The 49,305-nt window shown below is 41.9% G+C and carries 38 protein-coding genes; 23 read left to right on the plus strand and 15 right to left on the minus strand.

Translation table 11 applies throughout. The features are described 5' to 3' along the window. Positions 1 to 324: 324 nt before the first annotated feature. The gene (locus DWZ47_RS25515; protein ID WP_004300165.1) at positions 325 to 768 is read right to left on the minus strand and encodes a GNAT family N-acetyltransferase; all 444 of its coding nucleotides are present in this window, start codon (positions 766 to 768) and stop codon (positions 325 to 327) included. 29 nt (positions 769 to 797) lie between these two features. Then, positions 798 to 1,148, minus strand: a complete 351-nt coding sequence (locus tag DWZ47_RS25520; RefSeq protein WP_004300166.1) for a winged helix-turn-helix transcriptional regulator — start codon at positions 1,146 to 1,148, stop codon at positions 798 to 800. 166 nt (positions 1,149 to 1,314) lie between these two features. Between DWZ47_RS25520 and DWZ47_RS25525 the strand changes: the two genes are divergently transcribed. The 22 genes from DWZ47_RS25525 (at position 1,315) to DWZ47_RS25630 (ending at position 30,762) form a co-directional block, all read left to right on the plus strand. Further along, positions 1,315 to 1,842, plus strand: a complete 528-nt coding sequence (locus DWZ47_RS25525) for a DJ-1/PfpI family protein (RefSeq protein ID WP_004317816.1) — start codon at positions 1,315 to 1,317, stop codon at positions 1,840 to 1,842. Between the two features lie 499 nt (positions 1,843 to 2,341). Next, a complete protein-coding gene (locus tag DWZ47_RS25530; protein ID WP_117515110.1) occupies positions 2,342 to 3,946 on the plus strand; it encodes a GAF domain-containing sensor histidine kinase in 1,605 nt (534 codons plus the stop codon). Positions 3,947 to 4,093: 147 nt separating this feature from the next. Beyond that, positions 4,094 to 7,252 carry an ATP-binding protein gene (locus DWZ47_RS25535; RefSeq protein WP_117515112.1) on the plus strand — a complete coding sequence of 1,053 codons (3,159 nt, stop codon included), beginning with the start codon at positions 4,094 to 4,096 and terminating at the stop codon, positions 7,250 to 7,252. A gap of 47 nt (positions 7,253 to 7,299) precedes the next feature. Continuing rightward, entirely contained in the window at positions 7,300 to 8,601 is a 1,302-nt protein-coding gene (locus DWZ47_RS25540) for a Na+/H+ antiporter NhaC family protein (RefSeq protein WP_008651787.1), read from the plus strand. Positions 8,602 to 8,707: 106 nt separating this feature from the next. Beyond that, entirely contained in the window at positions 8,708 to 9,259 is a 552-nt protein-coding gene (locus DWZ47_RS25545) for a 30S ribosomal protein S16 (RefSeq protein WP_004325681.1), read from the plus strand. Positions 9,260 to 9,436: 177 nt separating this feature from the next. After that, positions 9,437 to 10,432 (plus strand): GntR family transcriptional regulator, encoded by a 996-nt coding sequence (locus tag DWZ47_RS25550; RefSeq protein WP_004300173.1) that lies wholly within the window; start codon positions 9,437 to 9,439, stop codon positions 10,430 to 10,432. A gap of 69 nt (positions 10,433 to 10,501) precedes the next feature. Beyond that, entirely contained in the window at positions 10,502 to 12,277 is a 1,776-nt protein-coding gene (gene fucI, locus DWZ47_RS25555; RefSeq protein WP_004303845.1) for an L-fucose isomerase, read from the plus strand. A 129-nt stretch (positions 12,278 to 12,406) separates the two neighbouring features. Beyond that, a complete protein-coding gene (locus tag DWZ47_RS25560) occupies positions 12,407 to 13,045 on the plus strand; it encodes a class II aldolase/adducin family protein (protein ID WP_004303846.1) in 639 nt (212 codons plus the stop codon). Between the two features lie 17 nt (positions 13,046 to 13,062). After that, the gene (locus tag DWZ47_RS25565) at positions 13,063 to 14,493 is read left to right on the plus strand and encodes a rhamnulokinase (protein WP_004317804.1); all 1,431 of its coding nucleotides are present in this window, start codon (positions 13,063 to 13,065) and stop codon (positions 14,491 to 14,493) included. Positions 14,494 to 14,499: 6 nt separating this feature from the next. Further along, positions 14,500 to 14,892, plus strand: a complete 393-nt coding sequence (locus tag DWZ47_RS25570) for an L-rhamnose mutarotase (RefSeq protein WP_117515114.1) — start codon at positions 14,500 to 14,502, stop codon at positions 14,890 to 14,892. Positions 14,893 to 14,911: 19 nt separating this feature from the next. After that, on the plus strand, positions 14,912 to 16,222 hold the full coding sequence (gene fucP, locus DWZ47_RS25575; RefSeq protein WP_008651791.1) for an L-fucose:H+ symporter permease: 1,311 nt from the start codon (positions 14,912 to 14,914) through the stop codon (positions 16,220 to 16,222). A gap of 242 nt (positions 16,223 to 16,464) precedes the next feature. After that, positions 16,465 to 17,016 (plus strand): RNA polymerase sigma-70 factor, encoded by a 552-nt coding sequence (locus DWZ47_RS25580; RefSeq protein ID WP_061447568.1) that lies wholly within the window; start codon positions 16,465 to 16,467, stop codon positions 17,014 to 17,016. Between the two features lie 56 nt (positions 17,017 to 17,072). Beyond that, positions 17,073 to 18,059, plus strand: coding sequence for a FecR family protein (locus tag DWZ47_RS25585; protein ID WP_117515116.1), 987 nt, complete (start codon positions 17,073 to 17,075; stop codon positions 18,057 to 18,059). A gap of 198 nt (positions 18,060 to 18,257) precedes the next feature. Then, a complete protein-coding gene (locus DWZ47_RS31425; protein ID WP_374938664.1) occupies positions 18,258 to 18,740 on the plus strand; it encodes an STN domain-containing protein in 483 nt (160 codons plus the stop codon). A 139-nt stretch (positions 18,741 to 18,879) separates the two neighbouring features. Continuing rightward, on the plus strand, positions 18,880 to 21,240 hold the full coding sequence (locus DWZ47_RS25595; protein WP_117515138.1) for a SusC/RagA family TonB-linked outer membrane protein: 2,361 nt from the start codon (positions 18,880 to 18,882) through the stop codon (positions 21,238 to 21,240). Between the two features lie 4 nt (positions 21,241 to 21,244). After that, complete coding sequence (locus tag DWZ47_RS25600) at positions 21,245 to 22,840, plus strand: RagB/SusD family nutrient uptake outer membrane protein (RefSeq protein WP_004317801.1); 1,596 nt, start codon at positions 21,245 to 21,247, stop codon at positions 22,838 to 22,840. Between the two features lie 24 nt (positions 22,841 to 22,864). Then, entirely contained in the window at positions 22,865 to 23,899 is a 1,035-nt protein-coding gene (locus DWZ47_RS25605) for a glycoside hydrolase family 18 (protein ID WP_004308086.1), read from the plus strand. Positions 23,900 to 23,913: 14 nt separating this feature from the next. Further along, a complete protein-coding gene (locus DWZ47_RS25610; protein ID WP_117515140.1) occupies positions 23,914 to 25,149 on the plus strand; it encodes a DUF1735 and LamG domain-containing protein in 1,236 nt (411 codons plus the stop codon). A gap of 27 nt (positions 25,150 to 25,176) precedes the next feature. Further along, the gene (locus DWZ47_RS25615) at positions 25,177 to 26,730 is read left to right on the plus strand and encodes a BT_3987 domain-containing protein (RefSeq protein WP_004317799.1); all 1,554 of its coding nucleotides are present in this window, start codon (positions 25,177 to 25,179) and stop codon (positions 26,728 to 26,730) included. 685 nt (positions 26,731 to 27,415) lie between these two features. Beyond that, positions 27,416 to 29,113 carry a response regulator transcription factor gene (locus DWZ47_RS25620; RefSeq protein WP_004300188.1) on the plus strand — a complete coding sequence of 566 codons (1,698 nt, stop codon included), beginning with the start codon at positions 27,416 to 27,418 and terminating at the stop codon, positions 29,111 to 29,113. 172 nt (positions 29,114 to 29,285) lie between these two features. Further along, positions 29,286 to 29,945, plus strand: coding sequence for a DUF4840 domain-containing protein (locus tag DWZ47_RS25625; RefSeq protein ID WP_004300189.1), 660 nt, complete (start codon positions 29,286 to 29,288; stop codon positions 29,943 to 29,945). A 124-nt stretch (positions 29,946 to 30,069) separates the two neighbouring features. Continuing rightward, positions 30,070 to 30,762, plus strand: coding sequence for a DNA alkylation repair protein (locus DWZ47_RS25630; RefSeq protein ID WP_022199559.1), 693 nt, complete (start codon positions 30,070 to 30,072; stop codon positions 30,760 to 30,762). 121 nt (positions 30,763 to 30,883) lie between these two features. On the opposite strand, the gene DWZ47_RS25635 is transcribed toward DWZ47_RS25630, so the two are convergent. Genes DWZ47_RS25635 through potA form a run of 4 tightly spaced genes read right to left on the minus strand, consistent with a single transcriptional unit; the run spans position 30,884 to position 35,239 of the window. Continuing rightward, positions 30,884 to 32,215, minus strand: coding sequence for an ABC transporter substrate-binding protein (locus DWZ47_RS25635; protein WP_008776543.1), 1,332 nt, complete (start codon positions 32,213 to 32,215; stop codon positions 30,884 to 30,886). A gap of 32 nt (positions 32,216 to 32,247) precedes the next feature. Continuing rightward, positions 32,248 to 33,042, minus strand: a complete 795-nt coding sequence (locus DWZ47_RS25640; RefSeq protein ID WP_117515130.1) for an ABC transporter permease — start codon at positions 33,040 to 33,042, stop codon at positions 32,248 to 32,250. Beyond that, complete coding sequence (locus tag DWZ47_RS25645) at positions 33,036 to 33,836, minus strand: ABC transporter permease (RefSeq protein ID WP_004308090.1); 801 nt, start codon at positions 33,834 to 33,836, stop codon at positions 33,036 to 33,038. The genes DWZ47_RS25640 and DWZ47_RS25645 overlap by 7 nt, the downstream gene beginning before the upstream one ends. A gap of 11 nt (positions 33,837 to 33,847) precedes the next feature. Continuing rightward, positions 33,848 to 35,239 (minus strand): polyamine ABC transporter ATP-binding protein, encoded by a 1,392-nt coding sequence (gene potA / locus DWZ47_RS25650; RefSeq protein ID WP_004297652.1) that lies wholly within the window; start codon positions 35,237 to 35,239, stop codon positions 33,848 to 33,850. Between the two features lie 138 nt (positions 35,240 to 35,377). Here potA and DWZ47_RS25655 point away from each other — a divergent pair, with 138 nt between their 5' ends. Then, positions 35,378 to 36,481 carry a TlpA disulfide reductase family protein gene (locus DWZ47_RS25655; RefSeq protein ID WP_004308092.1) on the plus strand — a complete coding sequence of 368 codons (1,104 nt, stop codon included), beginning with the start codon at positions 35,378 to 35,380 and terminating at the stop codon, positions 36,479 to 36,481. A 210-nt stretch (positions 36,482 to 36,691) separates the two neighbouring features. On the opposite strand, the gene DWZ47_RS25660 is transcribed toward DWZ47_RS25655, so the two are convergent. The 9 genes from DWZ47_RS25660 to DWZ47_RS25700 all read right to left on the minus strand — a co-directional run bounded on the left by DWZ47_RS25660 (position 36,692) and on the right by DWZ47_RS25700 (position 48,804). Continuing rightward, positions 36,692 to 39,256, minus strand: coding sequence for a glycosyltransferase family 1 protein (locus DWZ47_RS25660; protein WP_004297649.1), 2,565 nt, complete (start codon positions 39,254 to 39,256; stop codon positions 36,692 to 36,694). A gap of 37 nt (positions 39,257 to 39,293) precedes the next feature. Further along, the gene (locus tag DWZ47_RS25665; protein WP_117515132.1) at positions 39,294 to 40,955 is read right to left on the minus strand and encodes a glycogen/starch synthase; all 1,662 of its coding nucleotides are present in this window, start codon (positions 40,953 to 40,955) and stop codon (positions 39,294 to 39,296) included. A gap of 202 nt (positions 40,956 to 41,157) precedes the next feature. Then, complete coding sequence (locus DWZ47_RS25670) at positions 41,158 to 41,622, minus strand: V-type ATP synthase subunit K (RefSeq protein ID WP_004297644.1); 465 nt, start codon at positions 41,620 to 41,622, stop codon at positions 41,158 to 41,160. A 74-nt stretch (positions 41,623 to 41,696) separates the two neighbouring features. Next, positions 41,697 to 43,514 carry a V-type ATP synthase subunit I gene (locus DWZ47_RS25675; RefSeq protein WP_004303856.1) on the minus strand — a complete coding sequence of 606 codons (1,818 nt, stop codon included), beginning with the start codon at positions 43,512 to 43,514 and terminating at the stop codon, positions 41,697 to 41,699. Then, positions 43,511 to 44,116: a V-type ATP synthase subunit D gene (locus DWZ47_RS25680; protein ID WP_004297640.1), complete on the minus strand. Its 606-nt coding sequence runs from the start codon at positions 44,114 to 44,116 to the stop codon at positions 43,511 to 43,513. Before DWZ47_RS25680 ends, DWZ47_RS25675 begins: the two co-directional genes overlap by 4 nt. 107 nt (positions 44,117 to 44,223) lie before the next feature. Further along, positions 44,224 to 45,552, minus strand: coding sequence for a V-type ATP synthase subunit B (locus tag DWZ47_RS25685; protein WP_004297639.1), 1,329 nt, complete (start codon positions 45,550 to 45,552; stop codon positions 44,224 to 44,226). 29 nt (positions 45,553 to 45,581) lie between these two features. Next, complete coding sequence (locus tag DWZ47_RS25690) at positions 45,582 to 47,342, minus strand: V-type ATP synthase subunit A (protein WP_004303858.1); 1,761 nt, start codon at positions 47,340 to 47,342, stop codon at positions 45,582 to 45,584. 17 nt (positions 47,343 to 47,359) lie between these two features. Beyond that, complete coding sequence (locus tag DWZ47_RS25695) at positions 47,360 to 48,202, minus strand: DUF2764 domain-containing protein (RefSeq protein WP_117515134.1); 843 nt, start codon at positions 48,200 to 48,202, stop codon at positions 47,360 to 47,362. An 11-nt stretch (positions 48,203 to 48,213) separates the two neighbouring features. Then, on the minus strand, positions 48,214 to 48,804 hold the full coding sequence (locus DWZ47_RS25700; RefSeq protein WP_117515136.1) for a V-type ATP synthase subunit E family protein: 591 nt from the start codon (positions 48,802 to 48,804) through the stop codon (positions 48,214 to 48,216). Positions 48,805 to 49,305 lie beyond the last annotated feature (501 nt).

A 49,305-nucleotide genomic window follows, 5' to 3' on the forward strand; every position in this document is an offset into this window, starting at 1 on the left:
GGCTTTGCGCATAAAAAAGGCTGTGTCAGCGTTTTGACACAACCTCATTTTGTTTATATTTTTACTTAACTCATTCTATAGAATCTCTAAAAATGCTCAAAATAGTTTTTAATAAACTCTGATACCGTTTATAATAAACTATCAAAAAGTTTATTATAAACCGAAAGTACGTTTATTAAGAACGTAGTCTTTAATTGTAAAAATTGACAAACACGTTTTCATACAATAGGAGGTTATAAATAAGCCGTTCATTCATATAGTAACATAAACAAACAAAATTCTTTATTTCATCCAAACGATTGAACTTCCTTCACTCGTTACACACTAAAATGTTTTCTTCAAATATATCATATCCACCAACTGCACACCATCCTCATACATCGGATGATCGTAGTTGTCAGTAAAGAAATTCTTTATCCGGTGAGAAACCGTGAAACCACAGTGTTCATAAAAAGATCTGGAAGAAGGTACATCGCCTGTACCCACTAACATTTCAGAACACTTTCCCTGATAATATTCAAATAAAAATTCGATTAAACGTTTTCCGTACCCCTGCCGTTGAAAGAAAGGAACGGTAGCAATATTCTTGATTTCATAAATACCTTCCCCTTCACGAGTCACTACACAAAGAGCTTTCAATCCGTTATCATAAAGAACGAACATATCGCCGCGCTCCAAATACCGGTCAATCATACTTTCCTGTTCATCAGCCAAGAGTAATAATTCGAGAAATTCTTTTTTATCTGAAGTTACTAGCTTTATCTCCATATTATCTATTTTATCATAAAATAAAAATGTTACCGACTCATTTGTCTATGGTCCAAAATAGTATCCATATTCTCCAAAGCCCATCCCACCAGTCCTTCAATATGAGGAATCAAAGTGCCACCCGTATCTGTCAGACAATACTCCACACGGGGAGGTACTTCAGCATATACTTTCCGTTCAACCAATCCATCTGATTCCAGAGTACGCAATGTTACAGTCAACATTCTTTGTGAAACATCTTCTATCGTTTTATGAATATCACTAAAACGCATGGTGCCGTTTGCGTTCAGCGTAATAAGCACCAGCATCGACCACTTGTCTCCCAAGCGGCTAAGCACATCTCTTATCGGACAATTTCCTATCGGATGAAAGTTTTTCATTCTTTAACGTTTTGTATTTTATTGAGTTCCAACAATAGTTACCTCTATGTAACTTCCTTATTTTCAAGTACGTTATTGCATTTCTCAAACTAGAAAGATACATTTGCATCACAAAAGTAATAAACTTACTAATAATAACTATTGTTTCATTTAAATAATTATGATTATGGCAAAGAAAGTTGCAGTTTTAGCAGTGAATCCGGTAAATGGTTGTGGATTATTCCAATATTTGGAAGCGTTTTTCGAGAATGGCATTTCATATAAAGTATTTGCCGTATCGGATACGAAGGAGATTAAAACAAATTCAGGAATCAGCCTGACAGCAGACGATGTGATCGCTAATTTGAAGGGACACGAAGATGAATTCGATGCACTCGTTTTCTCTTGTGGGGATGCAGTACCTGTATTTCAGCAGAATGCCGATAAACCCTATAACGTAGATTTGATGCAAGTCATTAAAACTTTCGGAGATAAAGGGAAAATGATGATCGGACATTGTGCCGGTGCAATGATGTTTGACTTTACCGGAATTACCAAAGGGAAGAAAGTAGCAGTTCACCCATTAGCTAAACCAGCTATTCAAAACGGAACAGCTACCGATAAGAAATCAGAGATAGATGGCAACTTTTTTACTGCTCAAGATGAAAACACCATTTGGACAATGATGCCACAGGTTATCGAAGCATTAAAATAATGTTTGCAACGTAGATATAAAACAATAAATATAAACATTATTATATTAATCTACGCATCCGAAGATGAAAAAGCACGTTCCTTTAAAAGCAACAGTGTGTTTCTCGGTGTACAACGGGTCGTTTCTTTTAAAGGAACGACCCGTTGGTTTTAAAGGAAAAATGTACATTTATTGCGCATTAATAATCAATCACTTACAGATTCAAAAAATTCAATGACCGACTAACTTCCCCAATCATTATTCAATTCAATAAATCCGCACAAGTGTTCACTCCTTTATTTCTCAAATGATTATTGTTAGTTAACTAAAATCCAAGGGAAATATCATATATCACATTCTCTTTTCGTACCAAGAAAAAGGAAAACGGAACATTACAAAAAATCTGAAACAGCGTTCATCATTTTTTAAAAGTCCGTATATTAGCAGCTTGAAGACTTGAAAGAGATAAACAGCATACTCCTTCCGAGTTTAAATAACCAAACAAGATGCCTAAAACAATATGATTAGAGAAAGAGAGAATTACAATGCATTTTTACTTCATTTTTTAGAAAGACTGAATAGCTGTGACTCTATTGAGAAAAAAATCACAGAATCACTTACGGATATTTGCGAATACTATGGCTTTAAAAGAGGATTCATTTATCAAACTGACGGATTTCGCTACTTCTATCTAAAGGAAACTGTCGGAAATAACGACAACGTTTTGCGACAACGTTTTGAAATCAGCGAAATGACCAATCAACATGTTGTCCGTGCAAATGGAAAGAACAAACCTTTTTATGCTTGCAGAAACCAAAATACTTCTTGGGATGATGTAGACATCGTGGATTTCTATAAAGTCGATTCATTACTAATCCGGCAAATTCAAGACTCCGAAGGAAAAATTATCGGATTCATCGGATTTGGAGACAGAGAACATGCAATATCTTTCACCGATGAAGAACTGCAAATGATTCATCTCATTTTAGGCTCCCTCTCCAAGGAAATAGCAGTGCGGGAATATAAAGAAAGAGAAGTACGGGCGAGCAAGACGTTAAGCAGCATCATGAATAATATGGGGGTTGACATCTACGTAAACTCTTTTGATTCCCATGATATGCTATATGCCAATGAATCTATGGCCGCTCCTTATGGAGGTATCGAACACTTTGAAGGAAAAAAATGCTGGCAGGCTCTATATAAAGATAAAACCGGAGAATGTGAGTTTTGTCCTAAGAAACATTTGATAGATGAAAACGGGCTGCCAACCAAGGTATATTCCTGGGATTACCAACGCCCGTTCGACAAATGTTGGTTCCGGGTATTCAGTGCAGCATTTGCCTGGATAGACGGACAGATGGCACACGTGATTACCAGCGTTGATATTGACCACCAAAAAACAATAGAAGAAGAACTAAGGATAGCCAAAGAAAAAGCGGAAAACCTGGACCGCTTAAAATCAGCCTTCCTCGCCAATATGAGTCATGAAATCCGTACTCCGCTCAATGCGATTGTCGGCTTTGCCAGTTTACTGGTCGAATCGGATGACAAAAAGGAACGTCAGGATTATGTCGATATCATGCAAGAAAACACCGAACTTCTTTTACAACTGATATCCGACATTCTCGACTTATCAAAAATAGAAGCTGGAACACTCGACTTCACCATGGATTATCTGGACATTAAGAGCTTCTGTGAAGATATTATACGCAATTATGATATAAAAGAAGATAAGCCGGTACCAGTTTTACTAGCCCTCACCCTACCCAATTTTTATATCTATACTGACAAGAAACGCCTGATGCAGGTTATCACAAACTTTATCAACAATGCCCTCAAATTTACAAATAAGGGACAGATTCTTCTTGAATATCATCTGAAAGAAGATACCTGTGAAATTGAATTTTCCGTAGCTGATACAGGAATGGGGATTGAACCGGACAAAGTAGACCGGGTATTCGACCGCTTTGTGAAACTCAATTCATTCTCAAAAGGCACAGGCTTAGGGCTGTCTATTTGCAGGAGCATTATCGAACATCTCGGCGGCACTATTGGAGTGGAATCCGAGATGGGAACCGGCTCGCGTTTTTGGTTTACTCATCCCTACAAAAGCGTATCCCTATAAAATTGAATAAAAAGCCCGTTAATCAGAAAAAGACCTGAAGTCTTTTTTTCATTCATTTTTTATGGTCAGAATCAAGTTTAATTCATTTATTATTAATACTTTTGCCAATGCATAAACTTAATAAGCCACCAGAAAATTAAATAAAAAATGACAACTCTTTTTCAAACCCAAATAATTAACTCATATATAATAAAATTATTTTTGTCTTTCTGTCTATTAGCTTTTTCCTACATATCACCGATTCTAGCTCAAAAAGATTCAGTGAACTCGTCAAATTATCTTTTAATCATTAATTCATATACAGAAGCAGCTCCCTGGAGCTTCAGAATGATTTCAGCCATTACCGAATATGCCCAGAATTCGCCTCAATTAGCACTCTATACCGAACACATGAACATGCTAATGATGGACACAGACTCCACTTTGAATGAATTCAGACAGGCAGTTCTGGAAAAATACAAGCGACATTCTCCGCGTATGTTGATATTACTCGGAAACTCCAGCATGATATTACGGGACGACTTCAGAAAGATGTGGGGAAATATTCCGATTATACTATGTGCTGAAGAAGATTACATCGGCCCGAAGGAATTTTATCTCCAAAAGAAGCCTGTTGAGTTGACTGCAAGAACCCCGATTGCAGATATGGCGCAGCCTTACAATCTCACTTTCCTACATTCCAATTTCTATATTAAAGAAAATATAGACCTGATTTGCCGAATGACTCCCGATATTAAAAATTTCATATTTATCGGTGATGAACGGCAAAACAACCAGACTTACAATATGGTTATCAAACAAGAATTGAAAAAGAGCCATCCCGACATCAATTATCAATTCATATCGCCCCGGAAGATGCAAACCAATCATTTGCTGGACACCCTTTACACCGTTGATCCTAAAACAACAGGAATACTTTTCTCTTCATGGTTTTACAAACACACCTTTGCCGGCAACACCTCGCTAGTTACAAATTCACACCTGTTAGTCTCAACGACTTCCGCACCTCTGTTCAGCCTTGGGATGATGACAATCAAGGACAACGCAGGAGGAATAATTGGCGGATACATCTACGATCAACATGCATACAGCCAGAAAATCATACAAACGATCCAATCAATATTGAATGGCAAACAAGCATCCGAGATACCTTTTTACGAGCCTTCAGATGCCGCTCCGACTATCAACTACAATGTTTTGCTACGTAAAGGAATGTCGCCATACTTATGTCCCCCGGGCACTATTTTCTTTAACAAGCCGCCTACGTTTTGGGAACAGTACGGATACTTTATTTTAGGAACCATAGTCTGCTTCATACTGCTTGCCCTATTCTTCCAATACCGCATCAGTCATCTGAATAAGCTCAAGAAAATACAACAGAAAGAGATTGACACAATGACTTCTTACAAAAACCTGATTAACAATATGCCTATATTGTATATGCAAGAAGAGTTAATCATGAATGAAGAAGGCACTCCGATAGAACTTGTATACCGGAATGTCAACGCTCATTTCGAGAAAAGTTTCTTCCGTAAAGAAGATGTAGTAGGCAAGAAAGCCAGTGAAATATTCCCTGAATCCATGCCGGAGTTCCTGCATTTCACCAAAATGTCACTTGCGGAAAACAAGGCTATCACTTTCCCCTATTATTTCAAACAGATAGACACCTTCTATGATGTAGTACTAAAAGGAACTCACCACAACAATATTGTCGATATTTTCTGCCTGGACAGCACCGAACTACACAAAGCACAACAAAAACTAAGTGCTACCAACAATAAACTGGCAATGGCACTGGACGTAGCCAATATCGTGCCTTGGAAATGGGATTTGCGAAGCAAAACCATACTTTGCGACATCAATAGGCCTATTGAGCTTAGCACAAACGATAAAGACGTGAATGAAGAACAATTGGCAGTGCCCGATTCCCAATATTTCTCAAAGATATTCAAAGAAGACCGTAAACGGGTAGAAAAAGCCTATGATGACCTGATAGAAGGGCGATCGGATAAAGTCAGGGAAGAATACCGGGTTATCAATGTACAGAATAACATTCACAGAATCGAATGGGTGGAAGCTCAAGCCGCTGTAGAGACCCGTGACGAAAACGGCAAGCCGCTCACCCTGGTCGGTTCTTCACTAGTCATCACCACACGGAAAAAGATGGAAATGGAATTGACCACAGCCAGAGACCGGGCAGAAGAATCCAATCGTCTGAAGTCTGCCTTCCTCGCCAATATGAGCCATGAAATCCGTACTCCCCTCAACGCTATTGTCGGTTTCTCCGGCATATTGGCTTCAACAGACGAGGAAGAGGAAAAGCAGGAATATGTGAGCATCATTGAAAACAATAATACCTTGTTATTACAATTAATCAGCGACATTCTTGATTTATCAAAGATTGAAGCCGGAACATTGGAATTTCAATATTCCAACATAGACTTGAACAAAATGCTGAACGAGTTAACGAGCTCATTACAATTAAAAATAAAATCTGAAAAAGTACAGCTAACCTGCCATCTGGCAGAGAAAAATTGCTTTATCCATACAGAGAAGAACAGGCTGTCACAATTGCTCATCAACCTGATAAGTAATGCCATCAAATTCACCACTGAAGGATACATTCGTTTTGGCTATGAACTCCGCGGCAAAGAGATCTATTTTTATGTCAGCGATACTGGCTGTGGCATTCCCAAAGACAAGCAAAAGAGCATTTTCGGACGCTTCGTCAAATTAAATAGTTTCGAACAAGGCACTGGCCTGGGACTTTCTATCTGCCAGACTCTGGTAGAACACATGGGAGGTACCATCGGAGTAGACTCGGAAGAGGGCAAAGGCTCAACATTCTGGTTCACGCTGCCATATAAAGCCGCAATAGCCGTAGAAGAAAGCATAAAAAAAGAGGAAATTCAGCCGATAAGTATAGAAAAAAACAAGTTTACCATTCTGATTGCCGAGGATAATGAAAGTAACTACAAACTGTTCGCATCCATACTAAAGGGAGAGTATCAATTAATTCATGCCTGGGATGGACAAGAGGCGGTGGAAATGTTCAAGCAATATAATCCGCAGATTATATTGATGGACATCAATATGCCGGTCATGGACGGTTACGAGGCAACTAAAGAAATACGCAAATATTCTGCCAAGGTACCTATTATCGCCATTACGGCTTTTGCCTATGCTTCGGATGAACAACGGGTGATGGAAAGCGGTTTTGACGGCTATATGCCTAAACCTATCAATGCCCGCCTGTTGAAAGCACAACTGACGGAAATCATGCAGAAGCGTATTATTTTACTTTAAGAGACAGAGAACCAAAAGCAAAAAACGAATATCTACATATTCCATTTATGACTGAAGAAAAAATACATAAAAACCGCACCGGAAGTTGGTGGGCATTAAGTCCGTTGCTCGTATTCTTATGCCTTTACCTGGTAACTTCCATTCTTGTCAACGACTTTTATAAAGTGCCTATCACGGTGGCTTTCCTTGTTTCTTCCTGCTACGCCATTGCTATTACCAAAGGATTGAAACTAGACCAACGCATCTATCAGTTCTCCGTGGGAGCTGCCAATAAAAATATCCTCCTGATGATATGGATATTCATTCTTGCCGGAGCCTTTGCTCATAGTGCGAAACAAATGGGAGCAATCGATGCCACTGTCAATCTGACACTGCATATTCTGCCGGATAACCTGTTACTGGCAGGCATCTTCATTGCCGCCTGTTTCATCTCTTTATCCATCGGAACCAGCGTAGGAACTATCGTCGCCCTTACTCCCGTTGCCGTAGGACTGGCAGAAAAGACAGAAATAGCTCTCCCCTTTATGGTAGCCGTCGTAGTAGGCGGTTCTTTTTTCGGAGACAACTTATCTTTTATCTCCGACACCACCATCGCTTCGACAAAAACCCAGGAATGTGTAATGCGCGATAAATTCCGTGTAAATTCTATGATTGTCGTCCCGGCAGCCATCATTGTGTTGGGAATTTACATATTTCAGGGACTATTCATTACCGCTCCCGCCCAAACACAGACCATTGAATGGATCAAAGTTATACCTTATATAATAGTATTAGGAACAGCCATTGCCGGAATGAACGTGATGCTCGTACTCATAATAGGTATATTGACAAGTGGCATCATTGGCATCGCGACCGGCAGCTTTGGAATTTTCGACTGGTTTGGTGCCATGGGAATGGGAATTACAGGAATGGGAGAACTGATTATTATCACTCTATTGGCCGGAGGGATGCTCGAAACCATCCGTTATAACGGTGGTATCGATTTCATTATCCGGAAACTCACCCGCCACGTCAATGGTAAAAGAGGAGCCGAACTAAGCATTGCCGCCCTGGTAAGTATCGCCAACTTATGTACAGCCAACAACACGATTGCCATTATAACAACAGGACCGATTGCCAAAGATATTGCCGTGAAATTCCATCTCGACCGAAGAAAAACAGCCAGTATCCTCGATACTTTCTCCTGCCTGATACAAGGGATTATTCCATACGGAGCGCAGATGCTGATTGCAGCGGGACTTGCCAGTATCTCCCCCATCAGTATCATCGGAAATCTCTACTATCCGTTTACAATGGGAGCATGCGCCCTGCTAGCAATTTTGTTCCGCTATCCGAAACGGTATTCGTAAAAAAGATGCGAAATGTTTGTCAATCAAAAGAAAAGCCGTATCTTTGTGCCCGCTATTACGAGATAATAGTATAATTCAAATCAATCATTAAAAACAATTATTTAAAATGGCAACTAGAATCAGATTGCAGAGACACGGACGTAAAAGTTACGCGTTCTATTCAATTGTAATTGCAGACAGCAGAGCACCACGTGATGGTAAATTTATTGAGAAGATTGGTACTTACAACCCTAACACCAATCCTGCTACAGTAGATTTGAATTTCGACGCTGCATTGGCATGGGTACTGAAAGGTGCACAACCAAGTGACACTGTACGTAACATTCTTTCTCGTGAAGGAGTTTACATGAAGAAACATCTTCTGGGCGGTGTAGCAAAAGGCGCATTCGGAGAAGCAGAAGCTGAAGCTAAATTCGAAGCTTGGAAAAACAACAAACAGTCAGGTTTGGCTACTTTGAAGGCTAAACAAGACGAAGCTAAGAAAGCTGAAGCAAAAGCACGTCTGGAAGCAGAAAAGAAGATCAACGAAGTGAAAGCAAAAGCACTCGCTGAAAAGAAAGCTGCTGAAGCTGCTGAAAAAGCTGCTGCTGAAGCACCTGCAGAGGAAGCTGCAGCTCCGGCTGAAGAAGCTCCTGCAACAGAAGCTGCTGCTGAATAAATTTCAGCAGATTCCGAACAAGAAATCAGGAAAAGCTATAAATCCTCTCCGGTCCGCCGGAGGGGATTTTTTTATTGTTTTCTGCTATAAAACATATCAAATTATTTATTCCGTTCAGAATAAAATGCCTTTCTTTGCATCAGCATAGTTCAGCATAGTGTTATTTATTTTTCGAATATGAAACGAATTGATAAAAAGGCAACATTCGGACAACAGGCAAGCAAGGTTACGCAACTAGCGGACGCACTTAGCCAGGCGATTTCCAGAAAAGAATTTCTTGAAGGAGATTCTTTGCCTTCCATCAATCAGTTGAGTGCTCAATACGGAGTATCACGCGACACCGTTTTCAAGGCTTTCCTTGATTTACGCGAACGAGGCTTGATCGACTCCACTCCCGGCAAGGGTTATTATGTGACGAGCCAGGTGACCAATGTCTTATTGCTGCTCGACCAATATACTCCTTTCAAAGAAGCCTTATATAACAGTTTCGTCAGACATCTGCCTATCAACTATAAGGTAGACTTATTATTTCATCAATACAACGAACGGTTGTTCAATACGATCCTCCGGGAATCCATCGGGAAATACAACAAATACATCGTGATGAATTTCGATAACGAAAAATTCAGCACTGTTCTCAATAAAATTAATCCTTCAAGATTACTACTCCTTGATTTCGGCAAATTCGAAAAAGAAAAGTATTCATATATCTGCCAGGATTTTGATGAATTTTTCTATCAGGCATTGAATCTGCTCAAGGAAAGATTGAAGAACTATCACCAGCTCGTTTTTTTGTTTCCCAAAAGCCTGAAACATCCCCAAAGCAGTAAGGTGTATTTTACCCGTTTCTGTCAGGAGCAAGGATTCCTCTGTGAAATACAGGAGGATATTGAGAATCTGATCGTACGTAAGGGAGTTGCCTATATCGCCATCAAGCAACAAGATGTAGTAAAAGTGGTGAAACAAGGAAGATTGGAAGGGCTGAAATGCGGAAAAGATTTCGGTCTGTTAGCGTATAATGATATTCCTTCCTACGAAGTGATTGACGAAGGAATAACCTCATTGAGTATTGATTGGGAAATGATGGGAAACGAAGCGGCCAATTTCGTTCTTAATAATGTACCGGTTCAGAAGTTCTTACCAACGGAAGTAAGGCTTCGAAAGTCACTTTAATTTTTTTTTTGCGAAGACATCAGCACAGTTCAGCACAGATATTAATTAATCCTTTAATAGATAGAAACCATGAAAAAGTATCCGAAAATCGGGATTCGTCCCACAATCGATGGTCGCCAAGGTGGCGTTCGCGAAAGCCTTGAAGAGAAAACAATGAATTTAGCAAAAGCAGTAGCCGAGTTAATCAGCAGCAACCTGAAAAACGGTGATGGCAGTCCGGTAGAATGTGTTATAGCCGATAGCACGATCGGACGCGTAGCCGAAAGTGCCGCTTGTGCGGAAAAGTTTGAAAGAGAAGGGGTCGGCTCTACCATTACCGTCACTTCTTGCTGGTGCTATGGTGCTGAAACGATGGATATGAACCCGCATTATCCGAAAGCTGTCTGGGGATTCAACGGCACAGAACGTCCGGGAGCTGTATACCTTGCTGCCGTACTTGCCGGACACGCACAAAAAGGCCTTCCCGCATTCGGTATCTACGGACGCGACGTTCAAGATCTGGACGATAATACAATCCCTGAAGATGTATCGGAAAAGATTCTTCGTTTTGCACGCGCTGCACAGGCAGTAGCTACGATGAGAGGCAAATCTTACCTGTCAATGGGTAGTGTATCTATGGGTATCGCCGGTTCTATCGTTAATCCTGATTTCTTCCAAGAGTATTTGGGAATGCGTAATGAGTCAATAGACCTCACAGAAATCATCCGTCGAATGGACGAAGGCATCTATGACCACGAAGAATACGCCAAAGCCATGGCCTGGACTGAAAAAAATTGCAAGACAAACGAAGGTGAAGACTTCAAGAACCGTCCTGAAAAACGTAAAACCCGTGAACAGAAAGATGCTGATTGGGAATTCATTGTAAAGATGACGATTATCATGCGCGACTTGATGACCGGAAATCCCAAATTGAAAGAAATGGGATTCAAGGAAGAGGCTTTGGGACACAATGCCATTGCAGCCGGTTTCCAGGGACAACGCCAATGGACAGACTTCTATCCTAACGGTGACTATCCGGAAGCTTTACTCAATACCTCTTTTGACTGGAATGGTATCCGTGAAGCATTTGTGGTAGCTACCGAAAATGATGCCTGCAACGGTGTAGCCATGTTGTTCGGACATCTATTGACCAACCGTGCACAAATATTCTCCGACGTACGTACTTACTGGAGTCCTGAAGCCGTGAAACGTGTAACCGGCAAAGAGTTGAGCGGATTGGCAGCAAACGGTATCATCCATCTTATCAATTCCGGTGCAACGACTCTCGACGGTTCCGGCCAATCATTAGACGCAGCAGGCAATCCGGTTATGAAAGAACCATGGAACCTGACGGACGCTGATGTAGAGAACTGTCTCAAAGCAACGACCTGGTATCCGGCAGACCGTGACTACTTCCGTGGGGGTGGCTTCTCGTCCAACTTCCTGTCAAAAGGCGGAATGCCTGTTACCATGATGCGCCTCAACCTGATTAAAGGCTTAGGCCCTGTCCTGCAAATCGCAGAAGGTTGGACAGTGGAAATTGATCCGGAAATCCATCAGAAACTCAATATGCGTACAGACCCGACATGGCCTACCACCTGGTTTGTGCCCCGTTTGTGTGATAAACCGGCTTTCAAAGACGTATATTCAGTCATGAATAACTGGGGAGCCAATCATGGCGCCATCAGCTATGGACACATCGGCCAGGACTTAATCACTCTTGCTTCCATGCTCCGCATCCCGGTATGCATGCACAATGTAGAAGAAGATCAGATGTTCCGCCCGGCTGCCTGGAATGCTTTCGGCATGGACAAAGAAGGATCAGATTACAGAGCTTGTGCAACTTATGGTCCTATTTATAAATAAACAAGTTTTTTTCGTCCTGTATAAATAAATATTTTAACTTTGCCGTTCGTAGGGACGGGGTCCCCCACCCGACACATAACAAATGTCGGGATAGCCCCGCCCCCTACAGCGACTTAAATAAGTAAGACTATGATTACTAACGAACATATTGAACAGTTCATTGCACAAGCACATCGTTACGGGGATGCAAAGTTAATGCTTTGCAGCAGCGGTAACCTTTCCTGGAGAATCGGCGAAGAAGCATTGATTTCCGGTACGGGTTCCTGGGTTCCCACACTTGGCAAAGAAAAGGTTTCAATCTGCCATATTGCCAGCGGCATTCCTGCCAATGGTGTAAAACCCTCTATGGAAAGTACATTCCATTTGGGTATTCTCCGTGAACGTCTGGACGTCAATGTCGTTCTCCATTTCCAATCGGAATATGCCACCGCTGTCTCCTGCATGAAGAACAAGCCGGCAAATTTCAACGTAACAGCAGAAATTCCTTGCCATGTAGGTTCAGAAATACCTGTGATTCCGTATTATCGTCCCGGCTCACCGGAACTGGCGAAAGCCGTGGTAGAAGCCATGCAAAAGCATAACTCGGTTTTACTGACCAACCACGGACAAGTGGTGTGCGGAAAAGACTTCGACCAAGTATATGAACGGGCTACTTTTTTCGAAATGGCTTGTCGCATCATTGTTCAATCCGGCGGTGATTATTCAGTGCTCACACCGGCAGAAATTGAAGACCTGGAAATCTACGTATTAGGAAAGAAAACCAACTAATATCCAGGCATATTACCATGAAAGATACCATCAAACATACTTATTTAGCAGCAGACTTCGGAGGCGGCAGCGGGCGAATCATCGCCGGCTTTCTTCTTAACGGCAGGCTGGAATTGGAAGAGATATACCGCTTCTCCAACCGGCAGGTCAAACTAGGCAATCATATTTACTGGGACTTCCCGGCTCTGTTCGAAGATATGAAAACCGGACTAAAACTGGCTGCACAAAAAGGATATGCCGTAAAAGGTATTGGTATTGACACTTGGGGAGTGGATTTCGGACTGATTGACAAACATGGAAACCTATTAGGAAATCCAGTCTGTTACCGGGATGCAAGAACAGAGGGAATGCCGGCAGAAGTATTCAAGTGCATGGATGAACATCGACATTATGCCGAAACCGGTATTCAGGTGATGCCTATCAATACGCTGTTTCAACTTTACAGCATGAAGCAAAATCAAGATGCACAGTTGGAAGTTGCCAGGCAACTTTTATTCATGCCCGATCTCTTCAGTTATTTCCTGACAGGGGTAGCCAATAATGAATATTGTATCGCCTCCACCTCTGAATTACTCAACGCCAAATCACGCAACTGGTCATTCGATACCATACATAGCTTAGGTCTTCCCGAACATCTGTTCGGTAAAATCATTCTTCCCGGAACAATCAGAGGCACTCTGAAAGAGGATATTGCACGCGAAACCGGACTGGGTGCCGTAGACGTTATTGCCGTAGGTTCACATGATACAGCCAGTGCCGTAGCTGCTGTTCCTGCTGCAGAAAGTCCTATCGCTTTCCTTAGTTCCGGCACTTGGTCGTTACTGGGAGTTGAAGTGGACGAACCCATATTAACGGAAGAAGCAAGAAAAGCTCAATTCACCAATGAAGGAGGTGTAGACGGCAAAATCCGTTTCCTCCAGAATATAACAGGATTATGGATTCTGCAACGCTTGATGAGCGAGTGGAAAGCGTGTGGCGAGGAACAAGATTATGATATAATCATCCCGCAAGCAGCCGAAGCCGAGATTGATACAATCATCCCTGTAGACGACACCATATTCATGAATCCGGAAAATATGGAGAACGCGCTTATTCATTATTGCCGGAATCATGCTTTGCAAATTCCCCAAAACAAGGCAGAGACTGTACGATGTGTGCTCCAGTCATTAGCTTTCAGATATCGGCTGGCTGTGGAACAGCTCAACCGTTGCCTCCCCGCTCCAATCCGTCAGTTAAATATCATCGGAGGAGGATCACAAAATAAGTTGCTCAACCAACTGACAGCTGACGAACTCGGTATTCCTGTTTATGCAGGTCCGGTGGAAGCCACTGCAATGGGAAACATCCTGACGCAGGCAATGGCTAAAGGAGAAATTGCCGATCTTCGTGAATTGCGGGAAATTGTCACTCGCAGCGTTACACCACAAGTATATTATCCTAAAAAATAAAAGTATATGGAAACATCTAAAACCGGTTATCAGGTTCAATCTTATGACGTTCCCGTCAAACGATATTGCCAAACCCTTGATTTACGCGATTCTCCGGAACTAATCGCCGAATATCGGAAAAGACATAGCCAGGCGGAAGCATGGCCGGAAATTCTTGCCGGTATCCGGGAAGTTGGCATCCTGGAAATGGAAATTTATATCCTGGGAACCCGACTGTTTATGATCGTCGAAACTCCCCTTGATTTTGACTGGAACAAGGCAATGGAACGCCTGAACACCCTTCCCCGCCAACAAGAGTGGGAAGAATATATGGCTATCTTCCAACAAGCCGCACCCGGAATGAGTTCCGCCGAGAAATGGAAACCGATGGAAAGAATGTTCCATTTGTATAATACTTAAAAAAATACCAGAAACAACCATGAAACACACCAAGCAGTCCATCATTTCGAAAGATGGCATCAGTTATCTTATACCTTTTATTCTCATTACCTCCTGTTTTGCGTTATGGGGATTTGCCAATGACATTACCAATCCGATGGTAAAGGCATTCTCTAAAATCTTCCGGATGAGTGCCACCGACGGGGCATTGGTACAGGTTGCCTTCTATGGAGGCTACTTTGCAATGGCTTTCCCGGCTGCCATCTTCATCCGCAAATATTCCTACAAAGCAGGTGTTTTGTTAGGACTGGGTATGTATGCTTTCGGAGCCTTCTTATTCTTCCCCGCCAAAATGACGGGTGAGTACTATCCGTTTCTGATTGCTTATTTTATTCTGACCTGCGGATTATCTTTCCTCGAAACAAGCTGTAATCCGTATATTCTTTCCATGGGAACGGAAGAAACAGCTACCCGGCGATTGAACCTTGCACAGTCTTTCAACCCGATGGGGTCACTTCTCGGAATGTATGTAGCCATGCAGTTCATTCAAGCGAAATTGCATCCGATGTGTACCGAAGACCGCGCATTGCTTAACGACTGCGAATTTCAAGCAATCAAAGAAAGCGACCTTAGCGTCCTGATTGCTCCTTATCTCATTATCGGACTGATTATCGTAGCCATGTTGCTTCTGATACGATTCGTCAAGATGCCTAAGAATGGAGATCAGAATCATAGAATAGACTTCTTCCCTACACTGAAACGTATTTTCACCCAAACGCGTTATCGTGAAGGTGTGATTGCCCAATTTTTCTATGTAGGTGCACAAATTATGTGCTGGACTTTCATCATTCAGTATGGAACACGCTTGTTCATGTCACAAGGTATGGACGAGAAAAGTGCGGAAGTACTATCTCAACAATATAATATCATAGCAATGGTGATATTCTGTATTAGCCGTTTTATCTGTACGTTCATTCTGCGCTATCTCAATGCGGGTAAATTGCTGATGATTCTTGCTATCTTTGGAGGTATTTTCACTTTAGGTGTAATCTTCCTTCAAAATATCTTCGGAATGTATTGTCTGGTAGCAGTATCGGCTTGTATGTCATTGATGTTCCCTACCATCTACGGTATTGCCTTGAAAGGTATGGGAGATGATGCGAAGTTCGGAGCTGCCGGCCTTATTATGGCTATCCTGGGAGGTTCTGTTCTTCCACCGCTACAGGCAAGCATCATTGATTTGGAACAAATAGCGTGGTTACCGGCTGTCAATGTTTCATTTATTCTTCCGTTCATCTGTTTTCTTGTAATTATCGGCTACGGTTACCGCACAGTGAAAAGAAACTGGTAAAATACATATCTAAAAATAGTGACGGTATCACATTGGTATACCGTCACCATCTCACTCGAATAGTGACGCCATCCCTACTGGATAGCGTCACTATTTTTTTCCTTTTCACAGTTAAGAGTTCATAAAAACACAGAACTTGAAGTCGTTTTTTTAGTTTCCTTTTTCGCATACTAATCTTGGCTTCTTAGTATTGTTGAATTATTTACATACATTTGTCTCATACCAACAGACCTGATAAACCTATGAGCCAAAACCAAGACCCTATTCATCTAGCCCGCCAATTCGAAATTATATTTACCACGCACTATTCCGCTGTTAAATATTTCGCTATAAACTTGCTCAAATCTGAAGAGGACGCAGAAGATATCATTCAGGATGTGTTCGCTAAATTATGGACACAACCGGAGGTCTGGCTGGAAAACAAAGACATAGGCCAGTATATCTACGCCATGACTAAAAACACAACTTTCAATTTCATCAAACGCAAAAGACTGGAACAATCCTATCAGGAACAATTATCGCAGAAATATCTAATCGAAGACTTACTAAAATCCGAAGATACTCTCGACCCTATCTATTATAAAGAAGCACTATTAATCATCCGCCTAATTCTCGACCGCCTTCCCGAACGCCGCAGAAAAGTTTTTGAAATGAGCCGCATCAACAATATGAGTAATATGGAGATAGCACAAGCACTCAATATTTCCGTACGAACTGTGGAACACCAAATCTATCTGACCCTGCTCGAAATAAAAAAAACTATTTTTATTGCATTTTTCTTGTGTTTCTTTTAAGTAATCCCCCATTTTCGATTGTGCTAATAGTGTAACCACTAAAAAGAACAGCGCAAATGAGGAACTTTTTTCAGAAAATACTGATATTATTTACCGGCAATAACTATCCGGAAGCTACCCAAAATGAATTCTATCAATGGCTGGTAGATGAGGATCATGCATCCCAGAAAGAAGATGCTTTGAGAGAGCTATGGAACAAAGCGCAACGGCAAAAAAACGTGAAAGGAATGCAGAAGTCTTACGAGCGCCTGAAAAAACAGGAAGGTATTCCAACCGTACCCAAAGAGAGAAGAATTCGCCCAATACATATATGGCAATCCGCAGCCGCTATCTTATTCCTCCTGCTTGCCTCTTCGGTCTATCTATCGACTGTAGGCACAAAAGCGGAAACCGACTTGTTACAGCAATATATTCCGATAGCAGAAATGAGAAGTTTGACGCTGCCCGACGGAACAAAAGTGCAACTCAACTCGAAAAGTACACTTTTATATCCGCACGAGTTTACCGGAGATAGTCGTAGTGTATTCCTGTTAGGCGAAGCCAACTTCAAGGTTAAGCCGGACAAAAAACGTCCGTTTATCGTGAAATCCAATGATTTACAGATTACTGCGTTGGGTACGGAATTTAATGTATCTGCCTACCCTGAAAGCCAGGAAATAGCAACGATCCTCATTTCAGGCAGTATCCGTGTAGATTATAACAATCTGACAACAAGTGTCATTCTCCATCCCAACGAACAGTTTGCCTATAACAGAAACAATAAGAAATATGATCTCTCCAATCCGGATATGGACGATGTGACAGCCTGGCAACGCGGAGAACTGGTTCTGCAAAAGATGACGCTGACGGACATCATCAACGTATTGGAGCGAAAATATCCTTATGCCTTTGTATATAGTATCAAGAACCTCAAAAACGACAGGTTCAGTTTTCGTTTCAAGGACAACGCACCACTCGAAGAAGTGATGGAAATCATCGTGAACGTGGTCGGACAAATGGACTATAGAATAGTAGAAGACAAGTGCTATCTGACAAGAATATAACTTTTTAACCTTATATGCCATGCAAAAAAATACCCGGAACAGAGGCCTCACTCCGTCCCGGATATGAAATCTGAATTCCCAATATTAGAGTTTACTCTACAAATTACCTCGAAATAATTTAGTCAATAACCTAATACTAAGAAAATGCTACAAATTTATAAATTTATAGTAGACAAGAAGACAAAGGGAAGAAGTTTTATGCTTTTTTTCTGTTTGATGCTCGCCACAACAGTTTCCCTTGCACAAAATGGTGCTAAAATCACTATTAAAAAGAATAGTATATCTGTGATTGAAGCACTGAAAGAAGTTGAAAAACAATCCGGTATGTCCGTAGGCTACAACGATTCCCAACTGAAAAACAAACCGGCCATCACCCTCAATATAGAGGCGGCTTCGTTGGAAAATGCGCTCGCTCAAATTCTCAAAGGTACAGGTTTCACCTATCAACTGAAAGAGAAATATATCATGATTATTCCGGAACAAAAGAAAGAAAGTAACCCGACCAAAAAGATCACCGGTAAGGTAGTTGATGAAAACAATGATCCCTTGATCGGAGTGAACATCAAAGTGGAAGGCACTGCCGCCGGATCTCACAGACATCGACGGGAACTTCCTGATCGAAGCTTCCACCGGAAATACACTGACATTTACTTATATCGGTTATACTTCAGGAAGCATTAAAGTCACCAACCAGAATAATTACCGCATTCAACTGACAGCCGATACGCAACAGCTATCGGAAGTTGTAGTAACTGCTCTCGGCATCAAACGCGAGCAAAAAGCATTGAGCTACAACGTCCAGCAAATCAGAGCAGACAAGATGCCGGAAATAAAAGACGCCAACTTTATCAACAGTTTGAGCGGAAAGGCTGCCGGCGTTGTCATTAATGCTTCTTCTTCCGGTGTGGGAGGTGCCAGTAAAGTGGTGATGCGTGGTACAAAGTCTATCGAGCAGAGCAGTAATGCGCTATACGTCATTGACGGTATTCCGATGTATAACTTCGGCGGTGGAGGCGGTACTGAATTTGACTCCAAAGGTGCTACGGAAGCCATTGCGGATATTAATCCCGACGATATTGAAAGCATCTCTTTCCTGACAGGTGCGGACAAGAACCAAACGTTCTTTTCTGCCGCAGCAGTCAATTCAGAAGGGATGATTCCGAACAATAGGTACAACCGATATAATTTCACATTTCGCAATACGACTCATTTCCTGAATGACAAGATGAAATTGGATGTAGGAGCCAGTTATATCATACAAAATGACCGCAACATGACCAATCAGGGAGTTTATTCCAATCCATTGGTTTCGGCTTACCTGTTTCCACGCGGCGATGACTTTTCTCTAGTAAAAGCCTTCGAACGTTATGACGAAGCACGTAAAATCAATGTGGCTTACTGGCCGCAAGGTGAAGGGGATTTGCGTATGCAGAATCCTTACTGGATTGCTTACCGGAACGTCCGCACGAATGAGAAAAAGCGTTATATGCTGAATGCCGGACTGACATACGACATTTTGGACTGGCTGAATGTATCGGCACGTATCCGCGTGGATAACACCGACAATACTTATCAGCAAAAGCTATACGCAAGTACGATCTCTACACTGACCGAAGGTAGTACCCAGGGACATTACACCATTCAAAAGGTGAACGAGACACAAACGTATGCCGACTTCATGGTGAATATCAATAAACGCATTGACGACTTCACGGTAGTAGTCAATGCCGGTACTTCATTGAGCGACAACTCCAGTGATTTACTGGGTTACGGTGGTCCGATTCGCGACACGGGAGTGCCCAACGTATTCAATGTATTTGATTTGGACAACGCCAAGAAACGGGCAACACAGGAGGGTTCGGAAGAAATGACGCAGTCTATTTTTGCCAGTGCGGAAATAGGATGGAAAAGCATGCTGTACCTGACGTTGACCGGACGTAACGACTGGGCTTCCCAGTTGAAAGGCTCGAATCCTACTTCTTTCTTCTATCCATCGGTAGGTCTTTCGGCAGTAATCAGCGAAATGGTGACATTACCCAAAGCGATTGATTACCTGAAAGTACGCGGATCATTCAGTTCTGTGGGTACCCCCTACCCGCGTTTTCTGGTACAACCGACTTACAGCTATGACCCTACCAAACAGGACTGGAACGCCAAAACCCATTATCCTATCGGCAAACTGAAACCGGAACGTACCGACTCTTGGGAAATAGGTGTGGACGGAACTTTCTTCAAGGATTTCAAAGTCAGTGGTTCATTCTACTATGCCAATACCTATAACCAGACATTCGACCCGAAAATCACCGTATCTTCCGGCTATTCGACTCTTTATGTGCAAACCGGTTATGTACGCAATCTCGGTGTCGAGGGGCTACTCTCTTACGGACATACATGGCGCGACTTCGGATGGAACAGTAATTTCACTTTCTCCTGGAATAAAAACAAAATTGTGGAGTTGGTTAAGGACTATGTGCATCCCGAAACCGGAGAAATCGTCAACAAAGACCGCCTTGAACTAAAAGGACTGGGATATACCAAATTTATCCTGAAAGAAGGAGGCACACTGGGAGACCTGTACACGAATGCCGACTTCATACGTGACGATAAAGGATATATCCAGATAGACAAAAATGGGGATGTCGCCAAAACGGATAATCTACCTGACATCAAATTAGGCAGCGTATTTCCTAAAGCAAACCTGGCATGGAACAACAGCTTTTCTTACAAAGGTATTTATGCGGGATTCCAATTAAGTGCCCGCCTGGGAGGTATTGTTTATTCAGCCACACAGGCTGCTCTCGACCAATATGGCGTATCCGAAGCATCTGCTGCCGCCCGTGACCGTGGCGGAGTACTCGTCAACGGACGTAGCTGGGTGAACGCACAGCAGTATTACGAGATTGTAGCTACCTCAAGCGGGCTGCCGCAATATTATACGTATAGTGCCACAAATCTGCGTTTGCAGGAAGCGCACATCGGATACACCATCCCCCGCAAATGGTTGGGTAATATCTGCGACATCAACGTCTCTGTAGTGGGACGTAACCTGTGGATGATTTATTGCAAAGCACCTTTCGACCCGGAAGCGATTGCTACAACAAACAATTTCTATCAGGGAATCGACTACTTCATGATGCCCAGTACACGCAATTTTGGTTTTAATGTAAAGATTAACTTCTAAAACTATGAATACTCAAATGAAAGAATACAGAAAAGCAACCCTCCGACTGGCATACCTGCTAACGCTGATGCTATGGACGGGAAGTTGTATCGATATGGATATCAATCGTAATCCTTACGAGACAACGCAGGATGAACTGATGCGCGAAAACCATATCATCGGCTCGTCTCTAAAGAGCATGGAAGCATTGGTGGTCCCCACACAAGAGCATCTTTATCAATTTGTGGAAGCGATGTGCGGAGGAGCCTACGGGCGTTATTTTGGAGAGACTCGTGTGGGTTGGACTGAAAAATACTCGACTTATAATCCCAAGTCGGACTGGCTGAAGGCTTCGTTCTCCGATCCTATCTCGGAAATGTATCCTTCCTACCGGGATATTATCAACCGTACCAATGACCCCGTCGCACTGGCATTCGCCAAGATTCTGCGAGTCGCTATCATGCACCGGTCTACGGATATGTTCGGGCCGATTCCCTATACCAAAGTATTGGGAGATAAAACGGAAGGTAACGGCCTTAGTGCTCCTTATGACTCTCAAGAGGAGGTTTATGTGGCTATGTTCAAGGAATTGGAAGAAGCAGATAAAGCTCTGAAGGAGAATCTAGGTCTAAGTGCGGAAGGATTTAAGAAACTGGATAATCTTTATTATGGAGATGTGCGGAAATGGTATAAATACCTTCACTCGTTACAGCTTCGCATAGCCATGCGTATCGTTTATGTGAAACCGGAACTGGCCAGGGAAATAGCCGAGAAAGCCGTAGCCGCAGGTGTGATAGAGAACAATGAGGACAACGCGCAACTGCATGTGGAGGAGAATCGTTCGGCTCTCTGTTTCAATGATTGGAAGGATTACCGGATAGCTGCGGAAATCGTTTCCTATATGCAGGGATATAACGATCCGCGTTTGGAAAAATACTTCACCCAGGGAAAGTATCAGGATGATACCGATTACTATGGGCTACGCATTGGTATTCTTCCTTCCAAAGTGACGGACGACGAGTTGATACAAACCTATTCCAACCGTTTGATGACTGCCAATGATACGTATATGTGGATGACTGCCGCCGAGGTCACGTTCCTTCGCGCCGAAGGTGCCCTGCGGGGATGGGCAATGAGCGGAGATGCCCAACAGCTATATGAGAAGGCGATCACCCTTTCCTTTGAGCAATGGGGCGCAAGCGGAGCAAGCGGATACTCCCAGAATAAAACATTGGTGCCAGGGGCTTACAAAGACCCGAGAGGTACATACAGCGCCCAATCTCCGAGCAGCATCACCATTGCCTGGAACGAGGACAAGGAGAATACCCGTTTCGAAGAAAACCTGGAACGTATCATTACTCAAAAATGGATTGCCATGTTTCCTCTGGGCATTGAAGCCTGGTGCGAACATCGCCGCACAGGGTATCCTAAATTCCTTCCGATAATGGACAACAAGGGAGTGGGAATCACTAACCTGACACTGGGAATACGACGTCTCTCCTATCCTGCTGAAGAATATCAGCTGAATGCGGAAAATATGCTCGGTGCCCTGCGAAAGCTCAATGGAGAAGATAACGGCGCTACCCGCTTATGGTGGGACTGCAATCCGAATGTAAAATAATGTGGAACTTAAACCCAAGATACAATGAAACAGAATTCATTCATAAGTGTCATATTGACCATAGCCTGCTCACTGATGTTCGTTGCCTGTAGCGACTGGACAGAACCGACACCGGTTGATTACAACCCTATATTTCCCGACGAACAAGACCCCAGCTTGCATGAAAAATACGAGCAAAGTCTGAAAGAATACAAAAACCGGAAGCATACGTTAATGTTAATACGTTTTGCCAACAATCCGGGTACGACATTGGGCGAACAGGATTTCTTGCGTTCCTTGCCCGATAGCGTAGATTTTGTGGTGCTGACCAACGCTGATAATCTGTCCGTTTATGATAAGGAAGACATATCCAAACTCAAACGGACCGGCACCAAATTTCTCTATTACAAGAATTTATCCGAATTCTACGACCAATGCGAAGAGACAGAAAACCTGGAAGAATTCAAAACGAAAATGAATGCGGCATTGAAAAACGGGGAGAGTGATGAATTTGACGGTTATTATGTGCAGTTTGGTCGTGCCGGAAGTATGATGCATGTCGATTTCTTCAATGAGGTAACGACGGCTATCCGGGAAAAACTTGCCGCTATCGGCGGTCCGAAAGCTAATAATGGAAAGTTGGTTTTCTTTGATGGCATCGTCACATTTACAGTGGATTATAGCGGAAGATACGAAGAGCCGTTCATCGATTTGGTAGACTATTTCGTGGATGGGCAAATTGTGTTGCTTGAAAGCTCACTCGAAATAAAACTGAATATGAGCCAACCTGTAGGTTTCTATGGGAAAATGCCCAAAGAGAAAGTGATAACGACAGCCACTCCTCCGACCGATGACGGTAAAACCGGTATCATCAGCCGGGAAGATTTGGATGTTATACAAACCTCGGAAGGGATGGCCTACATCATCAATCATTTCATCACAGGACTGGGTAACAATGGTCCGCTGGCAGGAGTTTCTATCTACAATGCCAATGAAGATTATCTCGCCACCGATGGGGTGACTAACTACCGCCGTATACGTGATGCTATCCAAAAACTGAACCCATCACCGATTAATTAATGAAAGGAGGAACTATGAAACGATATAAAATAATCATCTCTCTGGCTACAATCATCTGCGGACTGATGATTGCCTGTGACAATACGGATTACAGCAATAAAGCACCATTCGACAACATGGTCTATATCAAGGAAGCCAGTAACAGCAATTCAGAAAGAGTGACTTTCCGAAATACGCTGAATGAACAGAAACGTGCCTTCAGCGCCAAGTTGACTTACCCGGCAGGAAAAGACATCGTAGTGAAGCTGAAAGCGGATCCCGGACTGATAAACGAATTCAATGCCCGGCACGGGACTGATTATGGAATGCTGGATAGTAAATATTATAGCCTGTCGAACAGCGAACTGATTATCAAAGCCGAAAAGAGTGAATCATTGATTGATACGATCTATTTTAATAACCTGTTAGATCTGGAGATTGATAAAACTTATCTGGTTCCGCTCACCATCTCTGAAACGTCGGGTGGCGTTCATCTATTGAACGGTTCGAAAACATTGTTCTATCTGGTGCGCCGTTCAAGCGCTATCACGGTAGCCGCCAACCTGAAAGACAATTATCTGGAAGTGCCTACTTTCCTCGACGAAGAGAAAAATGCCTGTCTGAAAGAATTAGGTCAGATTACCATGGAAGCACTGGTATATGTAGAGGACTTTACATACAGCGGACCAAGCAATACGGCCGGTGCATCGGATATCAGTACGATCATGGGAGTAGAACAGCATTTCTTAATGCGTATAGGTGATACAAGTTTCCCACGCCAACAGTTGCAGATGCAGGGACCGGACGGAGTCAAATTCCCCGCCGCCGACAGGGCTAAGTCACTGAATGCAATGACATGGTATCATATAGCGCTGGTGTACAACGCCAAGGAACATTTTATTGCCTATTATGTGAACGGACAACTGCAAAGTCAGGATATCTCTTATGGAAAAGGAGCTACTGTGGATATCTGTGGAACGCCGGATTGCGAATTCCAGATAGGACGCTCTTATGAAGATGAGCTACGGCAACTCAACGGTAACATCGCAGAGATACGTATCTGGAACACTTGCCGTACGAAAGAGGAAATCTGGACGAATATGTATAAAGTGGAAGATCCTGAAAACGAAGAAAGCCTGCTTGCTTACTGGAAATTTAATGAAGGTGAGGGAAACATTGTCAAGGACCATTCGAAACACGGATTCGATGCAGTATCTGCCGAACCTCTTGTGTGGCCGACGGGAATCGAAATTCCACAAATCAACAAGTAATCATTCACTTTAAAGATAACCATGGACATGAAAAGAAATATAAACTTCAAAAATGTTCTCTGCATGGCTGCCATTACATTAGTAACCGGCATGCTAGGAGGCTGCGAAGATAATTCCATTGCCACTCCCGTAGGTAAATTACCTAACGAGACGGCTTTAGACAATAACTTTGGCATGCTAAAATGTGATATGACAACCAGTGACCTGGAAATCACCATGACCAATACCAAGACTCCCGATTTTGCATTCTTCTACCAAACGGTGAAGCCGGTGGCACAGGACACCCGAATCACAATGAAAATCGACCTCGACTTAGTAGACAAATACAATGAAGAACACGGTACGGAATACCGGAAAATGTCTACTATCAGCATTGAGGGCATCAGTAACGATGGTGCAATGACTATTAAGGCAGGAGATACAATGTCGGATACTATCATGGTACGCCTGAATCCGCTAGGCACATTGCATGATTATTCTTTGCTCCCTATTACCGTAGAACTACCGGAAGAAAGCGGAATTCGTCCGTCACGGGATAGTAATGAAATCTATTACAAGATTTATTATAAACGCTCTACTTATCCGTGGTTGAGCCCGATGAAGGCTGATATGAAAAAGTACAAGATGGTAGGGTTTATTGATGGCGAAAAAGTCAACGCCTCCATTGCCAAAGAATTTATCATGGTATTATATGATAATGAAACATTCGGTCCCGGACATTATGAGTTATGGGAAACGTCGTGGTATGCCTATTTATATGACATCATTAATGTGAATGCCGCAACACTGGGATATGCGAATGGAAAAGTGACTCTGAACCAATCAGCCAATTTCAAAAAGCAGTTAAGCAATATGTCGTCACTCTCCAGCTATGGTATAAAGCGTTGCGTCACCCTTAAAGCAGAAGGGACCGGCTTGGGATTCTGCAACCTGACAGATGAGCAGATTACAGCCTTTGTAGCGGAAGTCAAGAAGCTCGCCAACTACCGTGTAGATGGCATTAATCTCATGGACGAAGGTGCCGAATATGGTATAAACGGACATCCGGCTGCCAATGCGACCTCGTATCCGAAGCTCATCAAAGCACTACGGGAATCTTTAGGCAAGACCAAACTGATTACAGTTACCATAACGGGTGATCCGGCCGGTTCACTAGCCTCCGAGGCTGCGGGTATCAGAGCAGGTGAATATATTGATTATGCCTGGACATGGGTAAATACCAAAATTATGAATCCATGGGAGGATAGCTCGATTGAAAAACCAATAGCAGGACTGGACAAATCTCAATATGGCGGTTTCAGCACCGACGAATATACGTTCGATTATGAAAATGACGAATCGTATCCGGAAACGTTACGAGAAAAGTTATATGACAAAGGTCTTGGCAAACTTTACATAATGCGTAATATCCCTTTCTGGTCGGACGCACTGGAAGCAACACCATATCATGCTAACATAAATGCAGGGGCAGCAGCCTTTTATAGAGTGGAAGGAGGCCATAAATATGAACCGGACATCAACTATTTGCATAATGGTAAATACAAGGATATGAAAGGGGATAAAAACTATTACGAGATGTAGAATTATCAATTAAACAGGGGAGGAAAAACAAATCCTTTCCTTACTAACAGGAGCTTATGCGCCTATTATCAGTAAAATAATATAACCGGAATTTTAACCATCTATTTGGTTAAAGTTCCGGTTTCACTATTTCCACCAAATATCATCAATTAAAATAATACAAAAACACAACACTTATCACCTACAAAACAACACCAAACAATAACAATACACCATTTGCCAATAACTCATCATTTATTTATTATACCAAATCATTACTTTTACTCCGCAAAAACAAACTATATTTCAATAAAGAAAATATGTTTACTTTACCTTAGGAATTACATATGAAAAAGCATATTGTGATACTGATAGCCCCAAAAGATTACAGTATCAAATACAAGATACGCCCACCACCGTCAAAGAATCTCTATTTAGTATTATATATTCAGAAAAAATGATCTATTAATTATTGTCACTTGGAGGAAATAGATATTCCTTAAAGAATGATTCAAGACGTAAGGATTTAAATCTGCATACGGAACTCGCTTTCTTAATATTGACCTTCAAAGAACAAATAATTTTGAGATTAGACTGTTTGAGTTTAGTAATGCCCTAAATCACACTCGTTGTGCATTTTCTCATCCCCCCTCAACTAAAAAGGAATAGAGGTATACAGTCCAAGTGACTTCAACAAAAAATAAATATGAAATACTTAATGATAACGTCACTATTTGTCTCTATTATAGATGCAAATATCTTTCACCAGTCTCACTTCTTCTTACTACTTACAGCCGGAGGAATTTCATTATATTGGCTCTTATCTCATTTTCTTACCCTCCATAAGGAAATCAAAATCTTAAAAGAAGAGCACCAATATTTCATGGATTCTTTTCAAAGCATTCGCAACCCTATCACACTCGTTCATACCCCTCTAAGAGCTGCTTGTGATGATAGTTGCCCCGAAGACATAAAGAAAATGTTATCACTAGTCATTCGTAATATAGACTGTCTTGATGAACACCTAACCAAATTAATGAATCTGCGACATCTGCTTATCTACTCCAAACAGATGGATATTGCCGAATATGAACTGGGAAACTTCATTAATAACAGAGTCCATTCATTGAAAAATTTCGCTACGGACAAGCGGATTAAGTTAGAAATAAAAACAGAGTTTAATTATGCCAGCGTTTGGTTCGATCAAAGTAAAATCTCTCCCATCATTGATAAATTCATAAAAAACGCAATAGAACATTCGAAACCTGAAGATAAAAGGATTATCTTTTCAATTTCTTCTAATTCCGAACACTGGGAACTTAAAACGTTCGATGCCAACAAGGGCAAATTGCTAACATGTTATAGGCGCCAAAAGTATCACTTGATTAAACCTAAACATAAATCAGAGTTCAAATATGCATTTGCCAAAAGTGTACTCTGCAAAAAATTAATGAAACTATGTGATGGGAATATTCTTATCAATCATTCAACCCACACTGTCTCACTAAGATTTCCTACAACAAATTCAGAAAGAAAGGTATCCGGATATAATATCATACACTCCGCAAAAAAGTCGGAAGAAAGAAAGACTGATACTTCATTGGGTAAGATTGCTCATAAAAAAAGTTCAATCAAGCCTACTGTTGTTCTCGCTGACAGTAATGAAGAATTCAAGTCTTATTTGGAAGAATGTTTATCAAAGGATTTTGATGTGAAAAGTTTCGGGAATGGCTCTGAAGCTTTAGAATGTATAAAAGAGAAATATCCTGATTTAGTGATTTGCGACCTTATGCTGCATGGAATGTATGGCTATGAACTGTCATCAAGACTAAAGACATCAGGAGAAACATCCGTTATTCCTATCATCCTTTACGGTTCACGTATAGATATAGGACAACGCAACAAAAGAGAAAGTTCTCTGGCCGACATCTTTTTATATGTGCCTTTCCACATCGAAGATTTAAAGATAGAAATGAATGTACTTATCAAAAACAACCGTTCTCTAAGAAGATCATTCTTGCAGACAGTTTTCGGAAAGCAGTTCTTGGAAAAGGAAGAAGAGAAAGTTTTAGATGATAGTAATTACACATTCATCAATCAAGTAAAAGAATTTATTCTAAAAAATATAGATAAGGAAAATCTGACGATAGATGAAATTGCCTCTGAACTGTATATGAGCAGAACTGCTTTCTTTAATAAATGGAAAGCACTGACGGGAGAAGCACCGAAGTATTTTATTTATCGTATTCGTATGGAAAAAGCACGTGAGTTATTGGAGAGTGGAAAATACTCTGTCCAGGTTATTCCTGAAATGATTGGATTGAAAAATCTTAAGAATTTCCGCCATAAATACAAAGAGTATTTCGGGATAACTCCAAGCAAGTCCATTACGAAAAAGCTATAAAATAAAAAGAATATTTTATAATTGAAGATCCCATGAACAGGGATCTTCATGGCAATACTCATATAAAAAAATATTCTATTTTTATTTCCTTATGCAGTATTTCACAAGTACCGGCATTTACTTTATGTACGTACACCTTAATTTTGAAATTAATAATCTAATTTAAAACAGTATGAAAATTATAACTGAAATAAAAAAAGCTTGTTGTTTTAATCGTTTTGCTTTCTTAGTAATGTCATTAGGCCTGATAGCCACTTTTACAGCATGTAGTAGTGATAACGATTCTGATATTCCCGTATATTCACTTAAAGATGTGGAAGGTAATTATTCCGGTAATATGCTGACAGAAACTGCTCCATCCGTCAATCCACAAAACTATTCCTTCAAAGAAGAACAGCCGCAAGGAGCCACAGTTACCGCTGAAGTAAAAGACAATCAGATTATGATAAAAAAACTTCCGGTTGACGATCTGATTAAAAGTATTGTCGGTGAAGAAATAGGCGAAATTATCATTGAGACTTTGGGTGATATCAATTACAACATTCCTTATACTGCAGCCTTTAATGATGATAGCAAAGGCTCCATTCTACTTCAATTAAAACCTGAACCTTTGGAAATAAAATACACGATCCCTACCCAAGTACAAACAGAGGGAGAGGAAGCTCCTCAAATTACTGTAAAAGTAACTATAGAAGCGGAAGAAAAGGGTCAATATACATATAAAGATAAAAAACTCACCTTTGTAATCAAAGCCACCCAAGTGGAAGTAGAAGGAGAGCCGCTTGAAAACTTTTCGGTTACCACATTCAGTTTCGACATGGTCAAAAAGTAACTGATCGGATAAACTTTCCCAACGTATTTTCATTATGATGGGAATTACCTCCAAAAAGAGTATGCCTGCACACAGCGCGCATACTCTTTTTTTATACCTTTGTGAAATAACCAACGATATGAAAATGACTACAACTGAAAATATCCGGAAAGAATTACAAACATTAGCAGATTCCAAATATCAGGAATTTCATTCTTCCCTCCTCCCGGGAGCAAACAACATTCTCGGCGTACGCATCCCCCAACTGCGGACAATGGCCAAAGAAATTATTAAGAAAGAAGACTGGCGTACATTTGTCGAATCAACCGATACGATTTATTATGAAGAAACAATGCTTCAGGGAATGATTATCGGACTGGCAAAAATGGAACTTGAAGAACAAATGAAATACGTAACGATGTTCATTCCCCGTATAGATAATTGGGCTGTATGCGACATATTCTGCAGTGAACTGAAAACTTCTGTGAAAAAAGGAAAAGAAAACGTATGGCAATTTATCCAACCCTATCTGAAATCCTCTAAAGAATTTGAAATACGTTTCGGAATTGTGATGCTTTTCCATTATGTAGATGACGCGCATATCGATTCGTTACTGAAATATGCCGACTCATTCAATCATGATGCATATTATGCACGCATGGCTATGGCATGGATGATATCATTGTGTTTTATCAAATTTCCCCAAAAGACAATGGAGTATCTGAAACATAGCACACTGGATAACTGGACTTACAACAAGGCACTGCAAAAAACAATTGAGTCATTCCGGGTAGATAAGGACACCAAGGACATTCTCCGAGAAATGAAAAGACGATAAATACCAAGCACGGCGAACATCCTGCCATCAGCATTCTGTTCACCGTGCTTCTTATTTCTTACCGTAGATACCGCTTTTATTTTCCACCTAATTTATTTTTTGTTTGCAATCCGGAGAAACACTAATTCCTCCTGACCTTTTTCCTTCTGCTTCTACGTCTTTGTTGTTTCTGACGATTATAACGCTGCCACTTCTTATAAATCATCCAACCACTCATCAATGCAACAACGACGAAAATAAGAATAGTGATACCCACTCCCAAATTATCTCCTTTAATACGCGACCAAATATCAAGAACTTCTTTTGTCTTATCGCCAAAATCACGAATCATGGCACATCGTTCCACCACCTTACGATCCGGATATTGTATTTTATCAATCTGCACGCTGTCTGCACCCGGTCCGAAAAAGTAACTTAAATCGGAATAATAATGAAGAGTGGTGTCTATCTTCTCTTCCAGTATTTCGGGAGTAGCTATGGAACTTACATATCCGCAGAAATCCATATTCCGCAAGGCTATATCCGGACGACACATAAAGTTGATAAAATAACTGGCCGCTTCCGGATTCCTGGCATATTTCGGGATCACCCAACCATCATACCAAATATTACTTCCTTCTTCGGGAACTTCATAATCCAAATCCACTCCTACCGCATTGGCCTCTTCAATCGCCCAGATTGCATCACCGCTCCAAGTCATATTCAGCCAAGCTTTATTTTTCGTCATCATTTCCTTGCCAAAGTCCGCTTCCCAGCCAGCAATGTTCGGTTTCAAGGCTTTTAAGTATTTTTCAGCCAACTCCATCGCACGTGGAGAATAGTCGTTCATCAACTCTTCCACTGTTACCGTTCCCTCCTTCAGTTCCTTTGCATGCGCATAAATCACGGCTGTTCCATAAGCATCACGATAACTATCCTTCATCAGGATCTTTCCGGCATACTTTTTATTCCAAAGGCAATCCCAGGACAGGGCTACCGAATCGGGCACATAAGCCCGGTTATACAGAATACCTGCCGTCCCCCACATATAACATACAGCATAGCGGCTGGCTTTTTCACCCGGCTGACTCAATTTATTAATCTGCTTACGAATAAATGGAGCCACATTATTCATGTAATTGGGAGAATGTGCGAAATTCGTGTCGATAGGTAGCAACAAATGCTTCTTCAGCATACGCTCGATGATGTATTCCGAAGGACAAACAACATCAAAATCTTCATGCCCCTTTTCAATTTTCGTCAACATGATTTCGTTGATATCGAATGTCTGGTAAACGATACGGATATTCTCACCGGTCTGTTCTTTATAATATGCCTGGAAATCCTCAAGCACACCTTCGCCGATGTAATCCGCCCAGTTGTAGATTTTAAGAACCCGCTCACGAGGTTCACCGGAATTATAACACCCGGTCAAAGCCAATAAGAGCAGGATAGCAGGAATTATTCTTTTCATATTATTTACGTAGTAGCACATTTGATAGTCTATTAATCTTTTTTCTTCGTTTTTCCTGCCCGGTAATTGATTACAACCAATAACGCCAGTACCACGACAAAAATGATAGCCGAAAGCGGGCGAAGTTCCAGGGTCAAACCTCCCTTGCGGGCATCGGCGTAGATATAAGTAGAAAGCGTTTCCAAACCTTGATTACCGATAGTGAATACAGTTACGGCAAAATCATCAATGGATAGTGTCAGTGCAAGCATAAAGCCGCTAATCATTCCCGGACGAATCTCCGGAATTATGACTTTCCACAAGGCCTGCATAGGAGTAGCTCCTAAATCGAGGGCAGCTTCATAAATATTCGGATTCATCTGCTTCAAACGGGGCAATACACTTAAAACAACGTACGGGGTACAAAAAGTAATATGAGCAAGCACTACGGTTGTGTAGCCTTGTGTGATCCCCAGAGATACAAACAAAAGGAACAAGGATATACCGGTGATAATATCACCATTCAGAATAGGAATGCTGTTCACAAATCCGATCGCTTTGCGTGAACGGGCTTTCAGATTGAATATACCGATAGCAGCGATGCTTCCTAATAACGTAGATGCTGTTGCAGCCAGTAGAGCGATAGTGATCGTATTAATCAATGCATTCATCAAAGAATGATGAGCACCGGTAGTGAATAACGAAGAATAAAGTTTGGTAGAAAATCCCGTCCAGTTACCCAACACTTTCGCCTCTGTAAATGAGTAGATCACAATAATCACGATCGGAGAATAAAGCAAGAGCAGCAATATCCACAAATAAGTCTGTGCAAATATCTTCTTTACCATAGCCCGCCTCCTTCATTTGAGTTTTCCTTATCATCGGTGCTGAACAGGGAAGTAGCAGCTATCAATAGCAACATAATGAGCGAAAGTGCCGCTCCATAGTTCCACATACTGTTATTGATATTTTCCTGAATCGTCGTACCAAAGAGTTTGATGTTATTCATCGTCAGCAACTCGGCAATGGCAAATGTCGATATAGTCGGCATGAACACCATCATGATACCACTCATCACCCCCGGCATGGAAAGCGGAAGGACTGCTTTCAGAAAGACTTGCACAGGATTGGCTCCCAAGTCTTGCGCCGCCTCGATATAGCTATGATCCATCTTCTGCAAAGTATTGTAGATAGGATAAATCATGAAAGGGATAAAGTTGTATACCATACCGAATATCAACGCTCCCTCGCCCAACGGCACACTGAAAAAGTCGAATAAGGCAACAGTGGCAAGGGTACGCACCAGAATATTTACCCACATCGGCAAAATAAACAGTACGACCATCGTCTTGGAACGGTTCAGCTTGCTGTTACTCAATATCCAGGCAGCAGGATAACCCAATAAAATACAAACAAGGGTGGTAATAATGGCAATACCAATCGAATAGACAAAGGTATTGATTGCTTCGGGATGTTCGAAGAACTTCTGAAAATTGGCGAGTGTCAAATGGCCGCTATCATCGGTAAAGGCATATACGACAATTAAGAACAACGGTATAATCACAAAGATCGCCGAAAAAATAATGTAAGGGAGAGTCCAACTCTTACGTGATGACAAAAAGACTATAAACCTCTTATTCACTTCCTTTCCTGTTAATCGGTTATTTTAACTATACGAATAGCATCTGGAGGGATGGTAATACCTACACGGTCACCGTCATCCCATACATCGTTCGTATCTACAAATACATTCTCGTCCCAATCTGACAATACAGTCAGATGATAATGGTCACCCTTGTAAAGGATGAATTTCACCTCGCCCGTCAGCGTTCCGTCTTCTTCATTATCCTGAAGAATCACTTTTTCAAAGTCTACTTCCACTTTGACATTCGTATCGAAAGCGATTCCTTCCACCGGAACACATTCAAAGTTACAGCCCAGGAATTCCACATGAGTAGCATCCAGCAATTTTCCTTCGAATGTATTGCAAACACGCTCTTTCTTCATAATATGAATATCGAAAGGCTTCACCAACAGACCGACTTCAGCCCCTACTTCAAAATGATGGTAATCCTGCACCAAGAATTCATATCCGCCGCACAACACCGTCATTTCATAATGCACTCCTTTAAAAATAGAAGTCTCTACCACTCCTACTAACTGTGCCATTTCCGAAACGGGGAAAATATAAAGATCCTCCGGACGAATGACTACGTCCACCGGAACATTCTCGCCAAATCCTTCATCCACACATTCAAACTCCGTACCGCAAAAACGTACGAGTTTATCATGAATCATGGTACCGTTGAGGATATTGCTTTCTCCGATAAAGTCCGCAACAAAAGCATTGATAGGTTCATTATAAATATCAATCGGCGTACCGATCTGCTGAATCTTTCCTTCACTCATCACGACAATCGTGTCACTTAACGTAAGTGCCTCCTCCTGATCGTGAGTGACGTACACAAACGTGATTCCCAAAGATTTATGCATTTCTTTGAGCTCCATTTGCATATCCTTACGCATTTTCAGATCGAGCGCTGCCAGCGGTTCATCCAACAACAACACTTCCGGCTCATTCACGATGGCGCGGGCAATAGCTACACGTTGTTGCTGACCACCGGAAAGAGAATCCACATCGCGGTATTCATAATCCGTCATGCCTACCATTTTCAAAGCAGCTTTCACCTTCTTCTCAATGGTCTGTTTCGGTGTTTTTTTCAGTTTCAGGCCGAAAGCGATATTATCATACACATTCAAGTGCGGGAACAAGGCATATTTCTGGAATACCGTATTCACCGGACGCTTATGGGGAGGAGTTTGTGTTATTTCCATCCCCGAAATTCGGATTTCGCCTTCCGAAGCTGTCTGAAAACCAGCAATGAGACGCAACAACGTGGTTTTACCGCAACCGGAAGGACCAAGGATAGTCACAAACTCGCCCTTTTTCACGTTCAGAGTCACATCATCCAATGCTGTTTTATCGCCAAAGTACTTCGATACATGGCTCACCTCAATGATGGATTTATCTTCTTGCATATTCATACTAAAGTTTGGGCTGCAAAGGTACACATTTCTGCGGTTTCCACCTACGTGTTAATCTAATATAACAGTGTTTTTCGATGCCCGACAGAAAAAAAATCTATCTTTGCATAAATATTTATTCACCAATTTTACAAAAGCATGAAAAAGTTTACTTATTTAGTTATTGCAACGGCAGCGTTAAGCATGGTAGCTTGTACTGGCGGAAACAAAGCCGGATACACTATTACAGGTACAGTAGAAGGTGCAAGCGATGGTGACACCGTTTATCTTCAGGAAGCCAATGGTAGAAATCTGACCAAACTAGATACAGCCGTTATCACCAAAGGTACTTTTACCTTTGAAGGCACACAAGATTCTGTGGTTAGCCGTTATGTCACTTGTGAAGTGAACGGAGAACCGTTGATGATCGACTTCTTCCTGGAAAACGGAAAAATCAACGTTGCCCTGACCAAGGATAATGACGCTGTTACCGGTACTCCCAACAACGATGCATACCAGGAAATCAGAGCTCAAATCAATGACATCAGCAAAAAAATGAATGCCATTTATGAGGCAATGGGTAATACATCTTTAAGTGATGAGCAGAAAGAGGCCAAACAAAAAGAAGGTGCTCAGCTGGAAGAACAATATGACAAAGCAATCAAAGAAGGCGTACAAAAGAATATCACCAACCCGGTTGGAGTATTCTTGTTTAAACAAACTTTCTACAATAACTCTACGGACGAAAATGAGGCTTTGTTGCAACAAATTCCTGCTAATTTCCAGAATGACGAAACAATCGTAAGAATCAAAGAGATGACTGACAAGCAGAAAAAGACTGCTGTAGGTACTCAATTTGTTGATTTCGAAATGCAGACTCCGGAAGGAAAGACAGTGAAATTGTCTGATTATGTAGGCAAAGGAAAAGTAGTATTGGTTGACTTCTGGGCTAGCTGGTGCGGTCCTTGCCGTCGCGAAATGCCTAACCTGGTAGAAACATACGCTAAGTACAAAGGCAAAAACTTCGAAATCGTAGGTGTATCTCTCGATCAGGATGGTGCTGCATGGAAAGAAGCAATCAAGAAGCTAGACATGACTTGGCCGCAAATGTCCGACCTGAAATTCTGGCAAAGTGAAGGTGCACAGCTTTATGCTGTAAACAGCATTCCTCACACTGTATTGATCGACGGTAGCGGTAAGATTATTGCTCGCGGTCTGCACGGAGAAGAACTTCAAGCTAAAATTGCAGAAGCTGTAAAATAACAAATCCAAAGAAAGGCTTTTCCAAAGGCCTTGAAATTTATACAAGACTGTCTCAAATAGAAAATGAGACAGTCTTTTTTATTTGCGAGACTTTACGCCTCACTCTCCAAACAGATAAAAAATTCAGCCCCTGTCATTCTCAAAGAATACAGGGGCTGAATGTATGTATGAAAGTGAGGGAAATATACTCCCCTACTTTTACTCAAGCAATTAGATAAACCAACGTACGTAGCAGAAGTCCTGACGGTGTGGAAGTTCCGGATTCTTCGGGAACATACGGTAAGACACCTTGAAACTACCTGCATTTGACAAGCTGTGTTTAACCTGGAATGTATACAAGTCGCCTTCTTTCTTGACTACACTGAACGGTTCTACAGAATAAACATGTTGTTTTCCGTCTGCAGTTGTGTAAGTAGTAACCAATTCAAGTCCCACTGCATCATTCAAGCCTTTTTCATCGATAACGTAAGTAATAGTATATTCTTTTCCGCTTTCGATATCACCATTCTTCAGCTCTTCTACCTTGTCACAAGATACGATTTCAATAGAATCCCATTTAGCAACCACATCTTCTTTCCAAGCTGCGATTTCTTTTGCTTTTGCATTATCGTTAGCAGCCAAAGTCTGGAAACGTTTTGCCAGTTTGCAATAGAACTTGCTATAGTAATCATCCAACTGACGCTTCATGGTATAATGAGGAGCAATCTGTGCGATAGAATTCTTCACCACTTTGATCCAGCCTTCAGAATATCCCTTCTTATTACGTGCATAATACAACGGAAGGATTTCAGTTTCAAGAATACTGTAAATAGTAGCAGCATCCAGCTGATCCTGATGTTCCTGATTCTGGTAAGTACGTTTTTCAGTCAACGCCCAACCTGCACCTTCACGGTAACCTTCCAGCCACCATCCGTCTAATACGGAGAAATTGACAACACCGTTCATCAAAGCTTTTTCACCAGATGTACCGGATGCTTCCAACGGACGAGTCGGAGTATTCAACCAGATATCAACGCCGGAAACCAGACGACGAGCCAGTTGCATATCGTAATTCTCGAGGAAGATAATCTTACCCAGGAATTCCGGACGACGAGAGATTTCAATGATACGCTTAATCAAGCCCTGGCCTGCTCCATCGTGCGGGTGAGCTTTACCTGTAAACAGGAATTGTACCGGATAATCAGGATTGTTCACGATCTTAGAAAGACGATCCAAGTCGGTGAACAGCAAGTGTGCACGTTTGTAAGTAGCAAAACGACGGCCGAAACCAATCAGCAATGCGTTCGGATTGATCTTATCCATCAGTGAAACGATACGAGAAGGATCTCCCTGGTTCTTCAACCATGTATCGCGGAATGACTTACGGATATAGTCAACCAACTTATTCTTCATAGTCATACGAGTCTTCCAAATCTCTTCATCGGGCACATTGTAGATAGCTTCCCAAATCTTAGGATTAGACTGATCGAACCAGAAGTTTTCGTTGAAATATTTAAAGTATAATTCTTTCCATTCTGTTGCACTCCAAGTTGGGAAGTGAACACCATTCGTTACATATCCTACGTGGCTTTCTTCCGGGAAATAACCTTTCCAGATAGAAGAGAACATTTCTTGAGAAACTTTTCCGTGCAGCCAGCTTACACCGTTCACTTCCTGTGAAGTGTTACAAGCAAAAACAGACATACAGAAACGTTCGCCCTTGTCGCCCGGATTGTTACGTCCTAGATCCATCAAGTCATCCCATGAGATACCCATTCTGGAAGGATAACCACCCATATATTTGCCGAACAAACCTTCGTCAAAATAGTCGTGACCTGCAGGCACCGGAGTATGAACAGTATAAAGAGAAGAAGCGCGAACCAACTCAATAGCCTGGTCGAAAGTCAATCCAGTAGCTACATAGTCGCAGATACGCTGAACATTAATCAATGCAGCATGTCCTTCATTACAGTGATAAACATCTTTCTTGATACCCAGAGCTTTCAGAGTCAGGATACCACCGATACCCAACAAGATTTCCTGTTTCAAACGGTTTTCCCAGTCACCACCATAAAGCTGGTGAGTGATAGGACGGTCGAATTCGCTGTTCATTTCATTATCCGTATCAAGCAGATACAAAGAAATACGTCCAACATTCACACGCCATACGTTTGCATGAACAAAATAATCAAGATAAGGAACGTCAACTATCAACGGCTGACCATTGGCATCCATTACGCGTTCAATAGGAAGTTGACCGAAGTTCTGTGCCTCGTAGTTGGCAATCTGCTGTCCATCCATAGACAACGTTTGAGTAAAGTAGCCGTAACGATACAAGAAACCTACCGCACACAAATCAACATTGCTGTCGGAAGCCTCTTTCAGATAGTCACCAGCCAATACGCCCAGACCACCGGAATATATTTTCAGGACGCTGCTCAAGCCATATTCCATGCTGAAATAAGCTATAGATGGGCGTTGCTCATCCGGCTTCACATCCATGTAATCTCTGAATTTCGTATAAACTTCATTCATTCTTCTTAGAATCACCTTGTCTTTTGCCAGCGCTTCCAGCTTCTCATAGCTCATACGTTCCAACAACAGTACTGGATTCTGTCCACATTCTTTCCAAAGTTCCGGATCTAGATCTCTAAACAGTTCAGTCGCTTCAAAATTCCATGCCCACCAAATGTTGCGTGCGATTTCAGACAACTTCTCCAACTCTTCCGGTATACGTGATTTCACAGTAACCTCTTTCCAGTTGGGAGTATTCACATTACTAACTTTGATTTTCATAATGTTTTCGTTTACTTATTGATAAATAATTTCTTTCTTAACTCAACTGACGTATCCTTGCCTTACGCAAAGCGATATCATAAGCTTCATAATAATATTGTATAAAGTGCTTCCATAAAGCCTGCTCTGCAACTTCAGCAGCACGCTTACGGATTTCCTTCACCTCTTTATCAGTCTTATCCGCAAACAACGTAATCGTATCTTTGATACCATCCGCCACTTCCGAATAATTATAGTCCGAACGATGCAGCACTTCCACTCCATCATTAATGCCATGCTGGTTCTTCAGGCTGTTTACCCAAAGTCCGAATCCTGCCAGATCCGTAGTGATTGTCGGCACATGGAAAGCTACACTTTCCAGCGGAGTATATCCCCACGGTTCGTAATAAGAAGCATAGACACTCAAATCCTGCCCCAGCAATATATCATAATATTCTTTATTCATGATACCATCACGACCATCCAGATAACAAGGAACAAAAATCACCTTTACCTTATCTTCCGGACGATTGCCCATTCCCAGATATTTCAACATGTCCAACACCTGGTCATGAGTCATATTATGCAGCCAATGAGTGATAAACGGTACTTCGAGGGGAGTGTCGAACTTATCTTTGCTCTTCAAACGTGCCTGCAAATCCTCGCGAGGCTCTCCCACCCAACCGGGTACATTGATGAATGCCAACACATTCTTATGCAGTTTCTTATCCCTGTTCAAGCGGTTTAATGATTCCAAAAAAACATCAATACCTTTATTCTTAAACTCATATCGCCCACTGGTTCCGACAATTAACGTATCATCACCCAGATTTGTTCCCAATAATTTATTGGCAACACTAAGCATCAAGGTACGTGCGCGCTTACGCTTGCCGGTAAACGTGCTTCCTTTCGGCACAAAATCATCTTCAAAACCGTTCATCAAAACAACATCTGCCGGTTTATCCAGTAATTCCTTGCATTCATTATTGGTTATTTCACTCACCGTAGTAAAACAGTCTACATAATGTGCAGTCTGTTTCTCAATCGAGTGTTTCGATTGCATGTTCAGTTCCTGCGCCATCTGGTCGCCATTATAAGCAAACAGATAGTCATACAACGGCTTATTATTGCCGGCAATGGAACGACCGATAGACGTAGCATGGGTCGTAAAAATAGTAGCAACCTCCGGCACAGCTTCCTGTACATAAAGTGCTCCCATTCCAGTCATCCATTCATGTGCCTGATATACCACCTTATCCGTTTCCGTCAGATTGTAGCGATAGAAACTCTCCACCACTCTTCCTGCGGCATAGGAAAACATAGAAGCCTCGTCGTAATCGCCATAGGCGTGCAACGAATCTACTTGATAACGATTCCACATTTCTGTGTATATATCGTCTTTCTTTTCAAAAAAAGGTTGGAAATCAATAAGAATGACTATGGGTTCACCGGGGATATTCCATCGTCCCACACGGACAGAAAGTTCGTCTTTCTCAAGCGCATGCTCTTTCCAGGCAGCACATAGGTTATCCGACTCGATGAATAGAGGGTTTTCTTTTCCTTGCCATACATCAGGACCTATGAAGAAAATTCTGTCGCGGAACTTTTCCTGCAATGTATTTGCCCGTGTCGACAAGACGGTGTATATCCCTCCCACTTTATTACATACTTCCCAGCTGGACTCGAAGATATAATCGGGGGTTAATAAATCTTTTACCATATAATATATTAAAACTCTTTTTAGTATGCGAGTGCAAAAGTACACATTATTCTTTGAAAAATAATACTTTATGCGAAAAATATGAGTTAAGAAGAGGAAAGAAACGTTGCCCTATAATGAAAAAAGAATATCCCCTTGCACATGCAAAGCAGCATGTACAAGGGGATTGAAAGTCCTTTATAGGAAATATTCTTGCTAAAAATTATGCAACGAGTGCGCTACCAATCAAGAAGGTTGCAGCCAAAGCAACGATTGCATAGAGTTCGGGGAATACGGCAAGAATCAACGTATTGCTAAATACATTGTGTCCCTGTCCGATTGCTGCGATACCGTTTGCACAAACTTGTCCCTGACGGATAGCGGAGAATAAAGCAACCAATCCCAGAGCAATACCTGCACCAAGCACTGCTGATGCCTGGATAGGTGTAATTTCAGGAGTCAAAATACCGAAGATTGTCTGAAACATGAAATAACCTGCAAAACCATAAAGACCCTGTGTACCCGGAAGAGCTGTCAATACCAGGAAGTTACCGAATGCACTATCATTCTTCTTCAATGCTCCGATAGCAGCATTACCTGCAATAGTTACTCCGTAAGCACTACCGATGCCCGACAAACCAACCATAATCGCGATGCCAATGTAGGCGATAAACAAATTCATTTCCATAATCTTATTCTATTTTTTATTGTTTAATTCTTAAAATATTAATTCTCAATTTCTAATTCTTAATCTTCAAATTTTCAATTTCTGAACGGTTTGTACTCTTTACCGCCTCCTTCATATCCGGAGTTCTTGAAGAACTCAACGAACGTCAGACGCATCGGGTGAACCATTGCACCCAGCACATTCATAAAGATATTGATGGCATGACCGATAACGAAAATCAGTACCATAACAATCGGGCCTGCTATTACATTATCCGGACTCATACCTACTGCCAGGCTGTTGAATACTCCCGCCAAAATACCTCCGGAAAGTCCGAGGGCAAACAGACGAACGTAAGACAATACATCGCCAAGCAAACCGGTGACCATATTATATGAATCCCATAATCCCAGTCCGATATTCAGGAAAACATTCTTTCCCGGACTGTTATAAAGGAAGATCATAGCAGCCGAAACACCCAGAATAACCAAATGCACTGTACTTCCCATCGGCATTACCTCCGGCAACAAAGCCGAAACTGCCATGGAAACCAGCAGGATGATCCATCCGATAGTTGCCACTGCATATTTGAAACCAAACTGAATAGTCTGATTCACCGCCTTCAACACCATACCGAATAGTATCTGAATAGCTCCCAATATCAACGATAATTGGAACATATCATTGTTATCCATCAAGACGGCATGTTTCAGACGTTGAACAATCGGCCAGTTCAAATCGTAGATATTCGCTCCGAAGAACGTACCTGTCAGCAAACCGCAGAAGAATGTTGAAGCAGCCAATACCTGTATCAATGAAATGATCGACTTCATTGACGGAGTCACTTTCTTCGCCATCAACCGATAGGCCGTAGCTCCCAGAAACAGGAACACCCCATATCCGGAATCTCCCAGACAAAGTCCGAAAAAGACCATAAAGAACGGGGCAAAGAACGGAGTCAAGTCCAATTCATTATACTTCGGAAGCATATACAACTTACAGATCGGTTCGAACCAGGCAAAGAATCCCTTATTATTCAATCGAATAGGAACATTATCGCCCGGCATCGGATCGGTAATCTCATAATATACATGTGCGTCATTCAAGTAAGCCTCTATTTCCACTTGACTGAATGCAGGTGCCCATCCTTCAATTAACATCAGTTTGTCACCGGCAGTCTGTTCGGAACTTAACACCACCTTAGAGAACTCAATCTGGCTTTGCAACTCTTTCAGAGCAGCCTTCAAGGAAGGAATTTCTGTTTCGGAAAACGTAACCAGCTTCTTTTCATTCTCTTCAACGGCCTGTTCGGTCGTATTGTAAAGCGTTTCAAGGTGTGCCAAAGAGTATGCAGGTAATTTCGCCTGTTCTACATCCAAATCCACTTCCTGCCCGCCTTTCGTCAGAGTCACGAAGAATACTTTAGAAGAGATACGGTTCACAATCATTGCATTGTATTCCGTTTCCCACTCTTCCTTGTAATTTCCTTCCGAACAGCTATAAAAACCGATTACATAACCGGCATTTTTCAGCTTCTGAACATTATCCGGTTCAAAGTTACCCCAGGCTTCCAGCGCTTCTTTCTCTTTGGCATAGCTTTGCAACTGCTGTGACAGCTTTCCATGCTCTGTTTGCAGGGCATCCACTTCGTCCAGCACTTGCATACCACGGGCAGCCGTTCCACCTTCCGTAGCAATTACAGCATTCTTTTCATGCTTCTGATTCTGAAGCAACTTCAAGGTAGCCGCCAAGCGATTGGAAAGACGAATATTCTCCTGCAACTCCGTGTTATCAGCAGCCCCCTGTTGTTTCTCCACAATATGGACTACCCCAAGTTCACGCAGACTGTTCAGGAATTCTTCATACTCTTTGTGATAAACCAGGAATGTGAGTTTCTTCATTTTTGTAATCATGCCTCTACCTCCTTCCTTTTTTCTTGATGGGACTTCATGATCTTTTGCGAAGATTTCGACAAGTTTTCTTCATCTTCCATGAATCGTTTGATCTTTCGCAATGCATCCTGATAACCCGGTATCTGCACCTTCTCAAAAAGGTTCACCTTTTGAGTGGTCTTTTTCCTTGCATGTTCTAACAAGTTCAGCTTGGCGAGCATAAATTCACGTTCAATTGCCGTATGAGCCAGCTCTTCCAATAGATGGATACCGTCGGCATACCATTTGGGAGCATTAAACATACTGTACGGACGTATCTCGAATTCTACATTCTCGAGCAACGGTACGCGCACACCCGCAATCTTTTTCACGCCAAGATGAACATCATTCACCTTTATTAATGAAGCGTCAAACTCATTCCAAAGGGCGAACATGGCTTCATAGGCTTGAATTTGTTGTTCGAGCCTATCCTCCAGATCGGCAGCTTCCGTTTTACAGCGTTTCACTTCCATGCGGAGGGCGCTTTCCTTATTCTTAATGATAGGAAGCGTACGCACCCGCACTTTCAGTTGCTTTTCGAGCTGCTGAAGAGAGGTTTTGTTATATTGAAACTTTATAGCCATCTCGTTGATTTACTAATTTAACAATTTACGACCAGACGATTGAAATTACTTCTTATAAACATATATAATCCGTCCACTATCATCCTAATAGCAAATCGTCTAATTGTCTAATTATTTTGTTTCGGCCAGTATTGATCCACCAAGTCTTTCTTGATATTCACTTCTTCCGGACGGAAATATTTACCGAACAAGCCCCAGGCAACGTCCAGCATTTCAGTAGTATCAAGATTGACATCAATAGCCAATAACTGATTGGAATAGTCCTTCGCAAAAGCCAACGTACGTTCGTCGTAGTTGGTCAGGTCGAAACCATTTTCCATCTTCGTCTTAGCGTTAGCGGCATCGGCATACAGACGTACAGCGGCATTCATCACTTGCGGATGGTCCTTACGTGTCTTCTTACCGGTTACCAGCTGTTTCAAACGAGACAATGAACGGAACGGGTCAACAATTACCTTACCGATATCACTATCACGACGCAGGAACAACTGACCTTCAGTGATGTAACCCGTATTATCAGGTACAGCATGCGTAATATCTCCACCAGACAAAGTAGTCACCGCAATAATAGTGATTGAACCACCGGAAGGGAACTGCACCGCCTTTTCGTAAATCTTTGCCAAATCCGAGTAAAGCGATCCCGGCATAGAGTCTTTCGAAGGAATCTGGTCCATACGGTTAGATACAATTGCCAACGCATCCGCATAGCTCGTCATATCCGTCAATAGCACCAGCACTTTCTCATTATTATTTACTGCAAAATACTCTGCAGCAGTCAATGCCATGTCCGGAATCAACAAACGTTCTACCGGAGGATTTTCGGTCGTATTCATGAAACTCACGATACGGTCCAGCGCACCTGCATTAGAGAACACATTCTTAAAGTACAGGTAGTCGTCATTCGTCATACCCATACCTCCGAGGATAATCTTATCCGTTTCAGCACGTAAGGCTACATTTGCCATTACCTGATTAAAAGGCTGGTCGGGGTCGGCAAAGAACGGAATCTTCTGACCCGATACCAGTGTATTGTTCAAGTCGATACCGGCAATACCCGTTGCAATCAGTTCCGACGGCTGTTTACGTCGAACCGGGTTCACAGACGGACCGCCAATTTCCACTTCCTGTCCTTCAATGTCCGGACCTCCATCAATCGGATCACCGAAAGCGTTGAAGAAACGTCCGGCCAGCTGCTCACTCACTTTCAATGTAGGCGATTTGCCGAGGAATACTACTTCGGCATTGGTCGGAATACCCTCCGTACCTTCAAATACCTGCAAAGTGACATCGTCACCGGCAATCTTAACCACCTGTGCCAGTTTACCGTCCACAGTGGCAAGCTCGTCATACCCTACTCCTGTCGCTTTCAGCGAACAAGTAGCCTTGGTAATCTGAGTAATCTTGGTATATATCTTTTGAAAAGCTTTTGTTGCCATCTTTGATAATTAAAATTATAAATTAAAGATTATGAATTGACACTTCTTTCGGCAATCAATTCCTTCAGTTGTTTCTGGAATCCTTCATACTGTTCCGATTTGAACTTCGAGTAGTTCATCTGCTTACAGACATTAATCATCTTCTTGAAGTAATCCATTACTTCGTTGAAGTTATCAAAGTCAAATTCCGTATGACAGATGTCGATTATCATGTTCAGAATATCTTCCTGACGTTCCATCGGAGTTACCGCATCAATTTCATCAAAAGCATCCTGTTGCAGAATAACAAAGTCAATCAATTCTGATTTCCAGAAAATCACATGATATTCTACCGGTACACCATCATCACCGAGAATATTGATCTGTTCGGCAATTTCCTTACCGCGCTGTAAACGGGTTTTCAGTTCGTTTACCTTTCCAATCCATTCATCGTTGATATGACCTTTGATATACTCCTCAAATTCCGGGTATTCGATATATTTTGAATAAGAATCAATCGGATTCACTGCCGGATAACGTTTCTTATCCGCACGATCCTGTTCCAAAGCATAAAAACAACGGGCTACTTTCTTCGTATTTTCAGTCACCGGCTCCTTCAAGTTACCACCCGCAGGAGATACCGTACCGATAAACGTAATAGAACCCGTTTCGTCATTACTTAGTTTTACATATCCCGCACGACCGTAGAAGTTGGAGATAATAGCCGAAATATCCATCGGGAAAGCATCCGGCCCAGGCAATTCTTCCATACGGTTGGACATCTCACGCAAAGCCTGTGCCCAACGGGAAGTAGAATCTGCCATCAACAAGACTTTCAATCCCATGGAACGGTAATATTCCGCCAGTGTCATTGCTGTATATACAGATGCTTCACGGGCAGCTACCGGCATGTTGGAAGTATTCGCAATGATGATAGTACGTTCCATCAACTTACGTCCCGTATGCGGGTCTACCAGTTCGGGGAACTCGGTAAAGATTTCCACCACCTCATTGGCACGTTCACCACAAGCCGCAATGATAACGATATCCGCTTCCGCCTGTTTAGAGATAGCGTGCTGAAGCACTGTTTTACCAGTACCGAACGGACCGGGGATAAATCCTGTACCACCTTCCACAATCGGATTCAGCGTATCAATCACACGTACACCAGTCTCCAATAATTTGAAAGGACGCGGTTTCTCCTTATAATTCGTCATCGCACGTTTCACGGGCCATCTCTGAATCATAGTCACAGGAATATCATTTCCTTCTTCGTCTGTCAGGATGGCAATTGTATCTTCTATCTTATAATCACCTTCCGGCATGATTGTTTTTACGGTAGCCGTTCCTTTCATAGTGAACGGGGCCATAATTTTCAGCGGCTGGAAGTTTTCATCCACCTGTCCCAACCATGCAGAAGCCTGCACTTTGTCACCTACATTCGCTAAGGGTACGAAGTGCCATACACGTTCTTTATCCAACGGATATGTATATTGTCCTCTTTTCAGGAAAACTCCATCCATCTTGTCGAGGTCATTTTGCAGACCATCATAGTTTTTCGATAGCATACCCGGGCCTAATGTCACCTCAAGCATGTGTCCTGTAAATTCGGCTTCGGCGCCCACTTTCAGTCCACGTGTGCTTTCAAACACCTGGACATATACATGTGAACCTACAACCTTAATCACCTCCGCCATCAACTTATCACCACCGGTCGAGATATAACAAATCTCATTCTGAGCTACCGGTCCGTCAACGACGAGGGTCACCATGTTGGCAATAACGCCACTAACAGTTCCTTTTGTTGCCATATATTTTTTTTATTTTATTATCTGAATTCTGCAGGAATCTGCACTTCGTTCTTCAGCGATTCGATAATGCTTCTGAACAACTGATTACCTCTTTCCTTATCCAGTGAAATCCACCGTTCAATCATTTCCAGCTTCAGCAGGAAAGCGAAAATACGTTCGATAGTGAAATAGTCGAAGAAAATAGCATCCTCCATCCAATTCCACCGCAAAGCATCCAACTTCTTCTCACGCTCCACCAGTTCTGTAATCTCACTGATTTTCACTAACGATTCAAACACATCCACCTCACCGGACAATCCGAAATCGCGGGCACTCGATGTACGCAATGCTTCGCATACTTCCGTATTTCCCACAACGTTGGAAGCAATATCCCATTTGAATTTACGGCTAGTAAATGCAACAAGAATATTATTGATGTTCAGGTTGAATTCAAACCAGGCAGAAACGAACTTATTCCCACAGTTCATCGCATACCCATAATATAGAGCAGCCAGATGATCCTCGTGTAAAACCGTACTTTCAGCCGGAGTATTCAGATAATCAGTAATAAAAGTGGATAGATAGACCGGAAATTCTTTAGGACTGATTTCTCCGCCTTCTCTCAGAATAGAAATATATTCAGAGAGTTCGTCAGCAGAGTAGTTTCCCCGTTTGTCGATTTCCGCTTCTTTATCTTTGAGAAGTTTCAGCACATTTGCATTATCAAACTTCAGATAAAACAAGTCAATCAACTTCTGGTCTGAAGCAGACAATCCATCGTAGATTTCAGTTTTAAAATCGGCTACTGTATAGCTCAGTTTGCTGTCTTCCAGCGAAAGTTCCGGCAAACCTGCTACCAAGTAATAGTACTTACTACTCATAGTCGCTTCTTTTAAAATAGCATTTCTACTAATTGAGGACGCAAGAACGCTTTGAAGTAATTCATGAATTCTTCTTCTCCGAAGTTCACCTTATACGAACCGTCCGCCGGAGAAACAGTGAACAGAGTTTTGATACCATTTACTTGCTGAATGGTCACCCCCTTGTCTAATAAAGCTTTTGCATGAGCTGCAAAATACTCTTTCAGCGATTCCGCATCGGCTGTTGAGATGACGATAGGTTCATCTATGCTCCATTTGGATGCCAATGCTACGATAAACGCATTCAGGTAATCTTTATCCTGAGCGAAATCTTTCACGGAAGCGGTTATCAACTTATCAGTTACCATTGTAGCGATTTCTGATTTGAGCGCATTCACAGCCTGACCGGCGAATAGTTTTAACTCTGATTTAGTATTTTCTGCTAACTCATCAGCAGATTTACGAGAGGAGTTTACAATTGATTCTGCCTCTTTTCGGGCATCCTCAATGATTTTCTTAGCTTCTTCCTGAGCATTCGCGATAAGTCTCTGCGCTTCCTCGTTTCCTTTTTCCACGCCTTCACGATAAATCTTATCGGTCAACTCTTGAATTTTGTTTTCCATATTAACAGGAGTATTTAGTATTATTACTATATTAACTATGTGTCCTTTGTCAGATTCTCGCCAAATTTACAAAAATCAATTTGATAAAAAAGAGAAAGAAGAAAAGAAAAAGATTTGTTTGCAAAAAAATCACAGTCCTACACCTATTTTATTCCGCTTTTTCCCCTTTTTTATTACTAAATGACACATTTACCGAATCTTTCAAGCCGGTAAACAAATATAAGGAATCTAAAAGACATTTGGAAATATGTATATACTTAAAACGACAAACAGGATACTAATACAAGATTAAATAACAAAAGCTATCGGTATTTCACCAAATTCATAGAAAACTAAAACTTCGGGGAGATCTATTCGACAATGACTTACCGGAAGACTGAAGATTGATAATTTTCGCAAAGTACCAAATGACAGAAGCCCCTTGACTCAAAATGAATCAAGGGGCTTCAAAAACGGCGGCTACCTACTCTCCCACTGTTACGCAGTACCATCGGCGTGACG

Source organism: Bacteroides sp. AF32-8BH, from assembly GCF_003435205.1.
Taxonomy (GTDB): domain Bacteria; phylum Bacteroidota; class Bacteroidia; order Bacteroidales; family Bacteroidaceae; genus Bacteroides; species Bacteroides ovatus.

Coding starts and splice junctions, on each gene's coding strand:
- DWZ47_RS25515 (WP_004300165.1), bottom strand. CDS start 768: ATGGAGATAAAGCTAGTAACTTCAGATAAAAAAGAATTTCTCGAATTA.
- DWZ47_RS25520 (WP_004300166.1), bottom strand. CDS start 1,148: ATGAAAAACTTTCATCCGATAGGAAATTGTCCGATAAGAGATGTGCTT.
- DWZ47_RS25525 (WP_004317816.1), top strand. CDS start 1,315: ATGGCAAAGAAAGTTGCAGTTTTAGCAGTGAATCCGGTAAATGGTTGT.
- DWZ47_RS25530 (WP_117515110.1), top strand. CDS start 2,342: ATGATTAGAGAAAGAGAGAATTACAATGCATTTTTACTTCATTTTTTA.
- DWZ47_RS25535 (WP_117515112.1), top strand. CDS start 4,094: ATGACAACTCTTTTTCAAACCCAAATAATTAACTCATATATAATAAAA.
- DWZ47_RS25540 (WP_008651787.1), top strand. CDS start 7,300: ATGACTGAAGAAAAAATACATAAAAACCGCACCGGAAGTTGGTGGGCA.
- DWZ47_RS25545 (WP_004325681.1), top strand. CDS start 8,708: ATGGCAACTAGAATCAGATTGCAGAGACACGGACGTAAAAGTTACGCG.
- DWZ47_RS25550 (WP_004300173.1), top strand. CDS start 9,437: ATGAAACGAATTGATAAAAAGGCAACATTCGGACAACAGGCAAGCAAG.
- fucI (WP_004303845.1), top strand. CDS start 10,502: ATGAAAAAGTATCCGAAAATCGGGATTCGTCCCACAATCGATGGTCGC.
- DWZ47_RS25560 (WP_004303846.1), top strand. CDS start 12,407: ATGATTACTAACGAACATATTGAACAGTTCATTGCACAAGCACATCGT.
- DWZ47_RS25565 (WP_004317804.1), top strand. CDS start 13,063: ATGAAAGATACCATCAAACATACTTATTTAGCAGCAGACTTCGGAGGC.
- DWZ47_RS25570 (WP_117515114.1), top strand. CDS start 14,500: ATGGAAACATCTAAAACCGGTTATCAGGTTCAATCTTATGACGTTCCC.
- fucP (WP_008651791.1), top strand. CDS start 14,912: ATGAAACACACCAAGCAGTCCATCATTTCGAAAGATGGCATCAGTTAT.
- DWZ47_RS25580 (WP_061447568.1), top strand. CDS start 16,465: ATGAGCCAAAACCAAGACCCTATTCATCTAGCCCGCCAATTCGAAATT.
- DWZ47_RS25585 (WP_117515116.1), top strand. CDS start 17,073: ATGAGGAACTTTTTTCAGAAAATACTGATATTATTTACCGGCAATAAC.
- DWZ47_RS31425 (WP_374938664.1), top strand. CDS start 18,258: ATGCTTTTTTTCTGTTTGATGCTCGCCACAACAGTTTCCCTTGCACAA.
- DWZ47_RS25595 (WP_117515138.1), top strand. CDS start 18,880: ATGCCGGAAATAAAAGACGCCAACTTTATCAACAGTTTGAGCGGAAAG.
- DWZ47_RS25600 (WP_004317801.1), top strand. CDS start 21,245: ATGAATACTCAAATGAAAGAATACAGAAAAGCAACCCTCCGACTGGCA.
- DWZ47_RS25605 (WP_004308086.1), top strand. CDS start 22,865: ATGAAACAGAATTCATTCATAAGTGTCATATTGACCATAGCCTGCTCA.
- DWZ47_RS25610 (WP_117515140.1), top strand. CDS start 23,914: ATGAAACGATATAAAATAATCATCTCTCTGGCTACAATCATCTGCGGA.
- DWZ47_RS25615 (WP_004317799.1), top strand. CDS start 25,177: ATGAAAAGAAATATAAACTTCAAAAATGTTCTCTGCATGGCTGCCATT.
- DWZ47_RS25620 (WP_004300188.1), top strand. CDS start 27,416: ATGAAATACTTAATGATAACGTCACTATTTGTCTCTATTATAGATGCA.
- DWZ47_RS25625 (WP_004300189.1), top strand. CDS start 29,286: ATGAAAATTATAACTGAAATAAAAAAAGCTTGTTGTTTTAATCGTTTT.
- DWZ47_RS25630 (WP_022199559.1), top strand. CDS start 30,070: ATGACTACAACTGAAAATATCCGGAAAGAATTACAAACATTAGCAGAT.
- DWZ47_RS25635 (WP_008776543.1), bottom strand. CDS start 32,215: ATGAAAAGAATAATTCCTGCTATCCTGCTCTTATTGGCTTTGACCGGG.
- DWZ47_RS25640 (WP_117515130.1), bottom strand. CDS start 33,042: ATGGTAAAGAAGATATTTGCACAGACTTATTTGTGGATATTGCTGCTC.
- potA (WP_004297652.1), bottom strand. CDS start 35,239: ATGAATATGCAAGAAGATAAATCCATCATTGAGGTGAGCCATGTATCG.
- DWZ47_RS25655 (WP_004308092.1), top strand. CDS start 35,378: ATGAAAAAGTTTACTTATTTAGTTATTGCAACGGCAGCGTTAAGCATG.
- DWZ47_RS25660 (WP_004297649.1), bottom strand. CDS start 39,256: ATGAAAATCAAAGTTAGTAATGTGAATACTCCCAACTGGAAAGAGGTT.
- DWZ47_RS25665 (WP_117515132.1), bottom strand. CDS start 40,955: ATGGTAAAAGATTTATTAACCCCCGATTATATCTTCGAGTCCAGCTGG.
- DWZ47_RS25670 (WP_004297644.1), bottom strand. CDS start 41,622: ATGGAAATGAATTTGTTTATCGCCTACATTGGCATCGCGATTATGGTT.
- DWZ47_RS25675 (WP_004303856.1), bottom strand. CDS start 43,514: ATGATTACAAAAATGAAGAAACTCACATTCCTGGTTTATCACAAAGAG.
- DWZ47_RS25680 (WP_004297640.1), bottom strand. CDS start 44,116: ATGGCTATAAAGTTTCAATATAACAAAACCTCTCTTCAGCAGCTCGAA.
- DWZ47_RS25685 (WP_004297639.1), bottom strand. CDS start 45,552: ATGGCAACAAAAGCTTTTCAAAAGATATATACCAAGATTACTCAGATT.
- DWZ47_RS25690 (WP_004303858.1), bottom strand. CDS start 47,342: ATGGCAACAAAAGGAACTGTTAGTGGCGTTATTGCCAACATGGTGACC.
- DWZ47_RS25695 (WP_117515134.1), bottom strand. CDS start 48,202: ATGAGTAGTAAGTACTATTACTTGGTAGCAGGTTTGCCGGAACTTTCG.
- DWZ47_RS25700 (WP_117515136.1), bottom strand. CDS start 48,804: ATGGAAAACAAAATTCAAGAGTTGACCGATAAGATTTATCGTGAAGGC.